The organism is Borrelia turicatae 91E135 (genome assembly GCF_000012085.2).
In the GTDB taxonomy this organism is placed as follows: Bacteria; Spirochaetota; Spirochaetia; order Borreliales; family Borreliaceae; genus Borrelia; species Borrelia turicatae.
In genome coordinates this window covers 634238-691908 of the sequence record NC_008710.1, presented here as the reverse complement: position 1 = coordinate 691908, position 57671 = coordinate 634238, and the positions used below count along the sequence as shown (strand labels likewise).

Sequence of the window (57671 nt, the reverse complement as noted above, 5' to 3'; positions counted from 1 at the left end):
AAGACAAAATAACATAAAAATCAAGAAACCTCTTTGCAGCAATTTACTGTAAAATCAATACCAGTTATACTAATCTAATATATACTTATGTAAAGATTTTTTATGATGTTTAGAAAATTTAGAAATTCAAGAACTTATATTGTTATCATTTCAATAACTGCATTTGCTGAGAGTAAATTATATTCCATTTTATCAAATACCAAATATTTAATTGAAAACAAAAATCTCAGCTATAAGATACATTGGATATTCCCAACATATTTTTTTGAAATTTTAAAACTAAATCCAGAATTAAATGAATGGTTCTTTAACAGACTCAAAAATAATGAAGATATTTATATTCCAAGTACATACAGCGGCAGCCCCCATGAATACATGTTACATGATGAAATACACGTAGATCTATACTGGTCTTTAAAAAACCCATTTAAAAGTGGATATAAAGACTTATTTAAGGATAATCCACATACATTTTACGTATACAATATGGAAAAATTAAGGAAGAGAGTACTTGAACTATATAGAAAACTGAATTTTAACTATATAGAAGGAATAAGAATTGCAAAAAATAATAAAAAATATTTAGTTTTCTATAAAAATAACTGTCAATTTTTATCAGAAATTCAAGAACCTGAAACACAAAAACAAAATATTGATACGCTTATTTACTTTCATGAAATTAAAGACATCTATAACAATCAAGAATTAAAGAACTTTTTACTATCTTTAAAAGGACTAGATGCAAACTTTTACAGTATTAAAATACAAAATTTAGAAGGCAAAAAAATAACCACAGAGCTCTTAGAAATCCCAGAATTTAACTCATTAAAAGAACAAGCAATAATACTACAATTTCAAAACAAAAGATTAAAAGAATATCAAATAAATGAAATTTCTTTAAAAGAATTTTTAGTTAATAAAAATTTTGAATATCATTCGACTAATCTAGAACCTATTACAAGTAAAAATATTGAATATAACATGGAGGGCAATTTTACACTATCTCATGAAAAATACCATGTAAAGTTTGAAGAAGGCAAACTAAACAAAATCAAATATAAAGAGAGAAAAGCTGAATTTTTAGATTCTTGCAGAACGTACATTAAAATCTTATCACAAAAAGATATAATTATAGAACCAACTATTGAAAGTTCATTTTCATTTTCAAATGAAAAAATCGTAGGAATTAGGCAATACTTAAATTTCAATACAAAAGAAAAATCAATAATTGATTTCTTCCTAGACGAAAACCTTGCAAGCTTTTTTATATCGATTAAAATAGCATGGCCTTCTGTTATAACTTGTAATAATAAAAGCCTAAAACTCAGTAACACAAATTATTTACTTGAATATTCAAGTCTAGAAATACCCATTTTCGAAGTTGAGAAAGGAACAAACTTAAAAATTACTGCAAAATACAATGATTTTGATACTTATGAAAAAATTATTGAAACAAAAAAAGACATAAAAGGATACATTAATGGCACAGAATTCTTAATATCTAAAGGAAACGATCAAAACAGTAATTTTTTCATAAGTTTTTTAAATATCGAAAAACATATTATATACACAATTAATTATAAAATCGCAAAAAGAGGTTTTAAGAGATGGTTTATTTTAAATATAGGAGGATCTTACAATACAATAAAAGCTGAAGATTTGAAAAATTATTCTTTGAGTTTAAATTTGCTATTACTCCCAATTAATAACAATTTCGATAATAAAATCAAGATAAACTCAAAAATAAAAACCTTACTTTTTTACCCAAATATAAAAAAAAATGAAAATAAATAGCTATCAGTAGCAAAATATTAATAAACCGTTATAAAATTATTTCTATAAGGACATTAAAGTACTTAATCTTAAATAATAAAGGGTATTATATATGAACAACAATACAATAGAGGTACATTCCACTTTAGAAAAAGTCGGAATTACTAATGACCCTATCTTGCTAAAATCATTAACAACAGAGTTGGGCATGAAAGCCTCACATTCAAGAAATAGAATAATTCTACACATTGCCTCAAATCCAAAAGAGTATTTTACAGCAAAAGAAATTTACAATAAATTAATAAAAGAAATACCAAGTTTATCAAAAGCAACAGTGTATAATACATTAAACATTTTAAAAGAACGTAATATTCTTAAAGATATAAAAACAACCGATCAAAAAGAAACAAGATTCTATCTAAGTTTGACTTCTACAATAGCTCACTTTAAATGCAACAAATGCAATCAAGTCTATCCCATCCAACTTGATGACATTAAAGATATTCTGAAAGACAAACTTGGAGAAGAATGGAAAACCAAATCCATTGAAATTATTTACTCAGGATCATGTAATAATTGTTATCAACAATCTAAAAAAGAAAAATCTAATATTGATTATGAAAATAATTAAAGGAAAGCAATATATGAATATAAAAAACACAATTTTTATCTTGATATTCTTACTTCTTTTAATAGTAGTAGGACCAAGAATGAAATTTAGAAATGAATTTGAAGAAACCAAAATTCCCAATAAACTTGGAGAAATTGATCAATACTTACTAACTGAAGAATCCAAGTTCAATCTAGAAGCAAATACAAAAAAAGAAATCATATGGAACGGGGATCAAAAAAGAACAGAATACGCAGTAATATATATTCATGGATTTGGAGCATCTAAAAATGAGATTTATCCTATCCCAAATAACATAGCAAAAGCATTAAACGCAAATATCTTCTTTACAAGACTCAAAGGACACGGAATTAACGACAAAAACGCATTTAAAGACGTCAAAACTAAAGACTGGTTAAGAGATATTGATGAAGCCATTCAAATTGGACAATCAATAGGAGAAAAATTAATACTCATTGGAACCTCAAACGGTGGAGCTTGTGCTATTTGGGCATTAAAAAACTACCCAGACAAAATATATTCTGCCGTTTTAATATCACCTAATATTTATCCTAAAGATAAAAGAACAAGTTTAATTTACTATCCTTGGGGACGTCAAATTGCTTACCTTATAACAGGTGGATATAATGAACTTGAAATAAGGCAAAATAAAAGAATAGAACATGAAGAGATCACACCATTCCATTCACCAATACGACAAGTCGATTCAATAATTGCAATGATGGGCCTCGTTAAATTAATTAATAATAATGGTTTCAATGAGATAAAAACTCCGCTAACAATAGCTTATTCCCCAAATGACCCTACAGTAGATTCTCAAACAATAAATAAATTCATAAGTGAATATGGGGGATATAAAAAAACAATACCAATAATCCTTGTTGAAAGCTTTCACTCCCATGTTCCTGCAGGAAATCATAGTTACAGGAGTGCTCAAAATACATCTTATTTAACAAAACATGCGGTTGATTTTATTAAAAATATAAAAAGCAAGTGATATACAAAAGTATACACTTGCTCAAAAAATTAAACCTGGAATTAATTACCAAGAATTTCTTCAATTTCATTTTTAAGCACACTAACACCAGGACCATAAATCACCTGCACGCCACTATTCTTAATAAGGATTCCCTTTGCTCCTGTATTCTCCAAGGTATTTTTTAAAACTTTAAGCGAATCTTTCACAGTAACTCTAAGCCTTGTAGCACAACAATCAAGTTCAATAATATTATCACTACCCCCAAGTCCCATAATTACTTGAGATGCAACATTATCTCCCTTGACAGTTGCATCAGAAAGAAATGTGTCATTAGAATTTATAGTATCTTCTCTCCCAGGGGTTTTATAGTTGAATTTAGATATTAAAAAAGCAAAACTAAAATAATATAGGAAAAACCAACAAACACCTACCAATGGAACTAAAACCCAATTTGTTCTTGCATTCCCCTGCAAAATTCCAAAAAGAATAAAATCAATAAATCCTCCAGAAAAAGTCTGTCCTATTGTGATTTGTAAAATATGAGCAAACATAAATGCAAAACCATCAAATACTGCATGAAGCACATAAAGAACTGGTGCCACAAAAAGAAAAGAAAATTCAAGAGGTTCTGTTATTCCTGTCAAAAAAGAAGTTAAAGCTGATGAGAATAAAAGACCAAAAACCTTTGTCTTTTGATTAGGCTTTGCAAGGCGATAAAGCGCAAGAGCAGCACCTGGTAATCCAAACATCATAGTAATAAATCTTCCACTCATAAAACGACTAGTTCCAATAAAAAATTTATCAGTACTATGAGAGGCAAGTTCAGCAAAAAAGATATTCTGAGTTCCTTCAACTAACTTACCATTAATAATTTCAGAACCACCAAGACCTGTTGTCCAGAAAGGCAAATAAAATATATGATGCAGTCCAAAAGGACCAAGCATTCGTAAAAAAATCCCGTAAATAAGAGTACCAACATATCCTGTTGCATCCACTAAGACACCCATTTTGCTAATCCCAGCTTGCATGTATGGCCAAAATATAAACATACATACAGCAAGAAAAATATTTGAAAAAGAAACTATTATTGGTATAAATCTAGAACCTGAAAAAAATCCAAGAACTTTTGGAAATTCAATTTTATTAAACTTATTATGAAGATAATAAGTTAAAATGCCAACAATAATTCCTCCAAAAACACCTGTTTCTAAAGTTCTAATTCCAAGTATTAATCCAACAGCTCCTTTTGAGAGTTCCTCGGAATTACTAAACATATCAACTAAAATACCAATAGTAGAATTCAAAACAAGATATCCAATAAAAGCAGCAAGTCCTGCTGTTCCCTTGTCTGATTTTGCAAGTCCAACGGCAACTCCAATTGCAAATATTGGTGGCAAATTAACAAAAATAATAGCACCGGCGGTACGCATTATATTAAACACTGACTGAAGAAAAAATACATTCAAAAAAGAATATGTGTTGACAGTTGCCGGATTAGATAAAGCACCTCCAATACCCAAAAATAATCCTGCTGCGGGAAGAATAGCAATAGGCAACATAAAAGAACGTCCAAATTTTTGGGCATTTTCAAAAAATTTTCCCATAAAACCCTCCTATATGTCTACAAAAGAAACACATTAGATATTATAAATACTCCCAAATTTCTTTAACCTCATTTATTTTATCAACAAATTTTTTTGTAATTTCCATAGGCCGTGTAATAGCTCCACCTACAACAACTAAAGAAACCCCAAGCTCAAAGCTTCTCTTAGCCTTAAGAGGAGTATCAATTTTTCCCTCAACTATTAACTTTGATTTGAAATTACACTTAAGTAAATTTTTTAAAAAGGCAAAATCATTATCTGCAATATTGCACCCTTCAGTATCCTTGGTATATCCATGTAAAGTCGTACCAATAAAATCAAATCCAAGTCTATCTGCATTAACAGCCTCTTCTAAAGAAGCAATATCTGCCATCAAGAGCTGACTTGGATATTTTTCTTTAATCTTATTAAAAAACTCAGACAACAAAAGACCATCGGGACGCTTTCTAAGAGTAGCATCAAGAGCAATCACATCAACCCCTTCACTACAAAGTTCATCGACTTCTTTAATAGTAGGCGTAATAAAAACAGGAGAATCATTATAAACTCTCTTAACAATACCTATTATGGGCAAATCAATTTCTGATTTGATTTGATGAATATCTAGAACACTATTGGCCCTAATTCCAACTGCCCCTCCCATCTTTGCTGCTAAGGCCATCTTAGACATAATAAAACTACTATGTAAAGGCTCTCCTTCAAGAGCTTGGCAAGATACAATTAGACCTTTTTTAATTTTTTCAATGATATAAAACCTCCTATGATTTAATCGTTTAAAGCAATCTTAAATTTACAAACTATACCATTTTTAAAAAAGATTCAATTCATCATAAATTTAAGTGCATAAAACACAAATTTCATATCTGATTAAATTAAGCTATAATTTAACAATGTCAAATAAAATCAACTGGTTCCCTGGTCATATGAAAAGAGCATTAGACTTAATCCAAGAAAATCTCCAAAGAACAAATATTGTATTAGAAATACTTGACGCTAGAGCTCCACTTAGTAGCCAAAATCCACTAACTGAAAAAATTATTAAAAATTCAAATAGGAATAAAATAATACTTTTAAACAAATCAGATCTTGCACAAGAAGAAGAAATTCTAAAATGGAGAGAATATTTTGAAACACTTGGAAATAATGTACTAATCACAAACATATACAAAAAAGGAATGAAAAAACAAATAATAGATAACATAATAAAAATAGCTAATGTGAAAAAAATTAAAACTTACGAAGAAAAAATAAAAGTATTAGTAATAGGAGTGCCAAATGTTGGAAAATCATCAATAATTAACCTACTGGTAGGAAAAAAAAGCACAAGTGTTGCAAATAAACCAGGACACACAAAAAATATACAAATATTAAAAATAAACGAAAGAATTAATATCTTTGACATGCCGGGAATCTTATGGCACAACTTAGAAGATCAAGAGATTGCAAAAAAACTTGCAATACTAGATATGATAAAAAATGAAATAATAGATAATACAGAACTTGCGCTATATCTACTTAAAAAAATGCACATAAATAACAAAACCAAATTACTAAACAAATATAATATAATATCAACAAATTCACTTGAAATTTTAGAAGAATTTGCAAAAACAAGAGGATTTATAAATAAAAAACATAAAATAGACATTGAACGGGCATCAAAAATATTAATAAAAGAATATAGGGAAGGAAAATTTGGAAAAATTATACTTGACGTAAAACGTCATAATAACAATAAATACAAGTCATTTACATAAGCATTAATATAAAGTATAATCTAGTTTCATGTGGTTCAATAGACACATGCAAAAAAGGGGGGTCCCATTAGTTGAATAATTACATCCTAGAGATTAAAGACTTAAGTCATTATTATACTGATAGTAATAATAAAACTCTAGATACAATTAATTTAAAAATTAAAAAAAATGAATTTATTACCCTACTTGGTCCATCAGGATGCGGTAAAACAACACTAATAAAAATAATAGGGGGTTTTTTAAATCAAAACAAAGGAGAAATTCATTTCCTATCAAAAGAGATTTCAAAAATTACACCTAATAAAAGAGAAATTAATACTGTATTTCAAAACTATGCTCTCTTCCCACACATGAATGTTTTCGACAATATCTCATTCGGACTTAGAATGAAAAAAGTAAACAAAAATTTAATTCAAGAAAAAGTAAAAGCCGCACTTTCCTTAATTGGTATGCAAAAATACGCTTACAGAAATATTAATGAACTATCAGGTGGACAAAAACAAAGAGTCGCAATTGCAAGAGCAATAATTATGGAACCTAAACTTTTATTATTAGATGAACCACTCTCAGCTCTTGACTTAAAGATGAGACAAGAAATGCAAAAAGAACTTAAAAAAATACAAAGAAAGCTTGGAATAACATTCATCTATGTCACACACGATCAAGAAGAAGCATTAACAATGAGCGACAGAATAGTAGTAATGAATGAAGGAATAATCCTTCAAATTGGAACACCGGAAGAAATTTATAATGAACCCAAAACAAGATTTGTAGCCAGTTTTATTGGCGAGAGCAATATTTTTGAAGGAACGTACGAAAAAGAATTTATAGTCAAAATGTTTGGTAAAGATTTCAAATGTCTTGATAAAGGATTTAAAAATAAAGAACCCGTTGACCTTGTAATACGACCAGAAGACGTAAAAATATTACCAAAAGGCCAGGGACATTTAAGTGGAATAATTACTTCAGCTGTATTCCAGGGTGTACACTACGAAATGACACTAGAAATTCAAAAATCTCATTGGTTAGTTCAAAGCACAAAACTGACAAAAGTTGGTGAAGAAGTTGATATCTCATTAGGCCCTGATGATATTCATGTAATGTGCAAGGAATAATAAATATGAATAGAATAATTCTAATACTATATACTTTATTCTTATCAATCTTTATTATCTTCCCATTAGTAATAATAATAGGTTTAGGATTTTTCAATGAGCAAAATGAACTCACATTTGCAAATTTTATAAAATTATTAGAACCAAGCTACTTAAGAATTTTTTCAAGAAGCATAAACTTTGCCTTAATTACAACCATATTTTGTATGCTAATTGGATATCCCACCGCATGGTTCATATCCATGTCAAAAAAAAGCGTTCAAAATATGCTCATCATAATGATAATACTCCCTATGTGGATCAATACCCTACTTAGAACTTATGCTTGGATCAGAATATTAGGAAAAAATGGAATTATTAATAATTTGCTAAAAGCCATGGGACTTGAAACTATAGAACTGCTCTACAATGAAAAAGCCGTAATAATCGGTATGGTATATAATTTTCTACCATTTATGGTCTTACCAATATATATAGGACTTTCGAAAATAAAATATGAATATATTGAAGCTGCAAGGGACCTTGGTGCAAGAATGTGGCAAGTATTATTATACATAAAGCTACCATTAACATTATCATATCTTGCGACAGGAATAATAATGGTATTCATACCTTCAATCACAGTGTTGATCATATCAGATCTATTAGGTGGCGCTAAACAAATTTTAATCGGCAATTTAATTGAAAAACAATTCTTATTCGTAGAAGATTGGCATACTGGCGCTGCTATTTCATTTATTGTAATGATAGTAATATTGATATTCAACTTAATAATACTTAAATTAATGCAAAAAACAACATAAAATAAGGATATTAATATGCTTAAAATACTAAAAAATACTTTTTTATTTCTGACACTTGGATTTGTTTATGCGCCCATATTAATTTTAATAATTTATTCTTTTAACGCAGGGAATAATGGATTTTTTTTTCAAGGATTTAGCCTAAAATGGTATAAGGAAGTCTTTGCATCACAGCAAATAAAAATAGTTATATATAATACTTTATTAATAGCAATAGTATCATCCTTAATTTCTATTGTAATTGGTGTTCTGGGGGCTTACAGTATTTACAAAACAAAAAACAAAAAAATAAAAACCATCCTGTTATCAATCAATAAAATACCAATAATTAATCCTGACATCGTAACAGGAATTAGTTTAATGACATTTTTTTCTTTGATAAAAATACAGCTGGGTTTTTCTACAATGCTAATGTCTCACATAATCTTCTCAACACCTTACATAATAATAATAATTTTGCCTAAATTATATTCTCTTTCAGAAAACGTTATTGATGCAGCTCGAGATCTTGGAGCATCAGAAATCCAAATTTTTAAAAACATAATATATCCAGAAATAATTGGAAGTGTGGTAACAGGGGGGCTCATTGCATTTACATTATCGATTGATGACTTTTTAATATCATTTTTCACAACAGGCCAAGGGTTTAATAATTTATCAATACTCATAAACTCTTTAACTAAGAGAGGAATAAAACCAATAATTAATGCCATTTCTTCTATACTATTTTTTGTAATACTCAGCCTTCTATTTATTATAAATAAATGTGTAGGAATCAAAAAATTAACAGTAGATACAGAAATTTAATAATAAGGAGTTAAATTTTGAAAAAATTTTTAATATTAGCAATAATTTTAATAGTCACCTCTTGTTCTTCTCAAAAAACACAAAGTACTCTTAATGTCCTCAACTGGGCAGAATATATTGATGAAAAATTACTAGCTCAATTTGAAAGAGAAAATAATATAAAAATCAATTATGAATGTTTCAATAACAATGAAGAAATGATGGCAAAATTTAATAACACAAAAGGTTATTATGACATCATAGTTCCATCAGAATATTTGATTGGAGAATTAATAAGTGAAAGCAAAATTGAAAAGCTAGATTATTCAAAACTGCAAAATGTAAAAAATAATATATTAGATAAACTTTACAATCTAGAACATGACTTTGGTAATTTTTATTCTGTACCTCTCTTTTGGGGAGTAATGGGAATACTTTATAACAAAACCAAAGTTGACATAAACGACATGAATGAATTTGATATACTATTTAACGAAAAATATAAACAAGAAATTGCAATGTTAGACTCGCCAAAAGAAAATATTGGGGTTGCACTTAAAAAACTTGGCTATTCCTTCAATGAACACAACATATCCATAATCAAACGAGCCGAGGAACTACTCAAAAAACAATCTCCCTTGGTAATAGGTTATTTTTCAGATATTGCTGCAAAATCACTAATACTCAATGGTGAATCATCAATCCAACTAACATGGAGCGGAGAAGCACTAGATGCAATGCTTAAAGATCCCAATTTAGACTTTTATGTACCTAATAGTACAAATATCTGGGTTGATGTCATGGTAATTCCATCAGACGCACCTCATAAAGAACTTGCTTATAAATTCATAAACTTTCTTTATGAAAATGAGGCATCTTATGCAAACTTTAAAGAGACAAAATATAATTCACCAAACAAAAATGTATTGAATCGATTACAGGAAGAAGCAAAGGAAAATCCTGAAATAAATATATACTTAGAAGAAAAATTTCTTCCAACAAACTTTTCAAACCACGAAGTATTTAAAACAGTACCTAAAGAAGTTAAAGAAGAACAAATGAGAATATATGTAGAATTATCATCCTAACAAAATCCAAGGCACCTTTTATTTAAAAGGTGCCTTATCTTAATCAAACTTTAGCAGAATTTAAAAACTGATTTTTCAACCCAAAAAAAGCTATGGACACAATAATAATGACGCCTAAAAATACTTGATAAAACAAAAATGGCATGATATCAAGTGGAGATATGGTCCCTTTTGCAATATTTATCAAACTTATCATATGCATACCATATGGCAAAGCACCAATTAACGCACAAGAAGAAATTGAAAGCAATGCTGCACAACGCTTAGGACATACAGAGTTTGCTTCAGATATACCCTTAGTAACAGTCCCATTAACTAAAATTGCAAGACCGCTATTTGAAAGAAAACCTGTCACCATAATTATTAAAAAAGTAATTGTAAACTCGGCACTCCTTCTGCACTTAGCAAAATACTTCAACTTAGTTAAAATCCACTCAAAACCCCCATGCCTAATAGTCATATAAGAAACTCCTCCTGTAAAAATAACAAGAATAAGCATCTCACTTAAATCTAAAAGTCCAGCATTAATATTTTTAAACATTAAAAGCAAAGTTAAATCACCATTAACAATGCCAATACCACCAGCAATCAATATTCCAAAAAATAAAACTAAAAATACATCCACTCCTAAAAACGCAAAAATTATAACAAAAAGGTAAGGAATCACTTTCAAATAACTTATCTCACCAAGTTCAACATTAACTCCAATACCACCAATATAAGAGCCTAAAACAGCAAATGCTACAGTTGATAAAATAGATGCAGGAAATGTAAAAAAAGCACCATTTCTAAAAACATCTATAATTTTAACTCCTTGTGTACGACTTGCAATAATAGTTGTATCTGATATTAAAGACATGCTATCACCAAAAGCACCACCTCCAAGCACAGCTCCTGCAACCATTGGCAATGGGATACCACTTTTATCTGCTATTTCAAATCCAATTGGAGTAATAGCCACAACGGTTCCAAGAAAACTTCCAGTTGCAGTAGATAGAAAAAGGCATATTAAAAATATGCCTGCTATCAACAAATTAGCAGGTATATACCTAAGTCCAATAGTTGCTACGGTTTCAATGCTACCTATTTCTTTACAAACAGCCGAAAAAGCACCTGAAATCATAAAGATGAAAGATATAAATATAATATCAGTCTGTGAACATCCTTCAATAAAGTCATTCATCTTATCTATAAACGAACCCTTAAATAAAAGGAATGCCGTAACAACAGCTAATAACATAGCAATTATTGGTGGCATTTGATAAAAAGCCATCTCTACACCTTGAATCTCTAAAACCACTCCTGTTCCTACATAAACAACAATAAAAACAAGAAAAGGAACAAGCCCTAAAAAATTTGGCTGTACATGACTAACTTTGTTCATTTTAACCCCCCTTACAATTCATGCATTTATGAATTATTACTTAGTTCTCTTATTTAACTTAAGAAATCTAAAATCAATTTATTTTTAGCAATAATCTAAAAAATCCCTTTATATCAAGGCTAACCATAGACAAAAAATAGAAAAATAGTTGAGAAATTAAAACTATAACTACCTATGGAAGGAACAATACTCTTACATCCTACAGACCTGCCAAAATATAAATAAACATATCTATAAGAAAACAACTTCTATGAGAAGGAATATTATCATAAATAGATACTTCTTTTGCAAAGACCTATCACAAACAAGTATAGAGATCATAATCACTAGCAAAAAAATACCATCAACTATGACAGGAAGAGATATAACTATCAAACCTGTAGAACTCCCACCTCCGCATTAAATTTTCAATCTTAACAATCAACCCTAACCATTTATTTTTCATAATATTCTTCATTATAATTACAACAAAAAAATTTACCATCTCAGTATCGAGAAAAAAATTAAGCATTTCAACCTTCTCCCTTACTAAATTTTTTTCATAATACATAAATATTTACAAATTTGCATAAAACTCCAATAAAATTATACTAACCTTAAACAAAAGCCTTTTCTGTGAAAGCAATAAAACAAATAATCTACAATATTCATGAAAAACAATTCACACAAAACTAACATAGTTTAAGACTAATACTTTAACTGATTTCAAAATTACTTACCCTTTTACAAAGAATAGAAAAAAATCTTGCCAATAAAGAGCAAAATCCAATTTAATCTCACACTCACTACATTTCTCACCAAAATTCCACAGACAAAAAACAGTAAAATAAATTACCTTAATTAATTATAAGTCTAAAAATATGGATATGTATTTCTAATATTATACCACAAAACATAATATTTAAAGATTTTATTTTAAAAAAATAAATTCAGATTGAATAAAAAATTGAATATAAAAGAGAAAATTATAAATTACATGAAGATTATTTTTTTAAAGCAATCATATACTTACATATAATTACTTTGTAATAAAACTATGAAACAATACTCTGGTTAAACCAACAAAATACAAAATAAGAAAATCATTTAAGACAGTATAAATATCTATAACAACAAATAAAGTAGGCATAAATTTTATCTTAATTAACTTAACAAATATAAATTTAATATCTTAAATACCTACATTTTACGCCAAAAATGGTCCTTTTCTAAAATCATATTTGCTTCAACTGGTCCTTCTGATCCATAACAATAATCCCAATTTTTAATGTCTTCCCATTTATCAAGAATATCTGATACAAATTCCCAAGAACTATCAATTTCATCATTGCGAGCATATAAAGTTTTATCACCCAAAAAAGCATCAAAAAGTAATCTCTCATAAGATTCACTAAAAAATTTGTTAAATGAAGCATGATAAGAAAATTCCATATTAGCTTCCTGAATATCATAATTATATCCCGGTCGCTTAGTATTAAACTTAATTTCAATGCCATCTCTCGGTTGAATTCTAAAAATCAAAGCATTTGAAAGATTAATCAAACCAGTATTAAAAATAGTGAAATCGGACTTTTTAAATTGAATATATATTTCTGAAAATTTCCTCACAAGCGCTTTGCCCGTCCTAATATAAAAAGGCACCCCAGACCAACGCCAGTTATCAATAAACAATTTCATAGCCAAATAAGTTTCAGTATCTGAAATACTTAAAAAGTTAGCTTCTTCTCTATATCCTTTTTTTAAAATCCCTTGTACCTGAGAACAAATATATTGTCCTTTGACAATATGATTTTGCATAGTATCTCTACTTAATTTTCTTAAACTTTTTAAAACCTTAACCTTTTCATCATGAATAAAGTCAGCACTAAATCCAATAGGAGGTTCCATTGCAATTAAACTTAAAAGTTGTAAGATATGATTCTGAACCATATCTCTTAAGGCACCAACAGAATCATAATACTCAGCTCTACCATCAATGCCTGCCTCTTCTGCTACGGTAATTTGAATAAAATCCACATAACGATTGTTCCAAATATTTTCAAAAATAGAATTCCCAAACCTAAATGTAAAAATATTTTGAACGGTTTCTTTGCCCAAATAATGATCAATTCTGTAAACTTGTTCTTCACTAAACACAGAATAAAGAAGAGTGTTCAAACATCTAGCTGTATCAAGACTACTACCAAAAGGCTTTTCAAGAATAATCTTAGACAAATAAGAAGTATTACTAAATGAATACGGCTTTAAATTCTCAATTATTGCCTCATAAAACTCAGGTGATGTTGAAAGATAATATATCCTATCTCTATTATCTAAAAGAGATGACAATTTTACATAAGCATCCTTTTCCCTAAAATCTCCTGATAAATAAACAAAAAATTTCAAAAAATCATCAATTAAAGCAGTAGACTCTTCTTGCCACAACGAATCTTTAATATAAACCTTAAGTTCATAATCAGTAAAGTTTCTTCTCGCAAATCCAATAATTCTAAAATTATTAATATGACCATCCTTATACAAATTAAAAAGAGAAGGAATAAGTTTTCTCCTAGACAAATTGCCAGTAACACCAAATATTATAACATCAAAATTAGATACATTCTTTTCACTCATAAAATATCTCCAACAAATAATTATACTATTATTGTTCCATCAAAAACTATGACATAATATCCCTTTGTAAATAATAGTTATACCTACATTAAATTTAATCACAACAATGACGGTTCAAAACGAACTGCCACAAAATTTCTAAAAATCAAATACAAATATAGTGTTATAATCGGTATAGTGTATAATGTATAAGAAATGAAAAACTTATCACTATTTACAGACTTTTATGAACTCTCAATGATGAATGCTTACTTCATAAAAAATATCAATCCAAAAGTCAAATTTGAAATGTTTTTCAGAAAAACGCCATTTAAAAATGGATACATAATTTTAGCAGGAATTCACACATTAATTAATGCTTTAAAAGAATTACATTTCAGAGACGAAGAGATTGAATATCTAGACAGTTTACAGTATTTTGACAAAAAATTTTTAAAATACTTAAAGACATTTAGATTAAACATAAAAATAAGCTCAATAGAAGAAGGAAGAATCGTTTTTCCCCATGAACCCATACTAATCATTGAAGGAAATCTAATTGAACTCTTACTCATAGAAGGACTGGTATTAAATACAATAAATTTTGAAAGCCTAATTGCAACTAAAACAGCAAGAATTAAAGAAGCCGGGGCTAAAAATCTAGCAGAATTTGGTCTTAGAAGAGCGCAAGGAATTAATGGCGCACTCTCAGCAAGTAAAGCTGCTTACATAGGAGGTGCTGATTTTACAAGCAATGTACTTGCAGGATATAAATACAATATTCCTGTCATTGGCACAATGGCTCACAGCTGGATAATGAGTTTTAAAAATGAAGAAGAGGCCTTTTGGGAATATGCGAAAATATATCCAAATAATGTAAGTTTGTTAATTGACACTTATGATACACTTAACAGTGGTCTTAAAAATGCAATAAAAGTTTTCAAAGCATTAAAGAGCAAAGGAAGCAAAAATTTTTCTGTTAGAATTGACAGTGGTGATCTTGAATACTTAAGCAAACAAGTTAGAAAAACACTTAATGAGAATGGGCTATCTGAAGTAAAAATTATTATATCAAACGAACTTGATGAAGAAATTATTATGTATTTAAACTCAATTCATGCGCCTATCGACTTCTGGGGAGTAGGAACCAATCTAGTTACTGCAAAAGGAGAATCCAATCTCTCAGGAGTCTACAAAATGACATCAATTCAACAAAACGGCAAATTTATTCCTAAAATGAAAATGTCAAATAACATTAATAAAGCAACACTACCCTCTCAAAAAGGAGTTGTCAGAATATACTCAAATGAACAAATGATTTTTGATCTAATTTTTTTAAAAGAAGAAGAAGAAGAAATAAAAAAAATGTTAAGCTTAAAAAAGGAATTTACAATTTTCCACCCTATACAAGACAATACATTCAAAGAAATAAAAACATATGAAAGCTTTGAATTTTTAATAAATACAGTTTTTGAAAACAACAAAATTTGTCAAACCTGCGAATTAAGTCTCGAACATATAAGAGCAAGGGTTCAAAGTGATCTTAAAAATATCGATCATACACATAAAAGGCTCATAAATCCACACATATATAAAGTAAGCATTACAGAGAAATTAAAAAATCTAAGAAACAAACTCATTAAAGAAAACAAAAAACTATAACACTATGTATAATATGTGTATAACATGTATAAGATATATAAAACAAATAAAGTAAGCAAGATTTATAATAAAATTAAAGAATTAATTAAAAATGATGACATATTTAAAAAAGAAACCATCATCATTTTAAAAAGTAACATTTTAAGCGAAGAAATAAAAAAATATATAGCAACCCTGAATGAAGTCTCATATAACCTCAATGTAAAACAAAACATAATAAAAATGATATATAATCTCTCAATGGAAAATCACAATATAAAAAAATTTTTAGAAAACAATACATTGCTCCTTTACTCAGAAACAGAAAAATTTATTCTGTATCACATGTTAAAAGACAATAAAATAAAAAATATCAAGCAATTTAAATCGACAAATAACAGATATATCTTTGCATCAAAGATAATAACTTTATTTCATAAATACTACTCTAAATTTCCAAATCTGATTGATCATTGGAGACAAAATAAATTTTTATTTGAAGATCAGAATAAGATTCACTACGAATCCATGCAAAAGGAAATGTTTGAAAAACTATTTGAAAATCAAATCAACCTTTTTAACTTGCACGAGAAAATTGAACAAGAAATAACAGAGCCTAAGCAAAGCATTGAAACAAAAAGAATAATAATAATTGGAGAGACTAGAGAAATTGACAGAAAGATTTTACATTGTTTGCAAAAAATTTTCGACATTACAGTATACGAATTAATACTTGAAGATACAACTCAAATCAAATCTGCCTTCATAGATGAACTAGTACCAGTAAAAATCAAAAAATGCAATTCAAGTACACAAATAGAAGAAGAAACTGATATTCAATTATTTGAAGAGAAAAATTTTTTAGCAAGTTTCAAAAACAATATTATAAAAGGTACTCCTCTATTAAACTTAGATAATAGTTTCAAAATAATAGAGGCAAAAACAAAAAAACGAGAGGTAGAAATTCTAGTAAATAATATTTTACATTCAACACAAAATAATCATCTAAAAATAAACGATATTGTAATAACTTACCTACCAAAAGATATGGACATATACTTACCATACATAGAAGAATTTTTAAATAAATATGAACTTGAATTTACTATTTTAGATTCTAAAGATGTCTCAAAAAGTAAAAGTGTAATAGCATTAAAGCAATTAATGCAACTCTTCATTTCAAACAGAGGAACGATTAGTAATTTTAATAGAAAAGAAATAATTGAATTTTTAAGTAACACAAAAGTAATGAATAAATTCAACATCTCAATAAGTGAATTAGAATACTTAATAAAATTTAACGATGCAGTGAATATTAATTTTGGAATGAATGATACTCATAAAGAAAGCTTATCTTATGACAAGAATTTTTTAAATTCATGGGAAAATGGCTTTGATAGATTCCTCACATCTACAATGTTTAATGAAAAATATGAATGCAATAATTGTCAAGAGAGCATAAGCTTTCAAGATCCAGATTCAATAGTAAGATTAATAAGCATAATAAAAAGCCTATATGAAGACATAATGTACTTCAGAGAACAAGAATATACAATATATGAATGGGCAGAAATAATGGATATTTTCATAGATAAATATATCAAACTTGAAGATAACAACAAAATTGATGAATATATAAACACAAGAATACAATACCTTAAAAACTTTTCAAGAGATTTTAATGAAAACCTTTACAAAGATTACATGACAAAAGTTAAAGACAGAAAAGTTGATTTTGCTCTTTTCAAAATAATGTTTGAAGAGAGCATCGAACAAAAAGCATATCAATCAAACAATCAAAATATAGGTATACTTGTTGCAAGCTCTGATAAAATCGAATATTTACAAAAATCTGAAATTCACTTTTTAGGAATCCATCAATTAAACTCAAACATTCATTTTGATAACATGAACTTATTAAACGAATATTATGACTATGTCAATCTGGAACAAGAGAACATTTCAAATTTAATTAAAATAATCTTTGCAGCATCAAACAAATTCTATTTCTATTACTCACTAAGCGAATCTCTAAATCCAGATATCAATAAACCTAAAGTAATAAATAAGATAATAAATTACATAAAAGATATGGGACAAGAACTAAAAATTGAAATACACCCAAGTGAAAATTACGATTTTGAATACTTCAAATACGAAAAAGCCAATTACCTAATTAACTATGACACAGAAGCCTTTAATATTGCAAAATCACTACAACAAGGCAAACATCCAAACTTTAAACAGAAAAGACTTAAATTAAAAAAACAAATAACACTAAGGATAGAAGACATAAATAAAGCTATAACTAATCCATACAAATACTTTTATGAAGAAATATTAAATGTATACATTAAAGATATAAGCCAAATTGGTGATATTAAGAAAAAACAAGAAGAACAGATTATCGACATTGATAATTTTAATTATAAGCTAATGAATAATCTCATACCAATACATGAATATATAAAAAATGAAACTAATGAATATATATTAGAGAAAATAGATAATATAATTGAAAATCAAATTCAAAAGGGAATAATTCCCATGAACATCAAAAAAACAACCATCAAAGAAGAATTCATAGAAAAATTCAATGAAATTAAAAACAATATTGTTATCAATTTTCAGGAATTTTTCAAAATGCAGGAAACTGACATCACATTAAATAAAAGCATATTCATTAACTTCGAAGGCGAAACAATAGAATTTAAGTTAAATGGAAAACTCAAAAACATATATAAAATAGATAATCGATACTTTTACGTCAATTTAGAGAAAAAAGATTACGGTCAAGACAAAATTATCAGAAAAATCAACCTATACATAATAGGATTAATGTTAAAAAGCTCAATTGCAAATATAGAATCAATTCAAGAAATAAGAATAACTTATAAAACTTCTAAATTATCACTTGAGAATCAATATACAAATGAAACGATAAACTACCTAGACCTTACAAACTTATTAAAACAAATAGCATATATTTCAAGCTATCCTACTCCCATCTATAAGGATTTAATACAAAAAAGTTTAATTAAAATAAAAGACATAAACGAATTTCCAACAGTACTAAAAACACAAATAAAATATCCACAAAAAAGCATTAATATTAACAAAGATATGGAATTCATTCTTCAACAAAAAGACATAACATGGTGTCCATATTATAACAGATTTAAAGACACTCACGATTTAAACATAAACGACAACTTAGAAAAATTACTTCAAGATTTTTATACTAAATTCATCAAGGTATAAGGTTAATCCCATGAAAGAAATAATAGATAAAATCAAATACAACGAAAAAATATTAATTGAGGCTTCAGCAGGAACTGGAAAGACCTACATACTTGAGAATACTATTACAAACTTACTAATAAATAAAACATACTCTCCAAGCGAGATTCTAGTGCTAACATTCACAAAAAAAGCAACAGAAGAGATGCATATTAGAATATTGAAATCAATTGAAAATGCATATCAAAATTCACAAACAGATAAATCTTTAAAAAAAATTTACGAACAATCAAATAAAATATTTATCTCAACCATAAACAAATTTGCACTACATTCTCTAAACAACTTTCAAATCGAAACAGAACACTTTGTCAGATACAGTGTAAAAGAAAATTTTACATCAGAAATAGACGAAATAGTTTATGAATTTTTAAGAAAAGCGGATTCATTAAAAAAAGAATTAACAATCAAAGATGATGAATTTGAAATCTTTAAGTCTAAATTTAAAACTACAAAAGACATGATTCAATATATAAGACAAGGGTATAAAAGAGACAAGACACAAGAACTTGGGGATTGGATAAAAACTCAAACGATTTTTAAAAAAATGCTTACAAATCAAGATAGATTAATTCATGAGTATAACTCAATAGTCGAAGCATTAAACAAAATGACTATGGAAGAAAAAAGAACTTTCCTAAATAAACATAATCAAGGAATTAAAATATCAGAAATAAAATATAGTAATGAAAAAGATATAGTGAAAATAACAGACATACTTGCAAACAACAAATTTTTTTCGAAGATAATAGAATCCAATCTTAAAAAAAATGTCACTCTCTTACCTAAGGAACTAAAAATACAAACCGCTTTAAGAGAACTTAGCCATAAAACAAATACAAATAAAGAAGATAAAAACACACTAAAAAGATTTATTAACCTAAAAATCGAATATAAAATACTTAAATATATAGAAAAAGAACTTGCAAATATCATTAATGCAACAAACACAATAGACCAAAAACATATAATGCTAAACTTCAAAAAACACCTGGAATCTCGTGATAACAAACTATTAAATTCAATAAAAAACAGATATAAAATAATACTAATAGATGAAGCACAAGATTTAAACCTAATACAAATAGAAATATTTAAACTACTTAATTCTTGTGGCATAAAACTAATATTTATAGCCGATCCTAAGCAAATAATTTATACATTTAGAAATGCTGATATATCATATTATAACCAAGGTATAAAAGATCAAATAAAAGATAACGCAAAAATAACCTTACTAACAAATTACAGATCAAATAAAAAATTAGTTGAACCTTTAAATATTATGTTTGATAATATCTATAATAAAACACACACAGCTAAAATCGAACAAATAGAATTTACCAAGTCAAAAACAGAGTCTAAGAATGACGAAAATAAAATTTTTATAAATGATCAAGAAATAGAAGCAATAAACATAATAGAAACTGAAAGTGAAGATGAAAATATTTTACAAAAAACAGCTATAACAATAAAATATCTACTAACAAACGGAAAAATTTATGATAACAATAAACTTAGACAAATTAAAGAATCAGACATAAAAGTACTTTGCAGAACAAGTAAGGAAATAGATTTAATAGATAAGGAACTTAAAAATCAAAATATAAAAACGAATAAGATCGAAGAATCATTCTTTAAGACGAAAGAATTTAGCGAAATATTTTACCTTATAAAATGTTTCGACAGAAAACAAAATTTTCAAACTCTAAACTATATCTTAACTAGCAAAATAATAAACCTTCCGTGGGAGTTATACCTAAGTCTACTTGAAAAAAATGAAATAAAACACATAGAAGCAGCCATTAGTGACATAATATATTTACTTGAAAATCAAGAAATAACATTAATAAAAGCAATAGATGAAATCATATCAAAGAAGGATTTATGGCTCAATTTGGCAAAATTTTTTAATAATACTACATTTACTGAATTTGCACAATCAAAAAAAAGCTACAGAGAAACCCTAATAAATGAGAAAAAATTTGAGGAACTTAAGAACTACGAAATAAGTCTAGACTTTATTTCCAAAATTTACTATGAAGATAAAACCATAGAATCATTAATATGCACTCTAGAAGATCTAATACTCAATAAAGATACTGAACAAGATGAAGAGCAAATCACTACCCAAGGTGATCAATCCATAGAAATACTGACAATTCATAAATCAAAAGGACTAAGTATTAATATCGTATTTCTCATAGGTGATATTCAACACAATGATAACTTAATGAAAAAATCAGATACATTTTATAAATTTTGCTTAGAAAATAGGATAAAATATGATTTTTTAAAATTAAAAGAAAATCAACAATCTGCCAAACATAAGATTTTAAATGAAGAGAAAAATATTTTTTATGTAGGAACAACACGATCAAGATTCGCACTATTCATTATCAATAAAGGCACAATAATAAATAAAATGTTAGATCTAGCAAAAATAAAAACAATCGATAAAATAAATTTAGACTTTAATGTATACAATCTGATTAAAACCCATAAATTCAATAAATTAGAAAAAAATGATAACAAAGAAATAAAATTAATCCCTCCAACACCAATAAACAAACATTTATTTAGAAGAGAATATACACATAGCTATACAAGTCTTGCATCAAGCTATAAATCAACTTACCATGCAAATCAAGAAACAAGAGATGATGAGACTTATGACAATGATGCTAATTGTACTGAAGAAACACTCCCAAAGGGTAAAGATATTGGTAATATTTTACATGTCATAATGAAAGATATAAATTTTAGCGACGCAAAAGATGATTTTAACAATTTTCAAAAAATCAATATTGCTCTTATACAAAAAAGAATCGAACATTTCAATTCAAAGCTAAATACACCCAAGATACAAGAAATGCTAATAAAAATGATTTATAACATATTAAATACAAAAATCAGATTTATTGACGCAAGACTGTGTGATATTCAAGAATTACAAAAAGAAATGGAATTTTTAATCAAGATAGATACAAAAATTTATGAACAAAAGTCTCTCTTTAAAAATTACAACAAGTTGGATTTAACATTTAATGAAGGATATATAAAGGGAATCATTGATCTTATATTTAAGATAAATAATAAAGTATACATTTTAGACTATAAAACAAATTATCTTGGAGCAAATTTAAAAGATTATAATTTAACGAACTTAAAAAAGAAAATGAAACAAGAAAAGTATGACTTACAATATAAAATTTACGCACTAGGAACAAAAAAAATACTCTTTAAAAATCCAGAAGAATATAATAAATATTTTGGAGGAGTAATATATCTCTTTACAAGAGCATTTCAAAAAAATATTAAAGAACAATCTAAAACACAGAATGGGATTTATTTCACCATACCAAATTTCAAAGAATTAGATTTAGAACAAATATATTTGCAATTAAAATATTAAAAGGAAAATATGAGAAATTTTTTAGTCTTAAGAGAGTTTCTAAAAGATCATAAGAGAAACTATTTAAATCCAGAACTCAAAATTTATGAAATAATAGAAACTTTAAACATAAACATAGAAAATTACTACAAAGCACATTTACTCACAAAAAAAATCAAAGATAAAAAGTATGAAGAAATTACTATTTTTTTAATATTTTTATTTAATTACCTCTCTAAAGGACATTTAAGAGCTAATATTAATTTATTAATCAAAGATATTCAAAATACGATCGACTGTGCTTTCCTTGAAATAAAAGACGAGGATCAATCTTACCAAAAATCAATCAATATACTAGAAGAACTTGCAAAGATTACACAAGCAACAAAAATACACGAAATAATCTTACATTTAAAAGAAAATAATATAATGAAAGATCTTAATCAAAATGAAAGAATCATAACTCCTTTAATATTAGAAAATAATATTCACATCTATACTCAAAAAAACTTTAGAGAAGAAGAAGAACTAATAAAAAAAATAGATCAAAGACTTAAAGATAACAAAAGTGAAATAACTACCCAAAGAATACAAAATATAATGAACAACTTAAACACTAAAGACCTAAGTGAAGAACAAATCAATTCAATCAAAAAATCTTTAAAAAGTAATTTCTTTATACTCAGTGGTGGCCCGGGCACAGGTAAAACAACAACTATCAATTATATTCTAAAAGCAATTGATATGCACTTAAATGTCAAACAAAAGGTAGCCCTTGTAGCACCAACTGGAAAAGCAAGTCAAAAACTAAAATCAAGTCTAAAAGAATCATTTACAAACCTTGAAACAGAATATAGCACAGTACAAAAATTATTAAAAATGTCATTTATCAATAAAGGCAATAAATATGATGAAGCCAACCCCCTAGAATTTGAAATAATAATAATTGATGAAGCATCTATGATAGATTTAAGTACTTTCTTAAAATTATTAAAGGCGGTCAAAAGAAACACAAAACTCATAATAACAGGGGACAAAAACCAGCTTCCATCAATAGCTGGAGGAAATGTATATTCAAGTCTGACACAAATAAAAGAAATAAGTGATGAAAATGTAGAAATACTTAAAAAAAATTTCAGAAGTAACGATGAGATAAATTTATTAGCCAAAGCAATATATCAAGAAGACACAAATCTAATTGATATTCAACTTAATGCCAACAAAAATATAATTTTAAAGGATATAAATAAAGTCAATATCGAAAATGAATTATTAAATCACACAAAAGATTTATATAAAAAAATCTCTAATTTTGATCTCAACTCACTAAACAACAAAGAAATTGAATCAATAATTAATGCTTTGCTTAGCAACGTCATTTTATGCTCAAGAAATTTTGGAAAATTTGGAACAAAAAGAATAAATGAAATAATAAAATTATATTTGAAAAAAACCTATGGCAATTTAATTGGACAAATAATTTTAATTACTCAAAATGATTATAAAAACGATCTATTTAATGGAGAAAGGGGTATTCTCTTTAGAGAAAACTCTAAAATTTACGCTTTATTCAAAAGAGAAGATGAAAAATACAAAAGAATAAACTTTAATTTAATAAACAAATATGAACTTAGTTTTGCAACAACAATACATAAAAGCCAAGGCTCTGAATATCAACATGTACAAATAATCATAGAAGATCATCCATTCTTAACAAAAGAACTACTCTACACTGCAATAACAAGAGCTAAAGAAAGCATAAAAATAATATCAAGCAAAGACATCATCAAAAATGTCAGCCTAAAAACAATAAAGAGAGATTCAAAAATCTCAGATCATATAGATGCATTAAAATAAATTGACAAACAAAAAGAAAAACAATATAATCTTAAGGTATTGCATTTGGGGGCGTAGTTCAGATGGTTAGAACGCCTGCCTGTCACGCAGGAGGTCGCGGGTTCGAGACCCGTCGCTCCCGATAGTAATCTTTAAAGTCAAGAATTTTTATCTGCATTTACCTTATTTCAAAAGTAATTGTGCAAGCATAAATCAACTGAAAAATACATTAAAGTTATTATTAAAGTTGCGTTATAAAAAAAAACCTTCAAAAACTCCACTAAAACATAAAATTAATTAATATTTATAAATGTTCAAGTTTTACTTTATCAAAAATATCTTTAACATCATCAAGACTACAAAGTTGTCCTCTAAGTGCCGTTGCGGTACCTGACGCAACTCCGAACCTAAAAGAATCAAGAAGAGAATTCCCATTTTGATGAGCATATACAAATCCAGCAACTACAGAATCTCCTGCACCAATAGTACTTAAAGAATTAATTTGCGGAACACTAGCCAGACAAGCATCTTTATTATTTATAAAAACAGCCCCTTCACTTCCCATTGAAACTATAATATTCTGCACGCCCCTTTCCATAAGCTCACACCCAGCATTAATTAGATCCTTACTAGAAGTCAAATTCATACCCAAAAGTTCTTTAAGTTCATTAATATTTGGCTTTATTAAAAAAGGTCTAAGCCCTATAATCTCTTGCAAGGCAGGACCACTAGTATCAATAATTAACTTAACATTACTAGCAATACTCTTGGCTATTTCATTATAAGCCTGATACCCAAGCGAGCTTGGAACACTACCAGACATGATTAACATATCTTTATCTAAATTTTTTAATTTTAAAATCAAAGACTGAAAATCACTCTCAAGAATTACGGGTGATCTTCCATTAATCTCTGTTTCTTTTCCATCTGACATCATTTTAATATTGATTCTAGTATTGTCAGATATGCTAATAAAATCATGCTTTATGCCCATCAAATCAAGATAGCCCCTTATATAATCACCTGTAAATCCACCCAAAAATCCAAGAGCAATACTTTCAGTTTCAAAATTCTTAAGTACATTACTTACATTTATTCCCTTCCCACCAGCAAAAAAATTATTCCTAACAACATGATTAAGACACCCTGTCTGAAAACCTTCTACAACTATTTTATAATCAATAGCAGGATTAAGAGTAAGCGTATATACCAAGCCAATCTCCTTTATAATTAAGTAAAATAATTAAATAATTAAATAATGTAATTATTATATGTTATAATTATCATACATTATATTTATAATAATTATAATATGGATACTATAGTATAGCAAGGAGTTTCCTATGCAAGATTTATTTTCTAAAAAATTAATATTATTAAACTACGAGGCCAAAAGTAAAGATGATGTAATTGAAAAAATGGCCGACATGCTCAATGAAAATGAATATTTGAACAACAAAGAAGATTTTATAAAAGAAATTAAAAAACGAGAAGAAATAAGCGGAACAGGTCTTGAAGAATATATTGCAATGCCACATGCAAAAGGTAATTTTGTTAAAAAACATGGAATAGCTATATTACGAATTAAAGGAGAAGGGTTTGATTTTAACGCTTCCGACTTACGACCTTCAAAATTATTTTTCATGATAGCTGTACCTGAAAAAACTACAGGTAATACTCATATTAAAACAATATCTTACCTTAATAATATATTTAATAATGAAATTTTAAGACAAGAAATTATGAGTACAAATGATATAAATAGATTTTTAGAAATTCTTTTAAATAGCAACACAGATGTAATCATGAATGACACTGGTTCCAAAAATTTCATTCTAGCAGTAACTGCTTGCCCTACAGGAATCGCCCATACATACATGGCAGCTGAAAGCCTAAAACGAGCAGCAGCTGAACTAAACGTAGAGATCAAAGTAGAAACTAATGGCTCTAGTGGCGTTGACAATCTAATAGAAGAAGAGGAGATAGAAAGAGCAAAAGGCATAATTATTGCAGCCGGAAAAACTGTCGATAAAGACAGGTTTAATGGTAAACCACTAATTGAAGTTGGTGTAAAAGATGGCATACACAAAGCAAAAGAACTCATTCAAAACATTCTTGATAACAAAGCAAAAATTTATAAGAGAAAAACAGTACAAGGAGAAAGCAACACAACCCGAAAACCAGGTGGTGCATATAAACATTTAATGAACGGTGTATCCTTTATGCTACCATTCGTAGTGTCTGGGGGAATAATTATTGCAATATCATTCATGTTTGGCATCAAAGCTTTCGATCCAAACGATCCAAGCTATAATAAGATAGCAGATATTTTAATGCAAATCGGCGGTGGTAATGCTTTTTTCCTAATGCTTCCAATACTTGCTGGGTATATTTCATTTAGCATAGCAGAACGTCCCGGCCTTGCACCTGGAATGATTACAGGATTAATGATGAGCAAAGGAAATGCAGGGTTCTTAGGGGGCATTCTAGCAGGATTTATCGCAGGATACGTAACTTTAGCAATAAAATCAATAAGTAAAAAAATAATACCACCAAAAATAAGTGGTATTAACCCCGTTTTAACCTACCCACTTTTCTCAGTACTAATATCAGGATCTTTAACATATTTCTTACTAGCACCAATTGCATATATTAATACATCTATAACAAATATGTTAAATTCACTAAGCGGAACAAATATGGCATTACTAGGTGCACTACTTGGTGGAATGATGGCAATAGACATGGGTGGTCCTGTAAACAAAGCTGCCTATGCATTTGGAATTGCAATGATAACTGCTGGAAATTATATACCTCATGCAAGCGTAATGGTAGGAGGAATGACGCCTCCACTTGGAATCGCACTTGCAACTAGCATTTTCAATAATAGATTTTCACAAGAAGAACGTGAAGCCGGTAAAGTTTGTTACTTTTTAGGTGCATGTTTCATAACGGAAGGAGTGATTCCTTTTGCAGCCTCAGATCCTTTAAAGGTAATACCTGCTTGCATAATAGGGTCATCTATCGGGGGTTTTTTGTCTGCATTATCTAAAGTAGAACTTATGGCTCCACACGGCGGTATCTTTATTCTTCCAATAATAACCAACCCATTAATGTGGATAATATCTATCCTCATAGGTGCTTTAATAACAGGTCTATTAATAGGATTTATGAAAAGAGATAAGAAATAATTCTTATCTCTTAAAATAATATTTACACAAAGTCTAATAAACCAATCTCAATTTTATTGGTGTCTCAAGACTTAAAGTCCTAATCATATCTAGCTTAAGTTCTAAATTATTGGAGTTAAGCTGTTTAAATCCAAACTGTTCTTGAATTTTTCTCGACGTCTTGATTTTGAGTGTAACATTAGAATTATCAATAAGCTCATTTGCACGCGAAGTAAAGTCTGATAAAAAGTAAACTAATACATCTTTATATTCCTTCTCAGACATTGGTATTTCTTCTGACGGCAAAAGTGCCGCAAGAGCATCATTCACCTGATCCTTACTTTCATTAATAATCTTAGTAACAGTTTTTAAATTAAAATCAATATCAAGAATATTTTTCCCATTCTTATTTGCTATCTTAAATATAGGCATTGTCTCCTTTGCAAGATAATCTTTTAAAACCTTAACCAAATTATCAAATTGAACAATCAAATTAAGAGAATCACCATTAGACTTAATATTTAAGAGGTTTAGACCTAATTTTTTCCCTTCATCACCAAAATATTGCTTTATCTTATCAATGGGGAAAAGAGGCATTTTAGCTATTTCCTCTCCTACAAGAGTTGCCACAAGTTCTTTTCTGATCTTTTCAAATTCTTTATCAACATTAAATATTAATAAAACTGTTCCGCTCGCATCATCTTGTAAATTAACCTCTGAAATTGTAGTACAAGCAATAAATATTAAAAGCACAAGCATCAAACTATAAAATCTATCCATTTAACAATCTCCTTGCATATAAAACAAACATATATACATGCACTAGCTATTATAATAAAATATTAAGTATCAAAACAATAAAACCATAGGAGAAAAAACATGCATGACCAAACATTAGATATATCACATTTCCAAAAATTACTAGATAAAAGCTTAACACCATATCATTTAATAAACTACATTGAACAAAAACTGGTATATTATCTTAATGCAAAGGAATTAAAACTTGACGATAAATGGACATTAGAAACAGGATATTATTATGTAAAAAAGGAAGGAACAAGTCTTATTGCATTCAACATTAACACTAATACAATACATGAACCATTCCTAATAGCAGCAGCACACTCTGATAGCCCTGGATTAAAGCTCAAAATAGAATCTAGGAAATACAAAGATAATGTATTCTCTCACCACATCGAAACTTACGGTAGTCCAATAATCTCAACCTGGACTGACAGAGACTTAAGCTTATCAGGAGTTGTATACTTTAATAAAGATGAAATAATTAACTCAGAATTAATAACAATTGAAAATATTGGGATCATACCAAATGTTGCCATTCACTTAAACCGAAACGTAAATGAAGGATTTGCATATGATACTCATGAGAACATAGTCATCATCACAAGTTTTAAAAAAAGCATTAAAGAAAAAATTCTAGAAAAACTGCAAATATCTGAAAAAGATTTTCTATCATGCGATTTAATATTTACAGCATCAGAACCGGCTAAAATTATAGGTAGCGAAGGTGAATTTTTAGCATCCAAAAACCTAGATAACAAATCGGGATGCCATGCCATCATGAATGCATTTGTTCATACAAATAACAATAAAAATAAAGTAGCTGTATTTTTTGACAATGAAGAGATTGGATCTTTAACTTCCAGAGGAGCTGACTCAACACTATTAACAGAAGTCTTAGAAAGAATTGATCATGTTTTAAATCTAGGAAAAGAAGAACATCTAATTAAACTAAACAAATCATTCAATATTTCAATGGACGGCGCACATGGGGTTCATCCAGGCTATATATGTAAACATGACCCAAACTATCAAATAAGTCTAGGGAAAGGAGTAACCATCAAAAACAATGCCAATTTTAAATATTCAACAACAGCACATGGATGTGCAAAACTTAAAGCCTTAGCTATGAAAAATAATATTAAAATTCAAGAAATAATAATGAAAGCAAATACAAATGCCGGAACTACAATTGGCCCAATTTCAAACTCCCAAACAGGAATTGAAACTATAGATATTGGAACCCCAATGTGGGGAATGCACTCTTTAAGAGAAACTATTGCAATATCAGATCATATAGAAGCAATCAAACTTCTCAGAACATTTTTTGAAAATTGGAATTAAAAACTGGAACAAATAAAAGAAATCATTGTAGTTGAAGGCAAAGATGACGCTAAGAGAATAAAAGAACTATTTAAGTGCACTATAGTTGAAACTGGTGGATTATATCTTAAAAAATCAACCATTAATGTTTTAAAAAAAGCAATAGAAACAAATGGAATTATTATTTTCACTGATAGCGACAAAGCAGGAGATCTAATTAGAAAACAAATACTTAAAAAAGTGGGCTACTTAGACCAAGGCAAAATCAAACATGCTCACCTTAACAATAAAAATCAAGAAGTAGAAATGTCTTCTAAAATTGAAATAACAACAATTTTAAAAAAAATAGGTACTTTTTATAACGAAAAACAAAAAGAGGGTCTAAATTTAAATGATTTAATAGAACTTGGCATCACAGGATCTCAATCCAAGAAAAAAAGAGAACAAATACAAAAACACTTCAACTTGGGCAATGGTAATAACAAAAAACTACTTGAGAGACTCAATTACTTTAAAATAAAACGAGAAGACATAGAAAAAATAATCTTAACAAAAGAATAAAAACTCCCCCAGAAGGAATTGAACCTCCGACCAAGTGGTTAACAGCCACCTGCTCTACCGCTGAGCTATAGGGGAATCAATATCTAAACATTATGCTAAATTGAAACTGTTTTGTCAAGTCATACAATCCATAAAAAATAATCTACTTATCCTATAAGACCTTCAAAATAGCATCAGCAAGGATTTTAGAATCCCGGTCCCTAAGCTTAGAAGATCTAATTGCCCAAGCTTCCTCGTCAAATGCTAAATTCCTAACCTCAACCAACAATTTAGTCTTAACAACGTTATTTTTTAGCACATAAAGGTTTTGGCCCTTAATATAAGGGGTTCTCTTAAAACCTTTTGTCATTTTTTCAATCATACTCTTAGAATGAGCATCAAAGCCCTTCCCATCCTCAGACTGGTAATAAAATCCCATACACCGAGGCGCACCAACACTATTATCAGAATGCAAACTAATATAAAGAACATCTTGTTCCTTAACATTTTTATACTTATTTATAAATTTCTTCACAACAGCTAATCTCTTCCTCAAACCTTCTTGAGTACCATTTATCCAAGAGTCAACGGTATCGGTTTTATTTAAATCATAATCATTATAAACTTCATTTTTAACATTAACAAATGTATTATTAGCAGACACACTATCTCTGATTAAATGATCAGGAGATAAAATAGTAAGCTCAACATTAGCTCCATATTCTTTAAGATACACATAAAGCCTTAAAGCAATATCATAAACATATTCATCCTCGACAACAAAAATTTCATTCTTAAGTCCGTCTCTAGCTTTAACAATAGCACCAGGATCAAGACCTCCATGTCCAGGATCAATAATGATTAATTTATTTTTTAGGCTATTATTTTTCACTGGCCGAGATTGCACAAGACTTTCAAAACTCTTAAAAAGTTGACTTGCTTTCTTATAGGCATTCAGAGGAGAATACCAATCTTCTGAATAAAACTCACTTGGTTGACTCCCTTTTTTAGGCTTATACCAATAATAAAAAACTCCATTAGCCTCAAATATAGGTATTTTAGGCTCCAATACAACCAAAGCACTAATATCAAAAACATCTCTATTGTCTAAAACATTGGAAAAATTTAAATTTAATTTTTTACTCTTAGCAGAAACAATATTTGCAATAGCTTTAACCGTGGTTTTAGAAGTTTTATCCACAAATTCTTTTAGCTCTTTATTTGCAACAACTGGTCCTTTGCTTTTATCATAAATCTTAAGTTCCTGATTATGAAAAATACTATTCCCATTTAAATTATTCCAACTTTTAAGATCTTCAAGCAAAACCCCATATTTACGAGCAATACTATATAATGTCTCACCAACAGATACTTTGTGGGATATAAATGTTTCACTACTTCGATTTTCGCTCTTTAATTGTAAAGATTTAGAACTTGGCAAATCTTCTTCAATAACTTTTGAAACATCTAAAATTGAATCCGCCTTTAAATTTATTGCCTTACTTCCATTAAGACGAACAAGATGCCTTGCAGTAACACCATAAATATATGCAATTTTCCCAAGAGTCTCTCCTCGCTTTACATAATGAAAATTGACATTTCCAGAAGTCCTTTTTAAATATAATTTTTGACCAATTATTAAGCTCTTATTTTCTAGAGAATTAAATCGTATAATATCCTCAATACTAATATCAAAATCCACAGAAAGCTTGGAGAGTGAATCACCCTTTTTAACTATATATGGCTTTAAAAAACTAGGCTCATCCAAATTCAACTTAGAACCAACTTTAAGAAGTTTAGAACTTAAATTATTCCAAGCAAGCAATTCTTTTTCCTTAATGCCATATTGTTTAGATATATCTTCAATAGTATCGCCGACTTTAACAACATGAATTTTGGCATCAAGCTTGCTTAACTTAGGCTTCCTATTATTCTTTTTAGTAATAATTTTGTTAACCTTAGAAGAATTTGGAATAACTAATATACGCCCAACTCTAATATGCTCAGACTTCAAATTATTTGCACTTTTAAGTTCTTTTATTGGAATTTTATATTTAAGAGAAATCGAATATAAAGTATCACCTTTAACAACTTCATGTTTAAAATCAGCATATAAACTAAAGTAACTTACTATCCATAAAACAATACTAAGTCCTTTAATCTTAAAAATAAAAGGCCTAGTATTTCTCCTTAATCCCAGTATTTTGAACAGTATAATCATAAATGATCCAATAATAATCATACTTTTTTAAAAAAAAGGTATATCGTTTGGCTACATAAAAATGACCATCTTCAAAATACACATCAGATACAACTTTTCCTGTAGAATCCGTATAAGTTGTTTCAATAATAGAAAATTTACTTGGAACTTTTGAAATAGCAGAATTACTATCATTCCATAGATAATCTTTATACTCTTCTAGCATATTATTAGAACCTGATTTAAGTTCTTGCTTATAAAGATATGATTTATTTTGATCACTTAAAATAAGACTCTCAATATCAATATATAAAAAGAATTTTTCTCTCTCCCCAAGCCGCAACGCTGAAAATAAATATTCAACAACTTTATCAGGGGATAAATTTTCTCTTTTCAAAATACTTTGAATTTCACGATTGGAAGATAAATTAGAAAAGTCAAATTTTCCTGCAACATCATCCATTTTAGGTTTTAAAAACAAAGTAATAACATTAGACTCTACACGCTTTTGTGGATCTGAGATATCTGGGAAAAACATACCTTTGACAAAATAAACTCCATCTTTATCAAATTGTACAAATTGATTTAAGCTCATCACTACAGAAAATCTCTCATTAGGTCTTAAACTAAGAGTTCTTACAGGAATCGCAACATTTTTTGCCCTATCCTTAACATATTCAAGAGACCTTTTAACTTTTATGTTAGTAGTATCTGTAACATCAAAATCAAAACCGAAAGTATTAACATCTCCTATTTCAAGAACAAGTAAATCATCAGACGAATTACTAAGCGAAACTTCAATAGAAACATTACTATTAACACGATAAATTGATTGATTAAAAAACTTTATCTTAAAATCAAGACCCTTATAATCTCTAGGAAAAAGCATAAAAGGAACAACCATAAGAGATATAACAAACAATAAATTCCTAAATTTCATAAACTCCTCAAAATCTAATTATATTATACATAACGAAACAGAACATATCCATTAATATATAATATTATACTAAACTACAGAAACAAAAAGGTAAAAAATGAATATAGAAAAAGAATTAACTGCCAGATTAAATGACAATCAAAATCTAAAAAAAATACAACAACTTATTGAAAAAAATCTACCCTTTACAATAGTAGGACATGAAGGATTTTTTAAAGCTTTCTTAATCAACAAAATAAAGGAATACAGCAGTAGTAATAAAATTATATTAATAGTTAAAAACGAAAGTATCTCAGATGAACTCAAAGATGATTTAATGCAAATTACAGATAACATATATGAACTTAACTATTTCAGTCCCCTTATATATAAAGACATCGGTTCAAAAAGTAAAGTCTTTATAAAACGAGTAAAATTTTTAATCAATTTTTATGAAAATAATCCTGGGATCTACATTGTTTCACTAAAATCTCTACTTAGCAAAATCCCTACAAAAGAAAATTTATTCAAAAACATTTATAAAATTCAGACAGATACGATAATAAACATAGAAAACCTTGAAAGTAAACTTATAAAACTAGGATATGAAAAAACAATGAGGGTTACATTACCTGGAGAATTTACAATAAAGAGTGAAATAATAGACATACACTCATTTAATAAAACAGAACCAATAAGAATTTCAGTGAAGGTTGATAAAATAAAAGAAATCAAATATTTTAATCCCTTAACTCAATTAAAAAAAGGAACTCCAATTTCCGAATTTGCTATAATTCCCAAAAAGGAAATCATTTGGAATAACGAAAACATAAATAAACTAAAACACCACTTAAAAGAAAATGAATATAAAAAATTATTTGAACAAATTGAAACAAAATATAATGCAAGAGCAGAAGAAATATTTTATCCTCTAATAGGAGACACATACCTAAGCCAAGAAATAAATGAAGATATACCTATTATAAATTTAGAAATACCAAATTTACAAGAAGAGATCAAAAAGATCTATAAAGAGTATGAAAAACTTTACAGCCAAGCAATAGAGTCTGGAAAAAAAACAATTGCACCAAAAGAAATTTTCATAAATTTGAGCGATTTAAAATTAAAAACTAACATTTTTATCGTGCAAACCCCTGCAAATATAAAAACAAAAGAACTAATAGAATTTAACATTGAAAGTGAGCGTAAATTTTTCTCAAACATCACACTTGCAAAAGAAGAAATACAAAACTGGCTAAACAATGGATTTAAAGTAATCATTGCAGCAGAATCTAATTCACAAAAAGAAAAATTAAAATATATCTTCAAAGATCTGACAAAAATCAAAATTGAAATCTTAAAAATATCAAGCTCACTTATAATAAACAAAGAAAAAATAGCCATTATCCTTGAATCAGATATCTTTAATAGAAGACAAAAAACAAATAAAGCTTTCGAATCATCAAAAACTAAAACTATTGATTCATTTATTGAAGTGGAAAAAAACAGTCATGTTGTTCACATAAACCATGGAATTGGAATATTTCGGCAGATAAAAAGAATTAAAACAAGTCTTCTTGAAAAAGATTACATTGAAATTGAATATGCAGATAACGAAAAATTATTTATTCCAATCGAACAAACACATCTTATTCAAAGGTATATTGGAAATGAAACTCAAAATATAAAATTAGATAAAATCAGTTCAAAAACCTGGGAAAAGAAAAAAGCTTATGCAAAGAAAAGAATCGATGCAATTGCCGATAAACTTGTTGAACTTTACGTGCAGAGAGAAAGTAGTAAGGGATTTCAATATCCTCAAGACAATGAATGGCAATTATTATTTGAATCAGAATTTCCATACGATGAAACTCCGGATCAATTAACAGCAATATCAGAAATCAAACAAGACATGATGAGTTTAAAAGTAATGGATAGACTTTTATGTGGCGATGTTGGATTTGGTAAAACTGAGGTCGCAATGAGGGCTGCATTCAAAGCTGTCATGGGCAAAAAACAGGTAGCAATACTCTCTCCAACAACAATTCTTACAGAACAACACTTTAATACATTTAAACAAAGATTTAAAAATTTTCCAATCAACATTGCAATGATGAGTAGATTTATAAAAAAATCAAAAGAAAGAGACATTATAAAAAAACTAGAAACAGGAGAAATTGACATAATAATTGGAACACATAAAATACTCTCTAAGAAAATAATATATAAAAACTTAGGACTCATTATAATCGATGAAGAACAAAGATTCGGGGTAAAAGAAAAAGAAAAACTAAAGGAAATAAAAATCTCTGTTGATTGTCTTGCCCTATCAGCAACTCCAATACCGAGATCCCTTCATATGTCATTAATCAAATTAAGAGACATTTCTGTCTTAAAAACTCCACCCCAAAACAGAATAAAAATAGAAACTTATGTAGAAGAATTTAGCGAGCTACTGATTAAACACGCAATAGAAAATGAACTTTCTCGAGATGGACAAGTTTTTTTTGTACATCACAATATTCAAGAACTAGATTTAATAAAAGCAATGCTAGAAAAAATGGTTCCTTATGCAAGAATTGCAACCATCCATGCAAGGCTTCAAGGTGACCAAATTGAAAATATTATGCATGATTTTATAAATAAATCATATCAGGTATTATTAGCAACTACAATCATTGAAAATGGAATAGATATTGAAAATGCAAATACAATAATAATTAACAATGCGAATAGATTCGGACTTGCACAATTATACCAGCTAAGGGGCAGAGTTGGCAGAAGTTCACAGAAAGCCTTCGCTTATTTCTTATATAAAGAAAATTCAAGCTTAAACGAAAGTGCCATTGAAAGACTAAGGGCAATATCTGAATTTTCAGAACTTGGAACAGGATTTCAAATTGCAATGAAAGATATGGAAATAAGAGGTGTTGGAAACTTACTTGGACGCGAACAACATGGAGAGATCGAATCTATTGGACTAGATTACTACTTAACAATGTTAAACAAAGCAATTGAAAAACGAATGGGAAAAAATTCTAAGGAAGACGAAATCACTATTGAAATCAATTACAATGGATTCATCCCCGATAGCTATATAAATAATGAACAAGATAAAATATCAATTTATAAAAAAATCTCAAAGGTTCAAAACAAGGAAGAGAACAACAAAATAAGGACTGAAATTTATGACCAATTTGGACCAATCCCAAAAGAACTTAACAACTTACTTATATTATCAGAACTCAAATTACTTGCAAAAAAACTCAATATTACCAGCCTTAAAGAAAAAAATGAGTTACTCGAAATCGAATATTTAAATACAAAGAGTATTCCTGCCGAAAAAATAATGCAAATCATAAAAGACAATCCTACTATACTGAAAATAAATCCAGAATATAAAAATTCCGTTTTCTTAAACCTAAAACATATTAAAAAATCAGAAAAAATAAACTGCATATATAAAAATTTGAATCTATTATTATAATAAGAGAATAAAAGATATGAAAATATTAACAATTAACACAGGAAGTTCCTCATTAAAATTTACACTCTATAAACATAAAAATACACAAATATTAGTATCTGGAACAATCGAAAAAATAAAAACAAAAAAATCAATAATTAAAATTAAGACCAAAAATGGCTTACTAGAAAAAACAGATAAACATATCAAATCACACAAAGAAGCATTAAAACAACTGATTAGAATATTAACAAACAAGAAATTAAAAATCATAGAAAATCCAGACGAAATTCAAGGCATAGGACACAGAATTGTACATGGAGGTCCAAGTTTTAAAAATTCAACGATACTTAACACAAATACCTTAAGCGAACTAAAAAAGATATCCAAGCTTGCACCTCTGCACAATCCAATTGCAATAAAAGTTATAGAAATAACTCTTAAAATATTTCCAAATGCAAAACAAGTTTTATGTTTTGACACATCATGGCACAAAACCATGAATGAAAATGCATTTTTATACGCCACACCATATTCTTGGTATAAAGACTATAATATCAGAAAATATGGATTTCACGGTTTATCATACTCATATATAACAAAAAGAGTTGCAACAATACTTAACAAACCTAAAGAAGATCTAAACTTAATAATACTACACCTAGGCAATGGTTCAAGCATCAATGCAGTTAAAAAAGGACTATCTTACGATACAAGCATGGGTCTTACCCCTCTTGAAGGACTTGTAATGGGCACAAGAAGTGGGGATATAGATCCTGCAATTATTCCTTTAATGAGCAAACTTTTAAATAAAACTCCAAAAAAAATCGAAGAAATTCTTAATAAGCAAAGTGGTATGCTTGGCATATCTCTTAAGTCAAATGATCTAAGAGACATTTGGGAAGGAGTAAAAAATAATGAATATAACTCTAAACTTGCAGTTGAAATAATGGCTTATAGAATAAAAAAATACATTGGATCTTACCTTGCAGTACTTGATTTCAATATTGATGCAATAATTTTCACAGCTGGCATTGGTGTTACAGATTATGGAATAAGAGAATTATCACTAAAAGGCTTTGAAAAAATTGGAATAGAAATTGATCCTCAAAAGAATAATTTAGCAAGAGACAAACATACAGAATCTGATATCTCAAGTGAAAAAAGTAAGACAAAAATACTTGTAATACCAACAAATGAAGAATTAACCATACTTGAAGATACCTACAATTTAATTACAAAGCCTTCATAAAGTTTAAAACAAAGATATAAGATTCAATCTTCAGAATATTTAACAAATAAATAATAAAAAAAGTTTAAAAATTAATTATAAAATGATCTTATCTCTAAAAATAGACTTACCAAATCAATCAAAATATTTTAGGAGTGTAAATCATATTAAAGTAAAACTTGCTTCTTGACATCTTCAAGGACCCTTTCTCCCTTAACAATCTTAAGCAAAGTAAAAGCAAATTCTAAAGCTGTACCAACACCTTTAGAAGTAATAAAATTATTACTAATAACAACATCTTCATCCACAAATTCGCCATCAGTAATATCATTTTCAAATCCAGGATAACACGTAAATTTATTTGCACCTAAGAGTCCCTTTGCAGAAAGCACAATTGCTGGAGATGCACAAATGGCTGCAATTAACTTGCCTTGTAAGTTCATATTTCTTAAAATCTTATCTAAATCTTTAGATTCAAAAAGATTGACAGCACCAGGCATTCCTCCAGGAAGTATTATTAAATCAAAATGGTCCTCACTATAATCTGATATTTTTTCATCAGCATAAAAAGTAAAACCTCTAGAACTTGAAACAACCTTATCATCACTCAAACTGATAACCTTTAGATCAACACCACCTCGTTTTAAAATATCCATAGGAATTATAGCTTCAATTTCTTCAAAACCATTCGCAAGCACAATTGCCACTCTCATAATAAAAACTCCTTAATGCTGATGGAGGGACTTGAACCCACGACAACTCGGATATGAGCCGAGTGCTCTAACCAACTGAGCTACATCAGCTTGTAGCCATTAAAGTGTATAAATTCAAAGATATTTTGTCAATATAAAATCATACTCTTAAAATACACACTCATTTCATTAAAATGATTACAACCAATATACTAAGAAATTCAACTTACAGGATAAGTACTTGGTATTTCTTTTAAAAGAAAAATAAAATTATTACTGACAATAAATTACATCTCCTAATATGAATGAAAATAAAAATTTTACAACTTAAATTATGTTCATTTATTGAAGTAGGTTTAAAAACAATAGAAAATCTGGAATGAGTAATTTTAAAACAATATGATATACTTATGAATCGAAAAAAACAAAAGATTGGTATGGTTTAAATGAAAAAAATTGTTTGTATAGCTATCTTTTTTATCCATAATAATTGTTTCGCCTACAACTTTTGGACTACAGAAGATAAAGAAAAATTAATAGATAACATAGTAAGTCAAATGGATGATAAAGAATTATTGGGCCAAATGTTCATGATAAGTTACCCGAAAGAACAAATAACAAAATTTGTACTAAACTTCATAAAAGAGAAAAACTTAGGGGGAATTAAAATCTTTGGATGGAATGCCAAAAACTTACACACGCTAATAGAAAGTATAAATAAAGCACAATCGATGTCCCAAAACAATAGATTTAAAATACCTTTATTTATAGCAACGGATCAAGAAGGTGGATGGACACAACATATAAAACTCAAAACATCAAAAACAATAGGAAATCTTGGAATCACAGCTACTCTATCACCAAATGATTCCTACCTTACAGGATATCACATAGCAAATGAGCTAAGACAACTTGGAATCAATCTAAATTTTGCACCTATAACAGACATTTACAGCAATGAGGAAAATTTTACAATAGGACCAAGGACATATTCAAATAATCCACAAATCGTTTCTCTTTTTGCTCTAGCTTTTTATAAAGGACAAAAACAAGCAGGAATAATTTCAACAGCAAAACACTTCCCCGGACATGGGAATACTATTGTTGATTCTCACATAAAAATGCCAATAATAAACTCAAATTTAAAAGAAATGCAATCAAATGAATTATTGCCATATAAAATATTAATACAAGAAAATATTCCAATGATTATGAGCGGACATCTAGCATACCCAATGCTTACAAATGGCAAAGAAATACCCGCATCATCTTCAATTAAAATCATAAAGGAACTACTTAGAAAAAAGTTGAAATATGATAATTTAATAATAACAGATGATTTATTAATGAATGCAGTAAGATATAACAATGAAAGCATTTATGACACAATTGAAAGAATTATTAGAACTGAAACTGATATTTTATTAATATCACTAAACGAAAATATACAAAACAATGCATACAATAAACTATTAAGCCTCATGCAAAAAGATAGTGAAATAAGAGAAAATATCATTAAATCTAACAAGAGAATACTTAGAATAAAGTTAGAATACTTAAAAGAAAGAAAAAATGAAACTGAAATTTATTCAAATCATAAAAAAGTTCAAGCAATACCTACTAAAGAAGCTAAAAATTTTTTTGAACAAAGTACATTAAGAGGGATAACTAAAATAAAGTTATCAAAACAAGTATCAAAGCATAAAAAAACACTTTTAATATCACCTTATAACACAATGATTAAAGAAGGGAAAAAAATATTTCAAAACAGTTCCGGTTATTACTATGATTATTATCCCTTAAACAACATGAACCCCACAAAACTGAAAGAGATAAAAAAGCTAATTGAAAAACACGAACAAGTTATATTTAATCTCTCAACACCCGCTAGTCAACAATACATAGAAAACTTAAAAGAATATAAAGACAAAATAAGTATAATTGTATCACTTACACCCCAATATATTAAAAACCTAGACTGGATACAAAACATAGTAATAGTATACGGAACAACAATACTGTCTTTTAAATCTGGATTCCTCACTTTAACAGAGGATTTTAATCCAAAAGGAAAAAGCCCCTTAATAAACTTTAAGCCTTAATAGCATCCTTGATGTATGAGATTATTTGACTCTCTAAAAGATTTAAAGAACTATTTTTAATCTTAAATCCACTAGCATGTTTATGTCCCCCTCCCCCAAAATACTTTGCAAGCTCACCCACATCAAAATATTCTCTAGAACGAAGCCCCACCAAAATAGAACCATCTTCCGTCTCTTTTAAAATAATTAATATTTCATTATTCTCAACATTAGAAAGAAGCGCATAAAAAAGTTCATTAACGCCACTAACATTATTATCCTTCTTAGAATTGAAAGGCAAAATAGTAAGCAATACTTTTCCATCGAAATAAGCTTTAAGATTGTTTAACATCACACTAAGCATATCTATTGAAGTTAAACTCTTAACAGATTCAATATAATTATAAACATCCTTAAGACTTAAACCTTTAGAGACAAGTCTAGCTACCATTTCAAAAGGCTCAGGATCACTTCTTGAAATAAATCTAAAAAACCCTGTATCTGTGCAAAATCCAACCAAAATATACCATGCTTCCTCTTTAGTAACCTCATACCCAAATTTCCTAATTAATTTCTCAATCAAAAAAGTAGTTGAAGGAGCAAAAGAATCAATATACCCAGGAACATCCAACTTATCACCCGATGCATGATGATCAATAACAAGAATAGGCATATCTTTTACATAAAAACCAAACTCATCTCCAATTCGATCAAATATGGAGCAATCCAAAATAATAACAGCATAATCTGAAGAATCAATATCTGGCCATTTAGATAAAAACTTATCTTTAAAAGGAATTATTTCCTTTCTCACAAAAGGACCTTCATTTAACATAATGACTCTTTTACCTATTCTAGACAAAAAAGAAGCTAAAGCTAAAGACGAGCCAATACAATCAAAATCAGGATCCTTATGACCAATAATAATAAAATTATTATATTTTTTAATAAATTCAATAACATCTATCATAAAAAAATATTAACAAACCTTTCACATACATCAACAATTACATCTTATAATTAAACATTTTACAATATTTTTATAGAAAATTATAATCATTGTGCTATAATTGACAATATCATCAACTAAGAGGCATTAAATGAAAGATAATGAACAAAATGCAATTGTAAAAGCATTTCAATTGGCAGAAACTGCAAGAAATAATGCATATTCACCATATTCAAAATTTAAAGTGGGAGCTTGTATTAAAACTAAAGACAATTTATTTTTTCAAGGTTCAAATGTTGAAAATGCAAGTTTTGGAGCAACTCGTTGTGCAGAGCAAGCCGCAATAATGAACATGATATCATCTGTTGGTATACAAAAAATAGATTTTATGTTGATCACAACAACTCCAGCAAGTGTACCATGTGCAATATGTCGTCAAGTAATGTCAGAATTTTTCGAAGAAAATACTAAAATATTAATGACAGATCCTAACCAATTTAACGCCACTAAAACAATCTCACAAACTTATACACTTAAAGATTTACTTAAAATTCCATTCAACAAAGAAGAGTTATCAAGAATATTTAAGGCAAATCAAGAAACATAAATTAAAAATTTGTGTAAAGAAAAAATTTAAGTATTAATCTAAAATACCAAGAGAAACAATAGCCCTAGCAAACTCACTCAATGTGTCATCCTTAAGAGTGCATGCTGAAGAATCAAACACTTCTAATATAAGCTTTTTCTCATCAATGCTAAATTCATAATCCAAAACCTCCAATGACAAAAAGTTAATAATTGGAATAAATTTATCAATAAAAGCGTATATTCCCTCATCAAAGTCAAAATTCTCATAATAATAGTCGAATACACTCTTTAAAGCTTTTTCATCAAATATTTTAAAAAAATTATAAAAAACATGTTCAACATTTTTCACATTATTTATCAGAACTTCTTCTTTAGAAATAGCTCTTTTACATCTTTTAACAAAAAATTGAGATTGTAACATAAACATCCCTCCCACCTCATTTAGGATATTAACAAAATTAATTGAACATTAAAAAAAATAATGTTATCTTTACACATAATAGGATTATGCAATAAAAAAAAGGGAAAGTGCAAATATGATCAAGATAATCAACAATAAAAACATCAATAAATGCACTAACTTAAAACTTGCAAGCTTAAAAAAAGATGAAATTTATATAATTTACACAGAAAATAATGTTGAAATGGTTTCATACCTGAAAGCCAAAATACAAAATAAAGAGATTAAAATTAATAATTTCTATATTGATCCAAATTTTAAAGCAGAGGGAATAGAAAGAGTACTCATTCATAACCTAATTTATTATGGTAAAAAAAATAAACTACAAAAAATCTTATGCAAAATTAATGACATAAAAGAAGAACTTAAAAACCTAGGATTTGAAAATAACAATAATATATACGAAAAAGACTTAACTTATGAAACAAAAAAAAATACACTTATAATAAGAATAGGACTTATCTCAGTATTAGCAGAAGTAGCATCAATAACATCTAAACTTACTGTTGGAATTCTTTTTAACTCGTTTGCACTCATCGCAGATGCACTTCACGTTACATCCGATTTTATCCTATCTACAATTACTTATTTTAGTTTAAAAATTACAAATCGGCCTGAAACAATTTATTATCCTTATGGATATAAAAAAATGGAAAACCTGATAGCATTTATCATAGGATTAATCATCATAATCTCAGGATTTACAATGTTTTTAGGCACAACAGGATTGAACAAATTAATGAACTTCAGAAATGAATCTGGATTACATATTCATAATCATGGCTATGATCACCAGGAGTATGATCATTATCACGAGGATAAAAAAAATATATTAGAAATATTTTCAAATAATTCTTTAAAAAAAAGCATTTGGATACCATTAATACCCTTTATATTTTTCTTAGTCAAGATAATCGAATATTTGGTAAAATTCCAAATCGGCAAAAGGTATAACAACTATTTGCTTTTAGCATTATCATCATCTGATAAGAATTGCATATTCTCTCATGGAGGAACTACACTAAGCTTATTACTTGCAAATTATGTATGGACAGGATTTGATAAAATAATATCTATATGTATTAGTTTTATAATGATCAAAGAAGGACTACACGTAATCATAAACAATGCTAATAAACTCCTTTCAAAACAAGACATAGACTTAAAAAGAAAAATAAAAAACACATTAAAAAATATTAATGTAAATTTCAAAGAACTCAACCTTTTTCATCAAGGAAATGACTTAAGTCTCCATGTCAAATTAGATTTAAGCTATGAAAATGACTTAAAAAGTTTGATACAAAAAAAAGAAAAAATAAAATACACCATAAAAAAATACCATAAAGAAATATGTGAAATATACATATTAATATAACTAAATAAAATTAATTGACACATTAAATACAATTGTGTTACAATGCACTGAGAGACGCAGGGTAGAGCAGCTTGGTAGCTCGTCGGGCTCATAACCCGAAGGTCGTAGGTTCGAATCCTGCCCCTGCTATTTAAAGATGCGAGGAGTAAATGAATAGAAAAAACATAGCTAAAGGAAAATTGGTAAGACGATTTGGTGTGAATATCTTCGAACAACCTAAATATGATAAATTGCTTAAAAAGAAACCTAATGCACCTGGAATGCACGGACGATCTAGGAGAGCTAAAATCACAGAATATGGAAAGCAACTAATAGAAAAACAAAAGGTAAAATTCACTTATGGTGTAAGTGAAAGACAACTTACTAATATTTTCAAAGAATCAAGGAGACAGCATGGAGTTACAGGGGATAATCTTTTAGCATTACTTGAGAGAAGAATTGACAATGTTGTATACAGAGCTGGATTTGCTATTTCAAGAGCTCACGCAAGGCAAATAGTTTCACATGGAATTATTATGCTCAATGGAAGAAGAGTTACAATTCCATCCATTACTCTAAGAGCAAACGATATGATACAAGTAAAAGAAAAAGATAGACTAAAAAAATTAGTTAGATCCAACATAGAAAAAACATCAACTCTTAGAAAATTACCAACTTGGATAGAAGTAAATGCCGATGATTTAAATGTAAAAATAACTCGACCACCATCAAGAGACGAAATACCTACCCTTGCAAATGAACAAATGATTGTCGAATACTATTCCAAAAGAGCATAAATCAATAAGATTAGCATGGCTAATAACCATGCTACTTACTTTTCTTTTTCTTCTTAGTAAAATTTTTCCCAAAATTGCCATTTACAAAAGATGAAAAATTATTGTTAATTCTATTTTTAACAGAACCTTGAGAATTAAATGATACCCTACTACCTGAGGGTTTTCTAACTCCATCCTTCATATCTCCTCCTTAATAAATTCTAACATATAAAGCTCTAAATAATATTTAAATAGTTAAACACCTCTCCCAAATTAGACACATACTTAACATCAATATTGTCCCTAATATCTTCTGGAAGCTTAACATAATCTTTCTCATTATCCTTTGGAATAATAATTTTATTTATACCATTCCTATAAGCTGCAAGCACCTTCTCCTTAATACCTCCCACAGGAAGAATTGAACCTTTAAGAGTAACCTCTCCTGTCATAGCAAGGTCTAGAGGCACTCTCTTATCAGATAGCACAGAAGCTATGGCTGTTGCGATAGTAATTCCAGCAGAAGGCCCATCTTTTGGTGTAGCTCCTTCCGGAAAATGAAGATGAATTTCAGGAATTTCATTTATATCAAAATTAAGCTCAGAAGAATAAGTTTTTACAACAGAATAAGCCAATTGTGCACTTTCTTTCATAACACTCCCAAGACTACCTGTTAAAATAATATCGCCTTTCTTATCAAACTTAATAGCTTCAACAGGAAGTACAGCCCCCCCATAACTTGTCCAAGCAAGACCATAAACAAATCCAGAAGAGTCAATTCTAATTAAATTAAACTTATATTCACAATTCACATAAAAATGAAAATTATTCATATTAATTATTTTGTAAATACCAGGAATATCAGGATCATGAGTAAAGAGTAAATTATTGCCATGCATTAAGGAACTTGGAAAATAAAAATTTCCTTTAATTATGTCCTCCCTTGAGTAAACATAAAGTAATTCTCTTACAACCATTCTAAACAAATTAGTCAAAACTCTCTTTAAATTCCTAACTCCAGACTCCATAGTACAGTTCCTGATTATATGTAAAACAACATCATCTTCTATTTTTATATAGACATTATTTAAACAACTATCTTTAATTATATTTGGTATTAAAAAATTTTTTGCAATTTCTAATTTTTCAACACAAGAATACCCTTCTATCTTAATGATCTCCATTCTGTCAAGAAGAGGTCTAGAAACCTCATGAAGAGAATTGGCTGTTGCTACAAACAACACATTAGAGAGATCATAAGGAATTTCTAAATAATGATCAACAAATCTAGAATTTTGTTCAGAATCTAAAACTTCTAAAAGTGCTGCTTCCGGATTTCCCTTATAAGTACTGTTAATCTTATCTATTTCGTCAAGAAGAATTACGGGATTAGATTTTCCAGCCACTTTGATTGCATTAATAAAAACTCCCGGCAGAGCTCCAACATAAGACCTTCGATGACCTCTAATTTCTGTTTCATCTCTTAACCCACCAAGGGAAATTTTTGTAAATTCCCTAGAAAGAGACTTAGCAATAGATAAAGCAACAGAAGTTTTTCCGGTACCGGGTGGACCCACAAGACACAAGATAGGCGCTTGAACTTTAGAATTAATATGATAGACAGATAAAAAATTCATTATTTTTTCTTTAGTTTCATACATACCATAATGAGAATTTCTTAAAATAAGTTCAATCTCTCTTAAAGAATTTTTCATCACAGTATTTTCATCCCAAGGTAGGTCAAGTAACAATTCAACATAGTTCCTAACAATATTAGCATCTGGCGAATTAGTATTCACACGAGTCAATCTGGATATTTCCTTTTCAATTCTAGATTTAATATTTTCAGGAATATTTTTAGAGTTTAATCTTTCAAGATAATCAGTCTCATCTCTCCCTAATCTTTTCTGAATTTCCTTAATTTGCTCATTTAAAAAATATTCTTTTTGACCCTTATCAAGTTTAGTCTTAACCTTAGCCTTAATATCTTTCTTAAGAATTAAAAGCTCAGTCTCAATATTTAGATTTATGATCAATTTTTCTATTCTAAGCTTAACATCTAGTTCTTGTAAAAGTTCTACTTTAACTTTATATTCCAAATTCACATTAGAGGCTATAACATCAACAAGCTTAGCTGGACTATCAAAAAAATCGTTACTCTCATCATTGTCTAGTTTTTTAACGGGCAAATAAGATCTATAAGTATCATACGCTTCTCTTAAGAATTTAGAATAAGTAAAAAGCTCATTATTAAATTCACATTTATCAGATATAAAATCAACCTTTGCTCTAAAGTAATTATTCTTTTTTACAATGCTTTTGATAATAACTCTATCCTGAAAGGTTACTAAAATTTTTATCAAAATTTCAGTAACCTTTACAACTTGAATAATCTTTGCATAAATACCAATAGAATATAAATTTTCTAAACTAATTTTGCTACTATTATCCGAGTTAAGATCATTAACACAAAAAAATAAGATCAATCTACCCTCTAACATAGACTGATATATTGCATTAATCGAAATACTATCATCACAATTAACCCATAAAGTTACATTTGGGAAAAAAACATTCTGCCTTAAAACAATAACTGGAAGATCGTCTTTTTTAGAACTAATTAGATTGAGAATTGATTTCATAAAGTTCTTTTGCCCAAGGCTTATTAGCATGCCTCCCTGTCAAAATCAAGGGCTCAATATTGCTACTTAAAACAGACTCTTTAGTAACAATAACTTTTTTAATTTGCTTAGTTGAAGGTATTTCAAACATTACATCTTTAAGCAATTCTTCTAAAATAGAACGTAAACCTCTAGCACCTGTATTTTTAAGCATGGCCTCTTCTGCAATTGCATCAAGCGCATCTCTTTCAAATAATAGATCAACATTATCCATCTTAAACATATGACAATATTGTTTCACGATAGAATTTTCAGGTTCAATTAATATTTTAATCAGGTCTTCCTTTTCTAACTTTTCAAGATAAGAATGTACAGGAAGCCTACCTACAAACTCCGGTATGAGTCCAAATTTAACCAAATCTTCCATTTCCAAGTATTTTAAAGAATTAATCTCTCCAGAATCTTTTCTACCAGCAGATGAAAATCCAATAGAACTTTTATTAATTCTTTTTTTAATAATATTTTCAAGTCCTACAAAAGCCCCACCACATATAAATAGTATGTTCTGCGTATTGATTTCAATAGTACACTCATAAGGATGCTTTCTCCCACCTTTTGGCGGTACATTTGCAATAGTGCCTTCAATTATTTTTAATAAAGATTGTTGAACACCTTCTCCAGATACATCCCTTGTAATTGAAACATTTTCACCTTTTTTTGCAATCTTATCTATTTCATCTATGTAAATGATACCCCTTTCTGCAAAACTTACATCTCCATCAGCAGCATGAATTAGCTTAAGTAAAATATTCTCAACATCTTCTCCCACATATCCAGCCTCAGTAAGAGTTGTAGCATCCGCCATTGCGAATGGAACATTCATCTCAGCTGCTAACTTTTTTGCAAGCAAAGTTTTACCACTTCCAGTAGGACCTACAAGCAATATATTAGATTTTTCAAGTTCAACCCCATTATCTCTCTTATTCCCTTTAAATATCCTCTTATAGTGATTATAAACAGCAACGGACAATACTTTTTTTGCATCTTCTTGTCCAATAATATATTTATCTAAATGACTTTTAAGTTGTTTAGGAGTTGGAAGACCCCTTGAAGATTTAGGCCTTACAGGCTTTTCTGTTTCTTCTTTAAAAAGATTATGACATATTTTAGAACATTCAAAACAAATAGCAACAGATTTTGCTGAAATAATTCGCCCTTCAGCCTCAGCTTTAGTACGCCCACAAAAAGAACACCCTTCAATTTTTTGACTTTTGCTTCTTGCCATATCAAATCTCACCCACAATAAAACTAATTTCTTACCAAGATACCATCAATAATTCCATAATCAAGAGCATCTTTTGGTGTCATAAAATAATCCCGCTCAATATCAAGAGATAATTTTTCCTTAGATACTCCTATCTTATCAGACATAATATCTATTATTAATCTCTTAAGCCTTATAATTTCATTCGCTTGTATACTAATATCACTGGCTTGACCACCTATTCCACCCCAAGGTTGATGAATCATTATTCTTGAATACGATAATGACTCTCGTTTGCCTATAGCACCTCCTGCAAGCAAAAATGCAGCCATTGAAGCTGCTTGACCAATGCAGATCGTTCTTACATCTGGTTTGATATACTGCATAGTATCATAGATTGCAAGTCCTGCGGTAATACTACCTCCAGGGGAATTTATATAAACATAAATATCCTTTTTAGAATCTTCAGACTCTAAGAAAAGAAGTTGAGCAATGACTGTGTCTGCCCTTACATCATTAATTTCACCACTCAAAAAAATTATTCTATCCCTTAACAATCTTGAATATATATCAAAAACACGCTCATAATTTCCAGTATGCTCCACAACAGTAGGAACTAAATTATGCATATATTCTCTTATCATTATTCACCTGTTTTATAATTAATAAAATCTCTAAAGGCAACTTTTTTAGGATTAATTTCCTTTACATTTTTTAAAATTTTATCTTTAACCTTTTGTCTTTTAATTTCATCTTTTAAAATTTCAAGCAAATTCTTCTCTTGATAAAATTTCTTAATATCTGCAAGTTTCATCTTCGCATCTTCAGCCTGCTTAACAAGCTCATCCTCTAAATCAGAATCTGTAACCTCTGTCAAATCATTATCTACTATTTTTTGGAAAATCAACTTAGACTTTAATTTCTTAAGTACATTCTCCTTAAAAACATCATTAATACCTTCTAAACCTGTAGAAGAATTGCTTAATTGCTCAAGATTAATCTTATTTTGATGTGAAAATTCGTTTAAAACATTTTTAAATTCAGCCTCAAACATAGAAGATGGAATCTCTATGTTTAGCTTCTCTGCAATATCAGATAACAATTTTGAAAGTTTAAGAGACTCACTTCTTTCTTTAACAAGCCTTAACATATTCTCTCTTATATGCTCTTTAAGATCCTCTAATGTATTAAAACTATCCTTAATATCCTTTGCAAAATCATCATCAAGCTTAGGAATATCACGCCTCTTTATATCCTTAAGAGAGATCTTTAATCTCTTAAAAGAATTAGCAAGTTCACTAAATTTATAATCCATACCATAATTTTTCTCTACTATTTTTTCTTCATCCTTTTTCATCCCAATAATATCATTATCAAATCCATAATAATTATTAGACTCACCAACAGTAAAAACAAAATCTTGCCTTTTAGTTGTTAAAATCTCACTTAAGGAATCATCAAGCTCCACAAAATCTACCCTAACAATACTGCCTGACTTAACATCACCACTATCCTCAACAACAATTGCATTTTCAAGTTGTAACAATTTAAGCTCTTCCTCCACATCAGAATCAGATACAAAAACTTCTGGAATTTCTACCTCAACATTAGATATATCAGGTAGCTCAAATTCAGGATAAGCCTCATAGACAACAGTAAATTCAAAATCTTTACTGAAATCTATCTCTAATTTCTCATCTAATATTTTAGGAACAGCATAACCTAATGGTTTATAAGTTGCACTTTTAAAAAATTCTTCTAAGGACTTATGAATAAGCTTCTCTATAGTGAGAGCTCTTATATTATCAGAATATTTGCCTTCAATAATACTAAAAGGAACTTTTCCTATACGAAAACCTTTAACCTTAAGACGAGAAGAATAATCTTGTAAAATCTCGTTGTATTTACTTTTAACAAATTTTTTTGAAATTCTAATAACAGCCTCAACCTTAGAACCGGGAATCAATTTTACATCATTATTCAATATCACACTATTCCTCTAATTAAAATGCATTAATACTAATAATTGCTAAATTCAAGCGAAAGACGGGATTTGAACCCGCGACTTCCACCTTGGCAAGGTGGCACTCTACCCCTGAGTTACTTTCGCATTTCTTGCAGAAGGTGGGACTCGAACCCACATGCCTAGGGCACTAGATCCTAAGTCTAGCGTGTCTGCCAGTTCCACCACTCCTGCATACCTTAGGTAGTATACAAAACTTAAAAAGCTTTTTCAAGTATAAAACTAACGTTTTACACCCAGCAGGATTCGAACCTGCAACCTTTGGATTCGAAGTCCATTACTCTATCCAATTGAGCTATGGGTGCAGCTTAATCAAAATCAAAGGTGGCTGACGGGACTTGAACCCGCGCTACCCGGAACCACAATCCGGTGCTCTAACCAACTGAGCTACAACCACCACTTATACTCAATTACATGTAAACTTATTTTATAAATATTCAAATAGTAAGTCAACTGAAATATATACTCAAAATCAAGCAAGATAAAAATACAAAATTTTATAAAGTCTCTAAACTTTTCTTCAAAAAATTATAAACTCTAATAGTTGAAGCAATATCAACCTGCTCTCTTGGTGTATGGGGAGCATTGATCCAAGGTCCAATTGTAACTGAATCTATTCCTCCAAATTTTGCAGATATTATTCCAGTCTCAAGACCAGCATGAATAACTACGGTTTTAGCCTCTTCCAAATACATATTTTTATACACATTCTTAAGATGGTTTAAAAGTTTACTATTCTCAGCTGGCTTCCAAGAAGAATAATCATAAACTATTTTAAAATTAGCACCTGAGAGACTACTAATAGCCTTTAAATGATTAAAAACATATTCCTTCTCAATATCCAACAAAGATCTTATTGTAAATACAAACTGATACTCATTACCAACCTTTAAAAGACTAGCAAAATTTAGAGACGTTCTAATAAGTTTTTCACCATAATTTTCAACTTTTTGGACTCCATGCAAAAATGCCATACCCATATTTAAAAGCTTATCTTGATCCATATCATCCAAAACATCACCAGAAAAATTTACTCTTCTTAAAATAATTTCAAAATCAGAATCAAAAGTATACATCTCTTGCATATGACGCTTAAACGATTTTAATTCTTTCTCTAATAAAACATAATGTTCAGCTTCAATTAATATTAATGCCTTTGCCTCTCTAGGAATTGCATTACTCTTATCCCCACCGGATATATACCCAATTTCAAATTCCATATTTGCCCTAAGTGTACTCAAAGCAAAAAACATCAATTTCAAAGAATTTGCTAAATCAATATGAATATCAGCACCAGAATGGCCTCCCTTAAGACCTGTAAACAAAATTTCAATACCTGTTTTTTTTCTATTTTGTCTATATTGTGGCTCAAAGTTAATATGAACAAGTCGAGAACCAGCACAACCAACTAAAAAATAACCCTCTTCTTCTCCATCAAGGTTAATTAACATCTTCCCACTACATAAATTAGGATCAAGTCCAATAGCACCTATTAACCCTATTTCTTCATCAACAGTAAAGAGAAGTTCCAAGGCAGGATGTTTAAAAGTCGAAGACTCACTCATAATGGCAAGCATCATAGCAACCCCAATCCCATCATCAGCACCAAGAGTAGTGCCTGATGCAACAAAATATCCATTATCTTCAATGATGTTAATAGGATCTTTTTCAAAATCATGCACAACAGATTCATTTTTTTCACAAACCATATCTGTATGAGCTTGCAAAATAATAGGAAACATATTGCTACAGCCATTAGCCTTAATCTCAACTACAATATTACCAATACTATCTTCCTTAAAAGAATATCCAAATTTTCTAGCTTCTTCTTTAATAAAATTACTAATGCCCTTTAAATTTTGTGAACATCTAGGAATTTGAGATATTGCCCTAAAATAACGAATTACAACATTTTCCATCTTGCTCTCCTAATAAAACCAAATTTACAATTAATAATTAAATATATTGATTATATGCTACCCATAACATATCTCAAAAAATTAATCTCTAATAAACTAAGAATTAATATAAAACATACATTCTCTTAAAATTTTAACTCTATATAGGAAAACCACTTAACAGCTCTGGCTTTTCTACGCCTAACACTTGAAACAGTTAAAAAATCTTATCAACAACAATAACAGTCTCATACTGAAACTCATGAAATCATTTGCTAAATTAATTTAAGTAAAGATTAAAAAATCTTAGCACCATCTGGATATTCCACAACAACCTTAAAATTTTCAGGAAAAACAAAAATCTTTCTGGATTTAGACTGATCAAAATCTTGTGCTACAACTGGAATACCATATTTGGTTAACGAATTAACGGCAAACTCTGAATTCTCAACACCAACTCTTATTGTCCCTTTGGCCATAAAATTAGCACCTCCAAAAAGTTTAGCCTTAAGATTACTTTTTGATGCACCATTCTCTATCATAGCATCAATTAACATAGGAATAGCATAAACTCCATATCTACCTTTCTGTAAAACATCCACCACTGAATCAGATTTCACTAGCACATAATGATTCACTCCTATAAGCCTACGAACCCCATCATAAAGCACAACAGACACACAAGAACCAAGTATTGTAGAAATAACTCTATCATTTGAAACAAAAGCTTCACCTGGCACTATTATTGTAACATCTCTTTTCAATTTAAAATTAAAATGATTTAACATAAAACCAATTACTCTCTTAAAAAACTTTTATAAAACACCTATAAATACTATCAAAATTTCTAATTCTCAAGCGTAACTAAATAAACAAGTTTAGCACCTCTAGCTTAAAATATACAAAAATCAATTTTCCCACTACTTCATCATTTCTAAGTGAAGCAACTAACGCCTCTATACCAAACCTAACTTATCAAAGTGTATCTCTTTCAAAAGACATATTCAAAAACTCTTTTTTAAAAAAATACCGAACATACCTCATTATAGATCTTTTCTTTTAATTTTACCAATGAAAGAAAATTGAGCATAGTTACCAAATCCATATTCAAATAATTTTTGTGCAATTAAGGCACGCTTCCTCTCTCCAACATTGTCAACTCCCTTATTAACTCCCAAGACAACTGCTATTAATCTTATATCATCTTTTTTGGCTGTAGCAACTAAATTTAAACCAGATGTTTTAATATAACCAGTCTTTAATCCATCAGCATAAGGATAATTAAATATTAAAACATTTTTATTCTTTTGTTTGAAATTTAACATCTTTAAAGAAGAAGTATTACCCAAATTTTCAGACCTTGGATAAATAAAATCTTTAAGAGAATGTATATCAAGTATAAATTCAAATTCTTCTATATAGGTTCTTGCAAACAATGCCATTTCTAACGCCGTAATCTTATTATCACTGCTATAACCCGATGTATCAACAAAACTCATATTTATAAGTCCCAAGTTTAAAACATTAATATTCATTAAATCAACAAAATCACTTAAATTTTTCCCAACTATAAATTCAGCAATTGCAATAGCGGCATCATTACCTGAGGAAATTATAAGACCCTTAAGCAATTCCTCAAAATTCACTTTGTGACCCTCTTCTAAAAACATCAAGGAAGAATCTAAAGGCAAATTATAATAAGATGCAGCACTGCTAATAGGAACAGTGGTCTTTAAATCTATATTTTTTTTCCTTGCCTCAACTAAAGCAGTATAAATAGTGACGAGTTTAGTAAGCGATGCTGGTGGAAAAACTAAACCTGGATTTTTGGAATAAAGAATACATTTGGTATCATAATCAATTAAAACAACTGACTTAGCATCTTCCGTTACTTTTTTGATTTCAAGTAAATCAATTGAAAAAAGTTCACCAAATACACTTGATAAAATTAAAATGTTTAGAATAACAGGGATAATTTTCATAAAGTAACATTATATCATATATTATTGCATAAGAATTTGTTATAAAATTAAATGGTAAATCTAAAAAGGAGCACACATCTTATTATGAATTTTTATGATTTCATTAAAGCCCTGGTACCAATAACACTTATAATCATTGGACTTGGGATAATAAAAAAACCAGCATATTATGTGATACCAATATGCTTAATAGTTACCATTGCAATAACCTTATTTGATAAGAATTTAGGAATAATCAATACAAGTCTTGCAATATTTGAGGGAACAATAATGGGAATATGGCCAATAGTTATTGTAATTATAGCTGCTATTTTCACATATAAAATGGCTGAAAGTCAAAATGATATGAAAATTATAAAAGCCATGTTATCAAACGTATCCTCTGATAAACGAATAATAGTTTTGCTTGTAGTATGGGGATTTGGTAACTTCTTAGAAGGAGTTGCAGGATACGGAACCGCAGTAGCCATTCCCGTATCAATACTAATGGCAATGGGATTTGAACCATTCTTTGCCTGTCTTATATGTCTAATCATGGATACATCCTCAACTGCCTATGGTTCAGTAGGAATCCCTATAATATCTCTCTCCCAAGCAACAGGATTAGATGTTAATATGTTATCATATGATGTCTCTTTACAACTCATCCTGCCAACTCTTATTATACCATTTGTACTAGTTATGCTTGTAGGAGGCGGAATTAAAGGTCTTAAGGGAGGAATGTTTATCCTCACACTCCTCTCAGGAGCATCAATAGCAATATCTCAAGTTTATGTTTCAAAAACCTTAGGCCCAGAACTTCCAGCAATACTTGGAAGCATACCCGCAATGGCAATAACAATAATTTATGCAAAGCTTTTTGCAAACAAAGATACAATTAATAACAATATAAAAGTATCAGCAATGCAAGGATTCCTTGCATGTTTGCCCTATATTTTAATAGTTTCACTCATAATAATTGTCTCACCACTTTTCTATGGAATAAATAAATATCTATCAAACTTTAAAACCACTCTTTCAATTTATCCAGGAGCAAATCCACTACAATTTAAATGGCTAACCTCACCAGGACCATTAATTATTCTTGCAACAGTAGTATCTTACTCAATCAGAGGGGTCCCTATAATTGAACAATTAAAAACATTCGTACTTACAATAAAAAAAATGGCATTATCTTCTTTTGTAATTATCTGCATAGTATCAATATCAAGATTAATGACACATAGCGGCATGATAAAAGACCTTGCGGATGGCATATCAACATTAACAGGCACATTATACCCATTATTTAGCCCATTAATTGGGGCTCTGGGCACTTTCCTTACAGGAAGCGATACCGTTTCAAATGTTTTATTTGGACCATTGCAAACACAAATCGCAGCAAATATTGATGTTAATCCTTACTGGCTTTCAGCCGCAAACACAACAGGAGCAACAGGGGGCAAAATGATCTCACCTCAAAATATTACAATAGCAACAACAACAGCAGGTCTCATTGGACAAGAAGGAAAATTACTATCAAAAACCATAGTATACGCTCTTGGCTATATTTTTATATCGGGCATTTTGGTTTACTTCTTATTATAAATATAAATAAATGATAAATTTAAATGTTTAATAAATAAGACTAACATAATAACTTTGTTAGTCTTATTTAAAAATAATAACTATAAAAATACTTGAATTTTTATCTAAGAATTAATATCATTAATACCCAAAGACAAAAATGCATGTTATTTAAAACTTCTAACGAAGCCCCAAATTTCACAACAAAGGAGATATAAAAGTGAATAAAACAATATTATTATGTATCTTTATCTTTATATTAACCACTGTTACAGTTTTTGCCGATGATACAGATAAAGATATATCTAAGTCAAACCCATGGAGTCCTAAACTAACATTCGAAAATAGTAGCGAATTTAGATTTGACATGGATGAGTCCATTCCTGGTTTGGAAAATAAAAGCCAGCTAGGAATTAAATTTGTACCATATGAAACACATAACGAAATAGGAAAGCATGATCCTTTCTCAGCTTACATCAAAGTAGAGGACCTCGTGTTAAAAGCTAAGGGCAAAAAGGATGCCATACTCAAACTCGATGTAGGAAGCATTACAACACAAATCAACATATATGACTTTTACCTCAAAATAGAATCAATGACTGATTTTGATTTTAACCAAGAATCATTATTTAGTTTCGCACCAATGACTAGTATTCAAAGCGAATATTACGGTTTTCCAAGCGATGATTGCGCTACAAGAAGAACAATCCTTGCAAGAAGTACAGCAAAAACAATAGGAACACTTCAGTTTGGATACACTTTTCCACAATTAGAACTTGTGCTTGCAATTGGGGCAACAGGAACAGGGAACAGAAACTACAAAAAAAATGCTAACGATTCCGAAGAAGATAAAAAGAAAAAAGACGAAACTCCTTACAACAATACATATCAAGGTATACTTTACGGAACAAAAGTGAAATGGACACCAATGAAAAATGAACTAGCACAATACAGCTCAGATGTCATTGCAGAAATTCCATTTGAATTACACTTTGGACTCTCAGGAGCAATCGGAAACTCAACATTTAATCATTCATCAATAACATACGGACTTAAAGACAAATCTGTTGTAGGCTCAGAT

Annotated in this window: 41 protein-coding genes, 8 tRNA genes and 1 pseudogene (1 of these 50 cut by a window edge); 25 read left to right on the top strand and 25 right to left on the bottom strand. The window is 28.9% G+C overall.

Going from position 1 to position 57671, the window contains the following annotated elements:
- The first annotated feature begins 105 nt into the window (after nucleotides 1–105).
- From BT0_RS03280 to BT0_RS03270, 3 genes are all read left to right on the top strand, one after another.
- A complete protein-coding gene (locus tag BT0_RS03280) occupies nucleotides 106–1794 on the top strand; it encodes a hypothetical protein (protein ID WP_041178581.1) in 1689 nt (562 codons plus the stop codon).
- A gap of 91 nt (nucleotides 1795–1885) precedes the next feature.
- Nucleotides 1886–2404, top strand: coding sequence for a transcriptional repressor (locus BT0_RS03275; protein WP_011772582.1), 519 nt, complete (start codon nucleotides 1886–1888; stop codon nucleotides 2402–2404).
- A gap of 13 nt (nucleotides 2405–2417) precedes the next feature.
- Nucleotides 2418–3401: an alpha/beta hydrolase gene (locus tag BT0_RS03270; RefSeq protein WP_041178580.1), complete on the top strand. Its 984-nt coding sequence runs from the start codon at nucleotides 2418–2420 to the stop codon at nucleotides 3399–3401.
- 41 nt (nucleotides 3402–3442) lie between these two features.
- On the opposite strand, the gene BT0_RS03265 is transcribed toward BT0_RS03270, so the two are convergent.
- Together BT0_RS03265 and BT0_RS03260 are read right to left on the bottom strand one after the other, a co-directional pair.
- On the bottom strand, nucleotides 3443–4987 hold the full coding sequence (locus BT0_RS03265; RefSeq protein ID WP_011772580.1) for a PTS transporter subunit EIIC: 1545 nt from the start codon (nucleotides 4985–4987) through the stop codon (nucleotides 3443–3445).
- A 40-nt stretch (nucleotides 4988–5027) separates the two neighbouring features.
- Complete coding sequence (locus BT0_RS03260) at nucleotides 5028–5735, bottom strand: N-acetylmannosamine-6-phosphate 2-epimerase (RefSeq protein WP_041178510.1); 708 nt, start codon at nucleotides 5733–5735, stop codon at nucleotides 5028–5030.
- Nucleotides 5736–5877: 142 nt separating this feature from the next.
- Between BT0_RS03260 and ylqF the strand changes: the two genes are divergently transcribed.
- The 5 genes from ylqF (at nucleotide 5878) to BT0_RS03235 (ending at nucleotide 10536) form a co-directional block, all read left to right on the top strand.
- On the top strand, nucleotides 5878–6744 hold the full coding sequence (gene ylqF, locus BT0_RS03255) for a ribosome biogenesis GTPase YlqF (RefSeq protein ID WP_041178509.1): 867 nt from the start codon (nucleotides 5878–5880) through the stop codon (nucleotides 6742–6744).
- Between the two features lie 71 nt (nucleotides 6745–6815).
- A complete protein-coding gene (locus BT0_RS03250; RefSeq protein ID WP_011772577.1) occupies nucleotides 6816–7859 on the top strand; it encodes an ABC transporter ATP-binding protein in 1044 nt (347 codons plus the stop codon).
- Between the two features lie 5 nt (nucleotides 7860–7864).
- A complete protein-coding gene (locus BT0_RS03245) occupies nucleotides 7865–8662 on the top strand; it encodes an ABC transporter permease (protein ID WP_041178508.1) in 798 nt (265 codons plus the stop codon).
- A gap of 15 nt (nucleotides 8663–8677) precedes the next feature.
- Nucleotides 8678–9469: an ABC transporter permease gene (locus BT0_RS03240; protein WP_011772575.1), complete on the top strand. Its 792-nt coding sequence runs from the start codon at nucleotides 8678–8680 to the stop codon at nucleotides 9467–9469.
- Nucleotides 9470–9486: 17 nt separating this feature from the next.
- Nucleotides 9487–10536 carry an ABC transporter substrate-binding protein gene (locus BT0_RS03235; RefSeq protein WP_011772574.1) on the top strand — a complete coding sequence of 350 codons (1050 nt, stop codon included), beginning with the start codon at nucleotides 9487–9489 and terminating at the stop codon, nucleotides 10534–10536.
- A 43-nt stretch (nucleotides 10537–10579) separates the two neighbouring features.
- On the opposite strand, the gene BT0_RS03230 is transcribed toward BT0_RS03235, so the two are convergent.
- Nucleotides 10580–11920, bottom strand: coding sequence for a Na+/H+ antiporter NhaC family protein (locus tag BT0_RS03230; RefSeq protein WP_011772573.1), 1341 nt, complete (start codon nucleotides 11918–11920; stop codon nucleotides 10580–10582).
- A gap of 1179 nt (nucleotides 11921–13099) precedes the next feature.
- A complete protein-coding gene (gene zwf / locus BT0_RS03220) occupies nucleotides 13100–14533 on the bottom strand; it encodes a glucose-6-phosphate dehydrogenase (protein WP_011772572.1) in 1434 nt (477 codons plus the stop codon).
- A gap of 195 nt (nucleotides 14534–14728) precedes the next feature.
- Here zwf and BT0_RS03215 point away from each other — a divergent pair, with 195 nt between their 5' ends.
- The 5 genes from BT0_RS03215 (at nucleotide 14729) to BT0_RS03195 (ending at nucleotide 24825) form a co-directional block, all read left to right on the top strand.
- A complete protein-coding gene (locus BT0_RS03215) occupies nucleotides 14729–16174 on the top strand; it encodes a nicotinate phosphoribosyltransferase (protein ID WP_011772571.1) in 1446 nt (481 codons plus the stop codon).
- Between the two features lie 24 nt (nucleotides 16175–16198).
- Complete coding sequence (locus tag BT0_RS03210) at nucleotides 16199–19414, top strand: exodeoxyribonuclease V subunit gamma (protein ID WP_041178506.1); 3216 nt, start codon at nucleotides 16199–16201, stop codon at nucleotides 19412–19414.
- 10 nt (nucleotides 19415–19424) lie between these two features.
- Nucleotides 19425–22868 carry an exodeoxyribonuclease V subunit beta gene (gene recB / locus BT0_RS03205; protein ID WP_011772569.1) on the top strand — a complete coding sequence of 1148 codons (3444 nt, stop codon included), beginning with the start codon at nucleotides 19425–19427 and terminating at the stop codon, nucleotides 22866–22868.
- A 9-nt stretch (nucleotides 22869–22877) separates the two neighbouring features.
- A complete protein-coding gene (gene recD, locus BT0_RS03200) occupies nucleotides 22878–24704 on the top strand; it encodes an exodeoxyribonuclease V subunit alpha (protein WP_011772568.1) in 1827 nt (608 codons plus the stop codon).
- Between the two features lie 47 nt (nucleotides 24705–24751).
- Nucleotides 24752–24825 (top strand) — tRNA-Asp (locus BT0_RS03195).
- Nucleotides 24826–24987: 162 nt separating this feature from the next.
- Here BT0_RS03195 and pfkB read toward each other — a convergent pair.
- Nucleotides 24988–25896: a 1-phosphofructokinase gene (gene pfkB / locus BT0_RS03190; RefSeq protein WP_011772567.1), complete on the bottom strand. Its 909-nt coding sequence runs from the start codon at nucleotides 25894–25896 to the stop codon at nucleotides 24988–24990.
- A 130-nt stretch (nucleotides 25897–26026) separates the two neighbouring features.
- Between pfkB and BT0_RS03185 the strand changes: the two genes are divergently transcribed.
- Nucleotides 26027–27874, top strand: a complete 1848-nt coding sequence (locus BT0_RS03185) for a fructose-specific PTS transporter subunit EIIC (protein WP_011772566.1) — start codon at nucleotides 26027–26029, stop codon at nucleotides 27872–27874.
- Nucleotides 27875–27907: 33 nt separating this feature from the next.
- Here BT0_RS03185 and BT0_RS03180 read toward each other — a convergent pair whose 3' ends face one another.
- Complete coding sequence (locus tag BT0_RS03180; RefSeq protein ID WP_011772565.1) at nucleotides 27908–28633, bottom strand: hypothetical protein; 726 nt, start codon at nucleotides 28631–28633, stop codon at nucleotides 27908–27910.
- A gap of 99 nt (nucleotides 28634–28732) precedes the next feature.
- Between BT0_RS03180 and BT0_RS03175 the strand changes: the two genes are divergently transcribed.
- Nucleotides 28733–30001 (top strand): M18 family aminopeptidase, encoded by a 1269-nt coding sequence (locus BT0_RS03175; RefSeq protein WP_011772564.1) that lies wholly within the window; start codon nucleotides 28733–28735, stop codon nucleotides 29999–30001.
- Between the two features lie 3 nt (nucleotides 30002–30004).
- Nucleotides 30005–30541: a ribonuclease M5 gene (rnmV, locus tag BT0_RS03170; RefSeq protein ID WP_041178505.1), complete on the top strand. Its 537-nt coding sequence runs from the start codon at nucleotides 30005–30007 to the stop codon at nucleotides 30539–30541.
- Between the two features lie 3 nt (nucleotides 30542–30544).
- Here rnmV and BT0_RS03165 read toward each other — a convergent pair.
- From BT0_RS03165 to BT0_RS03155, 3 genes are all read right to left on the bottom strand, one after another.
- Nucleotides 30545–30616 (bottom strand) — tRNA-Asn (locus BT0_RS03165).
- 76 nt (nucleotides 30617–30692) lie between these two features.
- Nucleotides 30693–32741: a LysM peptidoglycan-binding domain-containing protein gene (locus BT0_RS03160; RefSeq protein ID WP_041178579.1), complete on the bottom strand. Its 2049-nt coding sequence runs from the start codon at nucleotides 32739–32741 to the stop codon at nucleotides 30693–30695.
- The gene (locus BT0_RS03155; RefSeq protein ID WP_011772562.1) at nucleotides 32698–33660 is read right to left on the bottom strand and encodes a hypothetical protein; all 963 of its coding nucleotides are present in this window, start codon (nucleotides 33658–33660) and stop codon (nucleotides 32698–32700) included. Before BT0_RS03155 ends, BT0_RS03160 begins: the two co-directional genes overlap by 44 nt.
- 97 nt (nucleotides 33661–33757) lie before the next feature.
- Here BT0_RS03155 and mfd point away from each other — a divergent pair, with 97 nt between their 5' ends.
- Nucleotides 33758–37126: a transcription-repair coupling factor gene (mfd, locus tag BT0_RS03150; RefSeq protein WP_011772561.1), complete on the top strand. Its 3369-nt coding sequence runs from the start codon at nucleotides 33758–33760 to the stop codon at nucleotides 37124–37126.
- A 16-nt stretch (nucleotides 37127–37142) separates the two neighbouring features.
- Nucleotides 37143–38357 carry an acetate kinase gene (locus BT0_RS03145; RefSeq protein ID WP_011772560.1) on the top strand — a complete coding sequence of 405 codons (1215 nt, stop codon included), beginning with the start codon at nucleotides 37143–37145 and terminating at the stop codon, nucleotides 38355–38357.
- 146 nt (nucleotides 38358–38503) lie between these two features.
- Here the strand turns inward: BT0_RS03145 and BT0_RS03140 are convergent, their stop codons facing one another.
- Nucleotides 38504–39049 (bottom strand): DJ-1 family glyoxalase III, encoded by a 546-nt coding sequence (locus tag BT0_RS03140; protein ID WP_011772559.1) that lies wholly within the window; start codon nucleotides 39047–39049, stop codon nucleotides 38504–38506.
- Nucleotides 39050–39065: 16 nt separating this feature from the next.
- Nucleotides 39066–39139, bottom strand: a tRNA-Met gene (locus BT0_RS03135).
- Nucleotides 39140–39585: 446 nt separating this feature from the next.
- Here BT0_RS03135 and BT0_RS03130 point away from each other — a divergent pair.
- The gene (locus BT0_RS03130; RefSeq protein ID WP_049752296.1) at nucleotides 39586–41130 is read left to right on the top strand and encodes a glycoside hydrolase family 3 N-terminal domain-containing protein; all 1545 of its coding nucleotides are present in this window, start codon (nucleotides 39586–39588) and stop codon (nucleotides 41128–41130) included.
- Here BT0_RS03130 and BT0_RS03125 read toward each other — a convergent pair.
- The gene (locus tag BT0_RS03125) at nucleotides 41120–42079 is read right to left on the bottom strand and encodes a DHH family phosphoesterase (RefSeq protein WP_011772557.1); all 960 of its coding nucleotides are present in this window, start codon (nucleotides 42077–42079) and stop codon (nucleotides 41120–41122) included. The genes BT0_RS03130 and BT0_RS03125 overlap by 11 nt on opposite strands.
- 130 nt (nucleotides 42080–42209) lie before the next feature.
- Between BT0_RS03125 and cdd the strand changes: the two genes are divergently transcribed.
- Nucleotides 42210–42665: a cytidine deaminase gene (gene cdd, locus BT0_RS03120; RefSeq protein WP_011772556.1), complete on the top strand. Its 456-nt coding sequence runs from the start codon at nucleotides 42210–42212 to the stop codon at nucleotides 42663–42665.
- Between the two features lie 33 nt (nucleotides 42666–42698).
- Here the strand turns inward: cdd and BT0_RS03115 are convergent, their stop codons facing one another.
- Complete coding sequence (locus tag BT0_RS03115) at nucleotides 42699–43067, bottom strand: hypothetical protein (RefSeq protein WP_041178504.1); 369 nt, start codon at nucleotides 43065–43067, stop codon at nucleotides 42699–42701.
- A 115-nt stretch (nucleotides 43068–43182) separates the two neighbouring features.
- On the opposite strand from BT0_RS03115, the gene BT0_RS03110 reads away from it, so the two are divergent.
- From BT0_RS03110 to rpsD, 3 genes are all read left to right on the top strand, one after another.
- Complete coding sequence (locus BT0_RS03110; protein WP_011772554.1) at nucleotides 43183–44481, top strand: cation diffusion facilitator family transporter; 1299 nt, start codon at nucleotides 43183–43185, stop codon at nucleotides 44479–44481.
- 55 nt (nucleotides 44482–44536) lie between these two features.
- Nucleotides 44537–44610, top strand: a tRNA-Met gene (locus BT0_RS03105).
- Between the two features lie 20 nt (nucleotides 44611–44630).
- Nucleotides 44631–45257, top strand: coding sequence for a 30S ribosomal protein S4 (gene rpsD / locus BT0_RS03100; protein ID WP_011772553.1), 627 nt, complete (start codon nucleotides 44631–44633; stop codon nucleotides 45255–45257).
- 31 nt (nucleotides 45258–45288) lie between these two features.
- On the opposite strand, the gene BT0_RS05905 is transcribed toward rpsD, so the two are convergent.
- The 12 genes and pseudogenes from BT0_RS05905 to BT0_RS03040 all read right to left on the bottom strand — a co-directional run.
- A complete protein-coding gene (locus BT0_RS05905; RefSeq protein WP_088895047.1) occupies nucleotides 45289–45438 on the bottom strand; it encodes a hypothetical protein in 150 nt (49 codons plus the stop codon).
- A 34-nt stretch (nucleotides 45439–45472) separates the two neighbouring features.
- Nucleotides 45473–47878 (bottom strand): endopeptidase La, encoded by a 2406-nt coding sequence (gene lon, locus BT0_RS03090; protein WP_041178503.1) that lies wholly within the window; start codon nucleotides 47876–47878, stop codon nucleotides 45473–45475.
- Complete coding sequence (clpX, locus tag BT0_RS03085; protein WP_041178502.1) at nucleotides 47853–49142, bottom strand: ATP-dependent protease ATP-binding subunit ClpX; 1290 nt, start codon at nucleotides 49140–49142, stop codon at nucleotides 47853–47855. The genes lon and clpX overlap by 26 nt, the downstream gene beginning before the upstream one ends.
- Before the next feature lie 23 nt (nucleotides 49143–49165).
- Nucleotides 49166–49750: an ATP-dependent Clp endopeptidase proteolytic subunit ClpP gene (gene clpP, locus BT0_RS03080; protein ID WP_088895053.1), complete on the bottom strand. Its 585-nt coding sequence runs from the start codon at nucleotides 49748–49750 to the stop codon at nucleotides 49166–49168.
- A 14-nt stretch (nucleotides 49751–49764) separates the two neighbouring features.
- On the bottom strand, nucleotides 49765–51111 hold the full coding sequence (gene tig, locus BT0_RS03075; RefSeq protein ID WP_011772549.1) for a trigger factor: 1347 nt from the start codon (nucleotides 51109–51111) through the stop codon (nucleotides 49765–49767).
- Between the two features lie 48 nt (nucleotides 51112–51159).
- Nucleotides 51160–51231, bottom strand: a tRNA-Gly gene (locus tag BT0_RS03070).
- Between the two features lie 6 nt (nucleotides 51232–51237).
- Nucleotides 51238–51318, bottom strand: a tRNA-Leu gene (locus BT0_RS03065).
- 57 nt (nucleotides 51319–51375) lie between these two features.
- Nucleotides 51376–51449: transfer RNA gene (locus BT0_RS03060), tRNA-Arg, on the bottom strand.
- An 18-nt stretch (nucleotides 51450–51467) separates the two neighbouring features.
- Nucleotides 51468–51541 (bottom strand) — tRNA-His (locus tag BT0_RS03055).
- A 100-nt stretch (nucleotides 51542–51641) separates the two neighbouring features.
- Nucleotides 51642–53063 carry a beta-Ala-His dipeptidase gene (gene pepD / locus BT0_RS03050; RefSeq protein ID WP_011772548.1) on the bottom strand — a complete coding sequence of 474 codons (1422 nt, stop codon included), beginning with the start codon at nucleotides 53061–53063 and terminating at the stop codon, nucleotides 51642–51644.
- Nucleotides 53064–53338: 275 nt separating this feature from the next.
- Entirely contained in the window at nucleotides 53339–53830 is a 492-nt protein-coding gene (locus tag BT0_RS03045) for a chemoreceptor glutamine deamidase CheD (protein WP_011772547.1), read from the bottom strand.
- 254 nt (nucleotides 53831–54084) lie between these two features.
- Nucleotides 54085–55024 (bottom strand): annotated as a pseudogene (locus BT0_RS03040) (D-alanyl-D-alanine carboxypeptidase family protein); the annotation flags it as partial.
- An 84-nt stretch (nucleotides 55025–55108) separates the two neighbouring features.
- Between BT0_RS03040 and BT0_RS03035 the strand changes: the two are divergent.
- Together BT0_RS03035 and BT0_RS03030 are read left to right on the top strand one after the other, a co-directional pair.
- Nucleotides 55109–56611, top strand: coding sequence for a lactate permease LctP family transporter (locus BT0_RS03035; protein WP_041178501.1), 1503 nt, complete (start codon nucleotides 55109–55111; stop codon nucleotides 56609–56611).
- A 199-nt stretch (nucleotides 56612–56810) separates the two neighbouring features.
- Nucleotides 56811–57671, top strand: the start of a protein-coding gene (locus BT0_RS03030; protein ID WP_011772544.1) for an integrin-binding adhesin P66 family protein. 933 nt of this gene lie beyond the right edge of the window; 861 of the gene's 1794 nt are visible here — the first part of the coding sequence; the start codon lies at nucleotides 56811–56813; the stop codon falls past the right edge of the window.

What these genes read in the sequence shown, in the direction of transcription:
- BT0_RS03280 (WP_041178581.1), top strand. Translation starts at nt 106, where the DNA reads ATGTTTAGAAAATTTAGAAATTCAAGAACTTATATTGTTATCATTTCA.
- BT0_RS03275 (WP_011772582.1), top strand. Translation starts at nt 1,886, where the DNA reads ATGAACAACAATACAATAGAGGTACATTCCACTTTAGAAAAAGTCGGA.
- BT0_RS03270 (WP_041178580.1), top strand. Translation starts at nt 2,418, where the DNA reads ATGAATATAAAAAACACAATTTTTATCTTGATATTCTTACTTCTTTTA.
- BT0_RS03265 (WP_011772580.1), bottom strand. Translation starts at nt 4,987, where the DNA reads ATGGGAAAATTTTTTGAAAATGCCCAAAAATTTGGACGTTCTTTTATG.
- ylqF (WP_041178509.1), top strand. Translation starts at nt 5,878, where the DNA reads ATGTCAAATAAAATCAACTGGTTCCCTGGTCATATGAAAAGAGCATTA.
- BT0_RS03245 (WP_041178508.1), top strand. Translation starts at nt 7,865, where the DNA reads ATGAATAGAATAATTCTAATACTATATACTTTATTCTTATCAATCTTT.
- BT0_RS03240 (WP_011772575.1), top strand. Translation starts at nt 8,678, where the DNA reads ATGCTTAAAATACTAAAAAATACTTTTTTATTTCTGACACTTGGATTT.
- BT0_RS03230 (WP_011772573.1), bottom strand. Translation starts at nt 11,920, where the DNA reads ATGAACAAAGTTAGTCATGTACAGCCAAATTTTTTAGGGCTTGTTCCT.
- zwf (WP_011772572.1), bottom strand. Translation starts at nt 14,533, where the DNA reads ATGAGTGAAAAGAATGTATCTAATTTTGATGTTATAATATTTGGTGTT.
- BT0_RS03215 (WP_011772571.1), top strand. Translation starts at nt 14,729, where the DNA reads ATGAAAAACTTATCACTATTTACAGACTTTTATGAACTCTCAATGATG.
- BT0_RS03210 (WP_041178506.1), top strand. Translation starts at nt 16,199, where the DNA reads ATGTATAAGATATATAAAACAAATAAAGTAAGCAAGATTTATAATAAA.
- recB (WP_011772569.1), top strand. Translation starts at nt 19,425, where the DNA reads ATGAAAGAAATAATAGATAAAATCAAATACAACGAAAAAATATTAATT.
- recD (WP_011772568.1), top strand. Translation starts at nt 22,878, where the DNA reads ATGAGAAATTTTTTAGTCTTAAGAGAGTTTCTAAAAGATCATAAGAGA.
- BT0_RS03185 (WP_011772566.1), top strand. Translation starts at nt 26,027, where the DNA reads ATGCAAGATTTATTTTCTAAAAAATTAATATTATTAAACTACGAGGCC.
- BT0_RS03180 (WP_011772565.1), bottom strand. Translation starts at nt 28,633, where the DNA reads ATGGATAGATTTTATAGTTTGATGCTTGTGCTTTTAATATTTATTGCT.
- BT0_RS03175 (WP_011772564.1), top strand. Translation starts at nt 28,733, where the DNA reads ATGCATGACCAAACATTAGATATATCACATTTCCAAAAATTACTAGAT.
- BT0_RS03160 (WP_041178579.1), bottom strand. Translation starts at nt 32,741, where the DNA reads ATGATTATACTGTTCAAAATACTGGGATTAAGGAGAAATACTAGGCCT.
- BT0_RS03155 (WP_011772562.1), bottom strand. Translation starts at nt 33,660, where the DNA reads ATGAAATTTAGGAATTTATTGTTTGTTATATCTCTTATGGTTGTTCCT.
- mfd (WP_011772561.1), top strand. Translation starts at nt 33,758, where the DNA reads ATGAATATAGAAAAAGAATTAACTGCCAGATTAAATGACAATCAAAAT.
- BT0_RS03145 (WP_011772560.1), top strand. Translation starts at nt 37,143, where the DNA reads ATGAAAATATTAACAATTAACACAGGAAGTTCCTCATTAAAATTTACA.
- BT0_RS03140 (WP_011772559.1), bottom strand. Translation starts at nt 39,049, where the DNA reads ATGAGAGTGGCAATTGTGCTTGCGAATGGTTTTGAAGAAATTGAAGCT.
- BT0_RS03130 (WP_049752296.1), top strand. Translation starts at nt 39,586, where the DNA reads ATGGATGATAAAGAATTATTGGGCCAAATGTTCATGATAAGTTACCCG.
- BT0_RS03125 (WP_011772557.1), bottom strand. Translation starts at nt 42,079, where the DNA reads ATGATAGATGTTATTGAATTTATTAAAAAATATAATAATTTTATTATT.
- cdd (WP_011772556.1), top strand. Translation starts at nt 42,210, where the DNA reads ATGAAAGATAATGAACAAAATGCAATTGTAAAAGCATTTCAATTGGCA.
- BT0_RS03115 (WP_041178504.1), bottom strand. Translation starts at nt 43,067, where the DNA reads ATGTTACAATCTCAATTTTTTGTTAAAAGATGTAAAAGAGCTATTTCT.
- BT0_RS03110 (WP_011772554.1), top strand. Translation starts at nt 43,183, where the DNA reads ATGATCAAGATAATCAACAATAAAAACATCAATAAATGCACTAACTTA.
- rpsD (WP_011772553.1), top strand. Translation starts at nt 44,631, where the DNA reads ATGAATAGAAAAAACATAGCTAAAGGAAAATTGGTAAGACGATTTGGT.
- BT0_RS05905 (WP_088895047.1), bottom strand. Translation starts at nt 45,438, where the DNA reads ATGAAGGATGGAGTTAGAAAACCCTCAGGTAGTAGGGTATCATTTAAT.
- lon (WP_041178503.1), bottom strand. Translation starts at nt 47,878, where the DNA reads ATGAAATCAATTCTCAATCTAATTAGTTCTAAAAAAGACGATCTTCCA.
- clpX (WP_041178502.1), bottom strand. Translation starts at nt 49,142, where the DNA reads ATGGCAAGAAGCAAAAGTCAAAAAATTGAAGGGTGTTCTTTTTGTGGG.
- clpP (WP_088895053.1), bottom strand. Translation starts at nt 49,750, where the DNA reads ATGCATAATTTAGTTCCTACTGTTGTGGAGCATACTGGAAATTATGAG.
- pepD (WP_011772548.1), bottom strand. Translation starts at nt 53,063, where the DNA reads ATGGAAAATGTTGTAATTCGTTATTTTAGGGCAATATCTCAAATTCCT.
- BT0_RS03045 (WP_011772547.1), bottom strand. Translation starts at nt 53,830, where the DNA reads ATGTTAAATCATTTTAATTTTAAATTGAAAAGAGATGTTACAATAATA.
- BT0_RS03035 (WP_041178501.1), top strand. Translation starts at nt 55,109, where the DNA reads ATGAATTTTTATGATTTCATTAAAGCCCTGGTACCAATAACACTTATA.